This is a genomic window from Vibrio sp. Y20_XG_PY13, from assembly GCF_024181925.1.
Lineage (GTDB): Bacteria > Pseudomonadota > Gammaproteobacteria > Enterobacterales > Vibrionaceae > Vibrio > Vibrio parahaemolyticus.
In genome coordinates this window covers 1-57,671 of record NZ_JAMZAL010000005.1, presented here as the reverse complement: position 1 = coordinate 57,671, position 57,671 = coordinate 1, and the positions used below count along the sequence as shown (strand labels likewise).

Annotated in this window: 51 protein-coding genes and 2 pseudogenes (1 of these 53 running past the window's edge); 36 read left to right on the top strand and 17 right to left on the bottom strand. The window is 44.5% G+C overall.

The genetic code is table 11. The annotated features are described in order from the left end of the window. The 19 genes from pyrH to NL646_RS13305 all read left to right on the top strand — a co-directional run. Nucleotides 1-194, top strand: partial view of a UMP kinase gene (gene pyrH, locus NL646_RS13395; protein ID WP_005484104.1) — the 3' portion only. 538 nt of this gene lie to the left of the window's left edge; 194 of the gene's 732 nt are visible here — the last part of the coding sequence; its start codon lies off the left edge, out of view; the stop codon is at nt 192-194. Between the two features lie 96 nt (nt 195-290). Beyond that, nucleotides 291-848: a ribosome recycling factor gene (gene frr / locus NL646_RS13390; protein ID WP_005456723.1), complete on the top strand. Its 558-nt coding sequence runs from the start codon at nt 291-293 to the stop codon at nt 846-848. A gap of 96 nt (nt 849-944) precedes the next feature. Next, entirely contained in the window at nt 945-1,700 is a 756-nt protein-coding gene (locus NL646_RS13385) for an isoprenyl transferase (protein ID WP_005480970.1), read from the top strand. Between the two features lie 12 nt (nt 1,701-1,712). After that, nucleotides 1,713-2,555, top strand: coding sequence for a phosphatidate cytidylyltransferase (locus NL646_RS13380; RefSeq protein WP_005480977.1), 843 nt, complete (start codon nt 1,713-1,715; stop codon nt 2,553-2,555). 51 nt (nt 2,556-2,606) lie between these two features. Further along, nucleotides 2,607-3,812: a 1-deoxy-D-xylulose-5-phosphate reductoisomerase gene (ispC, locus tag NL646_RS13375; RefSeq protein WP_005456710.1), complete on the top strand. Its 1,206-nt coding sequence runs from the start codon at nt 2,607-2,609 to the stop codon at nt 3,810-3,812. After that, nucleotides 3,812-5,170 carry a sigma E protease regulator RseP gene (gene rseP, locus NL646_RS13370; protein WP_005456697.1) on the top strand — a complete coding sequence of 453 codons (1,359 nt, stop codon included), beginning with the start codon at nt 3,812-3,814 and terminating at the stop codon, nt 5,168-5,170. The genes ispC and rseP overlap by 1 nt, the downstream gene beginning before the upstream one ends. 44 nt (nt 5,171-5,214) lie before the next feature. Further along, nucleotides 5,215-7,629: an outer membrane protein assembly factor BamA gene (bamA, locus tag NL646_RS13365; RefSeq protein WP_005456717.1), complete on the top strand. Its 2,415-nt coding sequence runs from the start codon at nt 5,215-5,217 to the stop codon at nt 7,627-7,629. A gap of 13 nt (nt 7,630-7,642) precedes the next feature. After that, nucleotides 7,643-8,152 carry an OmpH family outer membrane protein gene (locus tag NL646_RS13360; RefSeq protein ID WP_005456715.1) on the top strand — a complete coding sequence of 170 codons (510 nt, stop codon included), beginning with the start codon at nt 7,643-7,645 and terminating at the stop codon, nt 8,150-8,152. Nucleotides 8,153-8,158: 6 nt separating this feature from the next. Further along, a complete protein-coding gene (lpxD, locus tag NL646_RS13355) occupies nt 8,159-9,190 on the top strand; it encodes a UDP-3-O-(3-hydroxymyristoyl)glucosamine N-acyltransferase (protein ID WP_005456719.1) in 1,032 nt (343 codons plus the stop codon). A gap of 171 nt (nt 9,191-9,361) precedes the next feature. Beyond that, on the top strand, nt 9,362-9,814 hold the full coding sequence (gene fabZ, locus NL646_RS13350; protein WP_005456699.1) for a 3-hydroxyacyl-ACP dehydratase FabZ: 453 nt from the start codon (nt 9,362-9,364) through the stop codon (nt 9,812-9,814). A 1-nt stretch (nt 9,815) separates the two neighbouring features. Beyond that, nucleotides 9,816-10,604 (top strand): acyl-ACP--UDP-N-acetylglucosamine O-acyltransferase, encoded by a 789-nt coding sequence (lpxA, locus tag NL646_RS13345; RefSeq protein WP_005456706.1) that lies wholly within the window; start codon nt 9,816-9,818, stop codon nt 10,602-10,604. A 110-nt stretch (nt 10,605-10,714) separates the two neighbouring features. Then, a complete protein-coding gene (lpxB, locus tag NL646_RS13340; protein WP_005456712.1) occupies nt 10,715-11,854 on the top strand; it encodes a lipid-A-disaccharide synthase in 1,140 nt (379 codons plus the stop codon). A 9-nt stretch (nt 11,855-11,863) separates the two neighbouring features. Beyond that, a complete protein-coding gene (gene rnhB / locus NL646_RS13335; protein ID WP_005456701.1) occupies nt 11,864-12,499 on the top strand; it encodes a ribonuclease HII in 636 nt (211 codons plus the stop codon). 82 nt (nt 12,500-12,581) lie between these two features. Then, complete coding sequence (gene dnaE, locus NL646_RS13330) at nt 12,582-16,061, top strand: DNA polymerase III subunit alpha (RefSeq protein ID WP_005487225.1); 3,480 nt, start codon at nt 12,582-12,584, stop codon at nt 16,059-16,061. 47 nt (nt 16,062-16,108) lie between these two features. Beyond that, nucleotides 16,109-17,068, top strand: coding sequence for an acetyl-CoA carboxylase carboxyl transferase subunit alpha (gene accA / locus NL646_RS13325; RefSeq protein WP_005480969.1), 960 nt, complete (start codon nt 16,109-16,111; stop codon nt 17,066-17,068). A gap of 76 nt (nt 17,069-17,144) precedes the next feature. After that, nucleotides 17,145-18,461 carry a tRNA lysidine(34) synthetase TilS gene (gene tilS, locus NL646_RS13320; RefSeq protein ID WP_086609335.1) on the top strand — a complete coding sequence of 439 codons (1,317 nt, stop codon included), beginning with the start codon at nt 17,145-17,147 and terminating at the stop codon, nt 18,459-18,461. 56 nt (nt 18,462-18,517) lie between these two features. After that, nucleotides 18,518-18,829 (top strand): cytochrome c, encoded by a 312-nt coding sequence (locus NL646_RS13315; protein ID WP_020838641.1) that lies wholly within the window; start codon nt 18,518-18,520, stop codon nt 18,827-18,829. A 189-nt stretch (nt 18,830-19,018) separates the two neighbouring features. Continuing rightward, complete coding sequence (gene glnB / locus NL646_RS13310; protein WP_005436810.1) at nt 19,019-19,357, top strand: nitrogen regulatory protein P-II; 339 nt, start codon at nt 19,019-19,021, stop codon at nt 19,355-19,357. 86 nt (nt 19,358-19,443) lie between these two features. Further along, entirely contained in the window at nt 19,444-20,289 is an 846-nt protein-coding gene (locus NL646_RS13305; RefSeq protein WP_029849752.1) for an endonuclease/exonuclease/phosphatase family protein, read from the top strand. 11 nt (nt 20,290-20,300) lie between these two features. On the opposite strand, the gene NL646_RS13300 is transcribed toward NL646_RS13305, so the two are convergent. The 3 genes from NL646_RS13300 to gloB form a co-directional block, all read right to left on the bottom strand. Then, complete coding sequence (locus NL646_RS13300; RefSeq protein WP_005494291.1) at nt 20,301-20,987, bottom strand: YIP1 family protein; 687 nt, start codon at nt 20,985-20,987, stop codon at nt 20,301-20,303. Then, nucleotides 20,984-22,570 carry a LysM peptidoglycan-binding domain-containing protein gene (locus NL646_RS13295; RefSeq protein ID WP_020838643.1) on the bottom strand — a complete coding sequence of 529 codons (1,587 nt, stop codon included), beginning with the start codon at nt 22,568-22,570 and terminating at the stop codon, nt 20,984-20,986. Before NL646_RS13295 ends, NL646_RS13300 begins: the two co-directional genes overlap by 4 nt. 258 nt (nt 22,571-22,828) lie before the next feature. Beyond that, nucleotides 22,829-23,587, bottom strand: coding sequence for a hydroxyacylglutathione hydrolase (gloB, locus tag NL646_RS13290; RefSeq protein WP_029849970.1), 759 nt, complete (start codon nt 23,585-23,587; stop codon nt 22,829-22,831). A gap of 38 nt (nt 23,588-23,625) precedes the next feature. Here gloB and NL646_RS13285 point away from each other — a divergent pair, with 38 nt between their 5' ends. Beyond that, nucleotides 23,626-24,381, top strand: coding sequence for a class I SAM-dependent methyltransferase (locus NL646_RS13285; protein ID WP_005481108.1), 756 nt, complete (start codon nt 23,626-23,628; stop codon nt 24,379-24,381). A gap of 4 nt (nt 24,382-24,385) precedes the next feature. On the opposite strand, the gene rnhA is transcribed toward NL646_RS13285, so the two are convergent. Continuing rightward, complete coding sequence (rnhA, locus tag NL646_RS13280) at nt 24,386-24,850, bottom strand: ribonuclease HI (protein ID WP_005484436.1); 465 nt, start codon at nt 24,848-24,850, stop codon at nt 24,386-24,388. Nucleotides 24,851-24,908: 58 nt separating this feature from the next. Here rnhA and dnaQ point away from each other — a divergent pair, with 58 nt between their 5' ends. Beyond that, the gene (gene dnaQ, locus NL646_RS13275; RefSeq protein WP_253664324.1) at nt 24,909-25,631 is read left to right on the top strand and encodes a DNA polymerase III subunit epsilon; all 723 of its coding nucleotides are present in this window, start codon (nt 24,909-24,911) and stop codon (nt 25,629-25,631) included. Nucleotides 25,632-25,639: 8 nt separating this feature from the next. Continuing rightward, nucleotides 25,640-26,890, top strand: coding sequence for a TIGR03503 family protein (locus NL646_RS13270; RefSeq protein ID WP_015297131.1), 1,251 nt, complete (start codon nt 25,640-25,642; stop codon nt 26,888-26,890). A gap of 66 nt (nt 26,891-26,956) precedes the next feature. On the opposite strand, the gene NL646_RS13265 is transcribed toward NL646_RS13270, so the two are convergent. Together NL646_RS13265 and fadE are read right to left on the bottom strand one after the other, a co-directional pair. Beyond that, on the bottom strand, nt 26,957-28,732 hold the full coding sequence (locus tag NL646_RS13265; RefSeq protein ID WP_253664323.1) for a SulP family inorganic anion transporter: 1,776 nt from the start codon (nt 28,730-28,732) through the stop codon (nt 26,957-26,959). Nucleotides 28,733-28,945: 213 nt separating this feature from the next. Next, the gene (fadE, locus tag NL646_RS13260; protein WP_025631478.1) at nt 28,946-31,390 is read right to left on the bottom strand and encodes an acyl-CoA dehydrogenase FadE; all 2,445 of its coding nucleotides are present in this window, start codon (nt 31,388-31,390) and stop codon (nt 28,946-28,948) included. 356 nt (nt 31,391-31,746) lie between these two features. On the opposite strand from fadE, the gene lpcA reads away from it, so the two are divergent. Together lpcA and NL646_RS13250 are read left to right on the top strand one after the other, a co-directional pair. Further along, a complete protein-coding gene (gene lpcA / locus NL646_RS13255) occupies nt 31,747-32,322 on the top strand; it encodes a D-sedoheptulose 7-phosphate isomerase (protein ID WP_020841160.1) in 576 nt (191 codons plus the stop codon). 52 nt (nt 32,323-32,374) lie between these two features. Further along, entirely contained in the window at nt 32,375-33,220 is an 846-nt protein-coding gene (locus NL646_RS13250) for a class II glutamine amidotransferase (RefSeq protein WP_005481076.1), read from the top strand. A 79-nt stretch (nt 33,221-33,299) separates the two neighbouring features. Here the strand turns inward: NL646_RS13250 and purN are convergent, their stop codons facing one another. Then, nucleotides 33,300-33,947 (bottom strand): phosphoribosylglycinamide formyltransferase, encoded by a 648-nt coding sequence (gene purN, locus NL646_RS13245; RefSeq protein WP_025535644.1) that lies wholly within the window; start codon nt 33,945-33,947, stop codon nt 33,300-33,302. A 129-nt stretch (nt 33,948-34,076) separates the two neighbouring features. Continuing rightward, entirely contained in the window at nt 34,077-35,117 is a 1,041-nt protein-coding gene (gene purM / locus NL646_RS13240; protein WP_025793000.1) for a phosphoribosylformylglycinamidine cyclo-ligase, read from the bottom strand. Between the two features lie 180 nt (nt 35,118-35,297). Between purM and upp the strand changes: the two genes are divergently transcribed. Further along, nucleotides 35,298-35,924 carry a uracil phosphoribosyltransferase gene (gene upp / locus NL646_RS13235; RefSeq protein ID WP_005457783.1) on the top strand — a complete coding sequence of 209 codons (627 nt, stop codon included), beginning with the start codon at nt 35,298-35,300 and terminating at the stop codon, nt 35,922-35,924. A gap of 108 nt (nt 35,925-36,032) precedes the next feature. On the opposite strand, the gene NL646_RS13230 is transcribed toward upp, so the two are convergent. Then, nucleotides 36,033-37,286 carry a uracil-xanthine permease family protein gene (locus NL646_RS13230; protein ID WP_005457676.1) on the bottom strand — a complete coding sequence of 418 codons (1,254 nt, stop codon included), beginning with the start codon at nt 37,284-37,286 and terminating at the stop codon, nt 36,033-36,035. Nucleotides 37,287-37,715: 429 nt separating this feature from the next. Between NL646_RS13230 and NL646_RS13225 the strand changes: the two genes are divergently transcribed. Next, nucleotides 37,716-38,918, top strand: coding sequence for a DUF2066 domain-containing protein (locus tag NL646_RS13225; protein WP_025522552.1), 1,203 nt, complete (start codon nt 37,716-37,718; stop codon nt 38,916-38,918). Between the two features lie 68 nt (nt 38,919-38,986). On the opposite strand, the gene NL646_RS13220 is transcribed toward NL646_RS13225, so the two are convergent. Genes NL646_RS13220 through NL646_RS13205 form a run of 4 tightly spaced genes read right to left on the bottom strand, consistent with a single transcriptional unit; the run spans nt 38,987 to nt 41,874 of the window. After that, nucleotides 38,987-39,430 carry a DUF2069 domain-containing protein gene (locus NL646_RS13220; RefSeq protein ID WP_005457718.1) on the bottom strand — a complete coding sequence of 148 codons (444 nt, stop codon included), beginning with the start codon at nt 39,428-39,430 and terminating at the stop codon, nt 38,987-38,989. 52 nt (nt 39,431-39,482) lie between these two features. Further along, nucleotides 39,483-40,055 carry an NAD(P)H:quinone oxidoreductase gene (gene wrbA / locus NL646_RS13215; protein WP_253664322.1) on the bottom strand — a complete coding sequence of 191 codons (573 nt, stop codon included), beginning with the start codon at nt 40,053-40,055 and terminating at the stop codon, nt 39,483-39,485. Continuing rightward, nucleotides 40,056-40,406: an arsenate reductase (glutaredoxin) gene (gene arsC / locus NL646_RS13210; protein WP_021449915.1), complete on the bottom strand. Its 351-nt coding sequence runs from the start codon at nt 40,404-40,406 to the stop codon at nt 40,056-40,058. Between the two features lie 16 nt (nt 40,407-40,422). Further along, a complete protein-coding gene (locus NL646_RS13205; protein WP_005457720.1) occupies nt 40,423-41,874 on the bottom strand; it encodes a M48 family metallopeptidase in 1,452 nt (483 codons plus the stop codon). Nucleotides 41,875-42,134: 260 nt separating this feature from the next. Here NL646_RS13205 and NL646_RS13200 point away from each other — a divergent pair, with 260 nt between their 5' ends. Beyond that, entirely contained in the window at nt 42,135-42,371 is a 237-nt protein-coding gene (locus NL646_RS13200) for a sulfurtransferase TusA family protein (RefSeq protein ID WP_023624344.1), read from the top strand. Between the two features lies 1 nt (nt 42,372). Continuing rightward, a complete protein-coding gene (locus tag NL646_RS13195; protein WP_025557856.1) occupies nt 42,373-43,443 on the top strand; it encodes an AI-2E family transporter in 1,071 nt (356 codons plus the stop codon). 123 nt (nt 43,444-43,566) lie between these two features. Here the strand turns inward: NL646_RS13195 and NL646_RS13190 are convergent. After that, a pseudogene (locus NL646_RS13190) lies at nt 43,567-43,704 on the bottom strand (thioredoxin-dependent thiol peroxidase); the annotation flags it as partial. Between the two features lie 772 nt (nt 43,705-44,476). On the opposite strand from NL646_RS13190, the gene NL646_RS13185 reads away from it, so the two are divergent. The 6 genes from NL646_RS13185 to NL646_RS13160 are packed head-to-tail and all read left to right on the top strand — an operon-like array spanning nt 44,477 to nt 51,784. After that, nucleotides 44,477-45,775: a hypothetical protein gene (locus tag NL646_RS13185; RefSeq protein WP_053349800.1), complete on the top strand. Its 1,299-nt coding sequence runs from the start codon at nt 44,477-44,479 to the stop codon at nt 45,773-45,775. Nucleotides 45,776-45,784: 9 nt separating this feature from the next. After that, nucleotides 45,785-47,107: a GTPase-associated system all-helical protein GASH gene (locus tag NL646_RS13180; RefSeq protein WP_053349799.1), complete on the top strand. Its 1,323-nt coding sequence runs from the start codon at nt 45,785-45,787 to the stop codon at nt 47,105-47,107. A 56-nt stretch (nt 47,108-47,163) separates the two neighbouring features. Next, nucleotides 47,164-48,069 carry a GTPase domain-containing protein gene (locus tag NL646_RS13175; RefSeq protein ID WP_203499985.1) on the top strand — a complete coding sequence of 302 codons (906 nt, stop codon included), beginning with the start codon at nt 47,164-47,166 and terminating at the stop codon, nt 48,067-48,069. Further along, nucleotides 48,056-48,904, top strand: coding sequence for a hypothetical protein (locus tag NL646_RS13170; protein WP_203499980.1), 849 nt, complete (start codon nt 48,056-48,058; stop codon nt 48,902-48,904). Before NL646_RS13175 ends, NL646_RS13170 begins: the two co-directional genes overlap by 14 nt. Next, on the top strand, nt 48,901-51,330 hold the full coding sequence (locus NL646_RS13165) for an effector-associated domain EAD1-containing protein (protein ID WP_203499979.1): 2,430 nt from the start codon (nt 48,901-48,903) through the stop codon (nt 51,328-51,330). Before NL646_RS13170 ends, NL646_RS13165 begins: the two co-directional genes overlap by 4 nt. Nucleotides 51,331-51,346: 16 nt before the next feature. Then, complete coding sequence (locus tag NL646_RS13160; RefSeq protein WP_053349795.1) at nt 51,347-51,784, top strand: DUF4231 domain-containing protein; 438 nt, start codon at nt 51,347-51,349, stop codon at nt 51,782-51,784. A 292-nt stretch (nt 51,785-52,076) separates the two neighbouring features. Here the strand turns inward: NL646_RS13160 and NL646_RS13155 are convergent, their stop codons facing one another. After that, complete coding sequence (locus NL646_RS13155; RefSeq protein WP_053349801.1) at nt 52,077-52,328, bottom strand: hypothetical protein; 252 nt, start codon at nt 52,326-52,328, stop codon at nt 52,077-52,079. Nucleotides 52,329-52,686: 358 nt separating this feature from the next. Here NL646_RS13155 and NL646_RS13150 point away from each other — a divergent pair, with 358 nt between their 5' ends. Then, nucleotides 52,687-52,863 (top strand): hypothetical protein, encoded by a 177-nt coding sequence (locus tag NL646_RS13150; protein WP_153904563.1) that lies wholly within the window; start codon nt 52,687-52,689, stop codon nt 52,861-52,863. A 1,041-nt stretch (nt 52,864-53,904) separates the two neighbouring features. On the opposite strand, the gene NL646_RS13145 is transcribed toward NL646_RS13150, so the two are convergent. Beyond that, a complete protein-coding gene (locus NL646_RS13145) occupies nt 53,905-55,260 on the bottom strand; it encodes a hypothetical protein (RefSeq protein WP_253664321.1) in 1,356 nt (451 codons plus the stop codon). Between the two features lie 114 nt (nt 55,261-55,374). Next, nucleotides 55,375-56,175, bottom strand: a complete 801-nt coding sequence (locus NL646_RS13140; RefSeq protein WP_053349802.1) for a hypothetical protein — start codon at nt 56,173-56,175, stop codon at nt 55,375-55,377. A 540-nt stretch (nt 56,176-56,715) separates the two neighbouring features. On the opposite strand from NL646_RS13140, the pseudogene NL646_RS13135 reads away from it, so the two are divergent. Then, nucleotides 56,716-57,671, top strand: a pseudogene (locus tag NL646_RS13135) (S-type Pyocin family protein); the annotation flags it as partial.

Sequence of the window (57,671 nt, the reverse complement as noted above, 5' to 3'; positions counted from 1 at the left end):
ACGCAGAGCTGTATGATAAGCTATCTTACGCAGAAGTTCTGGATAAAGAGCTTAAAGTAATGGATTTGGCTGCGTTCACACTTGCTCGTGACCACAAAATGCCTATCCGCGTATTTAACATGAACAAGCCAGGCGCACTACGTCGCGTGGTGATGGGCGAAGCAGAAGGCACGCTGATCAACTCTGACGCATAATTCTAATACGCCATCCAAGCAACGTTGGATGGCGTTTCGCTTTGCTCAACCCTTTTAAGCTTTCTTCAAGAAAGATGACATTTTTAAGGTGAAACCGTGATTAACGAAATCAAAAAAGACGCGCAAGAGCGCATGGACAAAAGCGTTGAAGCGCTAAAGAACAACCTTTCTAAAGTTCGTACTGGTCGTGCACACCCAAGCCTACTATCTGGTATCTCTGTTGAGTACTACGGTGCTGCTACTCCTCTTAACCAAGTAGCGAACGTTGTAGCTGAAGACGCACGTACACTAGCAATCACAGTTTTCGACAAAGAACTAACTCAAAAAGTTGAAAAAGCGATCATGATGTCTGACCTTGGTCTAAACCCAATGTCTGCTGGTACTATCATTCGCGTTCCACTTCCACCGCTAACAGAAGAGCGTCGTAAAGACCTAGTTAAGATCGTTCGTGGTGAAGCTGAAGGTGGTCGTGTTGCAGTACGTAACATCCGTCGTGACGCAAACAACGATCTAAAAGCGCTTCTAAAAGATAAAGAAATCTCTGAAGACGAAGATCGTAAAGCACAAGAAGAGATCCAAAAACTGACTGACGTAGCAGTTAAGAAGATCGACGAAGTTCTTGCTGCAAAAGAAAAAGAGTTGATGGAAGTTTAATACTCCCACCTACATCACTGTTGGAAAACGCTGTGCTCACAGTGCAGCGTTTTTTTGTGTTAATCTATCCAACTGATGGAACTCAATTAACTCCCTATGCAAAATTCTCAAGCCTTCTCTGACTCCCTCCCTAAGCATATTGCCATCATCATGGACGGTAATGGTCGCTGGGCTAAGTCCAAAGGAAAACCTCGCGTATTTGGCCATAAAAAAGGCGTTAATGCCGTTCGTAAGACCGTTGCTGCGGCTTCCAAACTTGGCATTAAAGCGATGACATTATTTGCTTTTAGTAGCGAAAACTGGCGTCGTCCGGAGGAAGAAGTTGGTCTTTTGATGGAACTGTTCATCACAGTCCTGTCTAGTGAAGTAAAAAAGCTACATAAAAACAACTTACAGTTACGTGTTATTGGTGACACAAGCCGCTTTAGTGAGCGCCTACAAAAGAAAATTGTAGAAGCGGAAAATCTAACGGCAAGCAACACCGGTATGGTGATTAACATTGCGGCCAATTATGGTGGTAAATGGGACATCACAGAAGCGGCTAAAGCACTAGCGCTTAAAGCTCGTAACGGTGAAATTCGTGTAGAAGATATTAATGAGCAGTTAATCACTGAGCATTTGACCATGGCAGACCTACCAGAGGTGGATCTTTTGATCCGTACTAGTGGCGAATGCCGCATCAGCAACTTCATGCTGTGGCAAATGGCTTATGCTGAAATGTACTTTACGCCAGAGTTTTGGCCAGAGTTTGACGAAGACAGCTTAGTTGAAGCTGTGACGTGGTTTATTAACCGTGAGCGTCGTTTTGGCTGTACTGGTGAACAAGTAAAGGCATTGATGACGGCTCAATAAGGACTAATTAGTTTGAAACAGAGAATAATAACAGCACTAATTTTAGCTCCCCTGGTTATTTTAGGTATTTTTAAGTTACCCCTAATGGGCTTTATTATCGCGTTGACGGCGATAACACTGTTAGGTTTTTGGGAGTGGACACAATTTACAGAAAGCAATTCTCGCATTGCTGCACTAATTCCGGCAGCCGTTGTTACCGGACTTAGTTTTCTCTTTATCTCACCTGACGCACATAGCTTAAACCATTTAAGTACACCTCATTATGTTGTGTTAGGGCTTGGTTTTGTGTGGTGGATTATTGCGAGCTTGATGGCAATTACTTACCCGAAAACCACAAAATCTTGGCAAGGCAATCTTGTTTTACGACATGTTTTTGGTTTTCTGACATTACTCCCTTTTCTTTGGAGTGTAATCATTCTAAGAGCCTCAGACATTTCGGTAGATCCATACCACGGTGCAAAGCTCGTAATGTACGTTTGCTTCTTGGTATGGGCTGCAGACAGCGGTGCTTACTTCGCTGGTAAAAGTTTAGGCAAGCGCAAGATGGCACCACATGTTAGCCCCAACAAAACGATTGAAGGTCTTATTGGCGGTATCATCGCGGCACTGATTGTTGGCTGGTTGTTCGCCGATTGGTTCAATATCCAGTTCACGAGCCCAATTCATATGATCATCATTACGTTGATCACGGTCGTGATTTCTGTATTAGGTGATTTAGTCGAAAGCATGTTTAAGCGTGTTTCTGGCATCAAAGACAGCAGTAACATCATTCCAGGCCACGGTGGCGTATTAGATCGCATTGATAGCCTGACTGCTGCATTTCCAGTCTTTGCTCTTCTATACTACGTATTCTAATTTATCGGGAGCGGCTTCATCGCTCCTGAATTTTTCTAACGGTCTTACATCATGCAAAAGTTAACGATTCTTGGTGCAACAGGCTCAATAGGTGCAAGCACCTTAAAAGTGGTTGAACAAAACCCAGAGCTGTTTTCTGTGGTCGCACTGGCTGCTGGCACTAACGTTGAAAAGATGGTGGCACTTTGTCGCCAATGGCAGCCTAAATTCGCGGTAATGGCGGATAAGGCTGCGGCTGTTGCTCTGCAATCAGAAATCCACACCATTTCACCAAATACAGAAGTGTTAGGTGGTGTTGATGCACTTTGTCATGTGGCTTCATTAGAAGAAGTAGATAGCGTAATGGCAGCCATCGTTGGTGCAGCGGGTTTGTTGCCAACCATGGCGGCCGTTAAAGCGGGCAAGCGCGTATTGCTGGCGAATAAAGAAGCGCTTGTCATGTCTGGGCAGTTGTTTATTGATGCCGTTGAACAATACGGGGCAGAGTTGCTGCCAGTAGACAGTGAACATAATGCTATTTTCCAGTGCCTACCACAGCAAGTTCAAACCAATCTTGGCCGCTGTAACTTAGATGAGCATGGCATTTCTAGTATTCTGTTAACCGGATCTGGCGGTCCATTCCGTTACGCTGACATTGCCGATCTCGACAGCGTAACGCCAGCACAGGCAATCGCGCACCCTAACTGGTCTATGGGGCCAAAGATTTCGGTCGATTCTGCGACTATGATGAATAAAGGTCTTGAGTACATTGAAGCAAAATGGCTATTCAATGCGGCTCGTGACCAGTTAAAAGTGATTATTCACCCGCAATCCGTAATCCATTCAATGGTTCAGTATCGTGATGGTTCGGTACTGGCGCAAATGGGGGAGCCAGATATGGCAACACCAATTGCGCTGACAATGTCTTATCCTTCTCGTGTTGATGCCGGTGTAAAACCGCTAGACTTTACTCAAGTAGGTGAATTGACATTCTTGCAACCAGACTTTGCTCGTTATCCTTGTTTGAAGCTTGCGATTGACGCGTGTTACGAAGGGCAACATGCGACTACTGCTCTAAATGCAGCCAATGAAGTTGCTGTTGATGCGTTTCTAAATAATCGCCTTGGTTTTACAGACATAGCTCGCATCAATGAATTGGTTTTGCATAAAATCACCGCAAGCTGCAAACCTGAGAATGCGAATAGCTTGGAAAGCTTGCTAGAGCTAGATAGAATGTCTCGAACTATCGCCCTAGAAATTATACGCGAGCGTAGCTAATGACTGGTATTTTGTGGAATCTTGTTTCTTTTATCGTTGCACTGGGCATTCTCGTTGCCGTGCACGAGTTTGGGCACTTTTGGGTTGCTCGTCGTTGTGGCGTGAAGGTTGAAAGATTTTCCATCGGTTTTGGTAAGTCTATTTGGCGAAAAGTTGGTCAAGACGGAACCGAATACACTATCTCAATGATTCCTCTTGGTGGATACGTCAAAATGGTAGATAGCCGTGTTGACGATGTGCCAGAAAGTGAAAAACATTTAGCCTTTGATCAAAAGCCGCTTTGGAAACGAACGTCTATTGTTGCAGCTGGCCCTATCTTTAATTTCTTATTTGCTATTTTTGCTTATTGGTTGGTTTTCCTGATTGGTGTACCAGCGGTAAAACCCGTAATTGGTGAAGTTACGCCCAATTCGATTGTTGCTGAGGCAGGAATTGAATCTGGAATGGAACTAAAAGCAGTATCAGGCATCAAAACTCCGGATTGGGAATCAGTTAATATGGGATTAATTTCTCATATTGGTGATGACGCTATGACGCTAACACTGACGTCAGACTCAGAAGTTGGCGCTGAAGTGACGAAAACGCTGGACCTTCGTGACTGGAAATTTGATCCAGAAACCGAATCTGCGATGCATTCACTTGGCTTTGCTCCTTATACACCAGAAATCTATCGTGTTATTAAGCAAGTTTCTGAAGATGGTGCAGCCGCGAAAGCAGGTGTGCTTCCAGAAGATGAAATCATCGCGATTGGTGGTGAGCCTATCAATGACTGGAAACAAGTCGTAGATGCTGTACGCTCAAATCCAAATACTCCAATCGAGTTGACGGTATTACGCCGAGGCATTGAGCAATCACTAACATTAACACCAGACAGTCGTGAGCTGGCTAACAAACAAGTGGTTGGCTTCGCAGGTATCGCACCTGAAGTCGCAGAATGGCCAGAAAGTTATCGCTTCGAGCTGCAGTTTGGTGTATTCGAATCAATTGGTAAAGCGGTTGATAAGACAGGCCAAGTGATTGGTTTGACCGTCAGCATGTTGAAAAAACTGATTGTTGGTGATGTCGGTCTTAACAATCTGAGCGGCCCAATTTCGATTGCAAAAGGTGCGGGTGCGACGGCGGACTACGGTCTAGTTTACTTTTTAGGTTTTCTCGCTCTAATTAGTGTTAACCTAGGTATTATTAACCTCGTTCCGTTACCTATGTTGGATGGTGGTCATTTATTGTTCTTCGCAATTGAAGCCGTTATCCGACGCCCAGTCCCAGAAAAAGTACAGGAAATGGGCTTTAGAATTGGTGGTGCAATCATCTTCTCGCTCATGGCGTTAGCGCTATTTAATGATTTTACTCGTCTGTGATAGTTCAGAGACAAAAGCAGTAGCAAGGAATAATTAAAACAAGTATGGCGATTAAGCGAATTCTGTTTGCAAGTTTACTGGCGACCAGTGTATCTGCAAACGGAGCAGAGAACTTCGTAGTTCAAGATATTGAAATCGATGGATTGCAGCGTGTAGCACTTGGTGCGGCGTTGCTAAAAATGCCTGTACGTGTCGGTGATACCATTGACCAAGGCGATGTTGCAGAGATTATCCGCGCACTGTACGCATCTGGTAACTTCGAAGATGTAAAAGTGCTGCGTGATGGTGGCGTGTTGATGGTTCAAGTGAAAGAGCGTCCAACTATCGCAAGCATCTCATTCTCAGGCAACAAAGCGATCAAGGACGAGCAGCTACAAGAAAACCTGAATGCATCTGGCGTTCGTGAAGGTGAAGCGCTTGACCGTACTACGCTAAGTAACATCGAAAAAGGCTTGGAAGATTTTTACTACAGTGTTGGTAAGTACAACGCAACAGTGAAAGCGGTTGTGACTCCATTGCCACGTAACCGTTCTGACTTGAAATTTGTCTTCACGGAAGGCGTGTCGGCAAAAATTCAGCAAATCAACTTTATCGGTAATGAAGTCTTTTCGGATGAAGAACTTCTTTCTCGTTTCAACTTGAACGTTGATGTGCCTTGGTGGAATTTCCTCGCGGACGAAAAATACCAAAAGCAAGTGCTTGCTGGTGATATCGAAGCGCTGAAGTCATTCTATCTTGACCGCGGCTACCTGAAATTTAACGTTGATTCTACACAAGTTGCGATCTCTCCTGACAAGAAAGGGGTATACATTACTCTTGGCTTGGAAGAGGGCGAAGTGTACACCGTTAAAGATGTAAAATTCCGCGGTGACCTGATTGGTGAAGAAGCGACCTTCGAACGACTCGTTCCATTCGAAGACAATGAAACGTACAACGGTTCTCTTGTGACTTCGATGGAAGAAGGCATCAAGCGTGTGCTTGGTGAATCTGGCTACGCTTACCCTCAAGTAAACACCATCCCTGAATTTGACGATGAAAACAAACAAGTCTCCTTGGTTGTGAATGTTGATCCAGGTAATCGAATTTACGTTCGCGACATTCGTTTTACTGGTAATAACTCAACGAAAGATGAAGTGTTGCGTCGTGAAATGCGCCAAATGGAAGGCAGCTGGCTAAACTCCAAGTCGATTGAAACTGGTAAGACACGTCTTAACCGTCTTGGCTATTTTGAAAACGTAGAAGTACAAACGGTTCGCGTACCAGGTAGTGATGATCAAGTTGATCTGGTTTACTCGGTTAAAGAAGCGAACTCAGGCAGCGTAAACTTTGGTGTTGGCTACGGTACAGAATCGGGCGTCAGCTTCCAAGTTGGTCTGCAACAAGACAACTTCTTAGGTAGTGGTAACCGTGTTGGTATCAACGCGATGATGAACGACTATCAAAAGAACGTGAGCTTAGACTACCGCGACCCATACTGGAACCTTGATGGTGTAAGCTTGGGCGGTAAGATTTTCTACGATGAATTTGAAGCATCGGAAGCGGGTATCGTTGACTATACCAACCAAAGTTATGGTGCAAGTTTGACATGGGGTTTCCCATTTGATGAACTGAACCGTTTTGAATTCGGCGTTGGTTATACCCACAACAAGATCGGTAACTTGTCACCTTACTTGCAGGTAGAGCAATTCTTGCAAGCTCAAGCAGACAATATCGACTCAAGCGGTGCGTTAAACACCAACGACTTTGATTTCAATATCTCTTGGACTCGTAACAACCTGAACCGCGGTTATTTCCCGACAGCGGGTAACCACCAACGTGCATTCTACAAGATGACCGTACCTGGCTCTGACGTTCAATACTTCAAAATGCAGTACGATGTGCGTCAGTACGTGCCTTTGACTAAGAAGCATGAGTTCACGCTCTTGTTCCGTGGTCGCTTAGGTTATGGTAACGGTTACGGTCAGACGGATGGCAACGATAACTTGTTCCCATTCTACGAAAACTATTACGCAGGTGGCTTTACGACACTACGTGGCTTCGGCTCTAACAGCGTAGGTCCGAAAGCGGTTTATCGTGATTACTCTGGCTCGAACAATGGTGCTGATACTGCTACAGACGATTCTGTTGGTGGTAACGCAGTAGCGCTAGCAAGTATCGAGCTTATTGTTCCTACACCATTTGCGTCGGACGAAGTTCGCAACCAAATTCGAACCAGTATTTTCTTCGATATGGCAAGTATTTGGGATACCGAGTTTGACTATCGCGACTCTGGTGCAGAATATGGTGACCGTTACTACTACGATTACTCAGATCCAACCAACTACCGTTCATCTTATGGTGCGGCGTTGCAGTGGATGTCTCCAATGGGGCCTCTAGTCTTCTCACTAGCGAAACCAATTAAGAAATTTGATGGCGATGATGAAGAGTTCTTCACATTCACTATCGGTAGAACTTTCTAAAGAGGAAAATATTTTGAATAAAATGATCAAAGCGGCTGGGATTGGCCTTCTTGTACTGAGCTCTTCAATGTTTGCAAACGCAGCCGAAGCTGCACAGAAAATCGCTTACGTAAACACTGCTCAAGTTTTCCAAGCTCTTCCTCAACGTGAAGTCGTTCTACAAAAAATGCAGAAAGACTTTAAGAGCAAAGCTGATGAGCTGAAATCAATTCAAGCGCAAGCTAAAACCAAGATTGAAAAACTACAACGTGATGGTGAGCTTCTAGGTCAGGAAGAAATTGAGAAATTGCGTATCGACATCGCTAAGCTAGACAGCGAATACAAAGTAAAAGCTCAAGCTCTAGAGAAAGCAAGCGCTCGTCGTGAAGCAGAAGAGAAAGCGAAGCTATTCAAAACAATCCAAGATGCTGTGAAGAAAGTAGCAGACAAAAAAGGTTACGACCTAGTTATTGATATTTCTGCACTGCAATACGGCAAACCAGAATACAATATCTCAGAAGACGTAATTAAAGCTCTAAAATAAGAAGTTATGAAAAAATTGACATTAGCCGAGTTGGCGACAATTACCGGGGGTGAGCTATTTGGTGACGAGTCACTCGTCGTTGGCCGTGTAGCTCCAATGGATAAAGCGCAAGAAGGTGACGTGACTTTCTTGTCTAACCCAAAATACGCAAAGCATCTATCTGAATGTAAAGCAACAGTGGTGATGGTGAAGGCAGAGCATAAGGACCAGTGTGCTGGTAATGCACTCGTCGTTGCTGACCCTTATGTTGCATTCGCTCGTGTTGTTCAGGCTATGGATACCACACCAAAACCTGCTGAAGACATTGCACCGAGTGCAGTGATTGCATCCGATGTGAAGATGGGTGAAAACGTTGCAGTTGGCGCAAACGCGGTTATTGAAACGGGGGTTGAACTGGGTGATAACGTTGTTATCGGCGCAGGTTGCTTTATCGGTAAAAACGCGAAGCTGGGGAACAACACCAAGCTTTGGGCTAATGTGACAATTTATCATGAAGTATCATTAGGCGATGACTGTCTGGTTCAATCTGGCACAGTCATTGGCTCTGACGGTTTTGGTTATGCGAACGATAAAGGCGAGTGGATTAAAATCCCTCAGCTTGGTTCTGTGCGCATTGGTAACCGCGTCGAGATTGGTGCATGTACTACGATTGACCGTGGTGCACTTGAAGATACCATTATTGAAGATAATGTGATTCTTGATAACCAACTTCAAATCGCACATAACGTGCAGATCGGATATGGTACCGTGATGCCAGGTGGTACTATTGTCGCCGGCAGTACTAAAATTGGTAAGTACTGTCAGATCGGCGGCGCGTCGGTTCTAAATGGCCACATCACTATCGCAGATGGTGTTGCCATCACCGGTATGGGCATGGTAATGCGCAGTATCGAAGAAAAGGGTCTTTATTCATCAGGTATCCCATTACAGACGAACAGAGAATGGCGCAAGACGGCAACTCGTGTTCACCGTATTGACGAGATGAACAAACGCTTGAAAGCTGTTGAAAAACAGCTGGAGCAGAAAGAAGAATCTTAGTTCCATATTCTGAACAAAGACTCGCGAAATGCGGGTCTTTTTCTTCTATAATGACGCGCTATTAGTAGATTTATTATCAAGCTGGTATACACTTTGCAGGCATTTCCCAGTTTGCGGCCTTTGCCGCTGCCTTGCCATCTTGGTTAAGAGAATTGATATAGGAAGACGACTTTGACTACTGAAAAGAAAACGATGAACATCTCTGAAATTCAAGAGCTACTACCTCATCGCTACCCATTCTTATTGATCGACCGAGTGATTGACTTCCAAGAAGCGAAGTACCTTCACGCAATTAAAAATGTGTCGGTTAACGAACCTCAGTTCACAGGTCACTTTCCTCAACTACCAGTATTCCCAGGTGTGTTGATTCTGGAAGCTATGGCTCAGGCTACTGGCCTACTAGCATTTAAATCATTTGGTGCACCGACAGAAAACGAGTTGTACTACTTTGCGAGTGTAGACGGCGCGAAATTCCGTAAACCTGTGGTTCCTGGTGACCAAATGGTTATTGAAGTTGAATTTCTAAAAGAGCGTCGTGGCATTGCTGCATTTAGCGGTGTAGCAAAAGTTGACGGCGAAGTAGTGTGTTCAGCAGAGCTGAAGTGTGCTCGTCGAGAGTTTTAATATGATTCATGAAACCGCTAAAATCCACCCAGCTGCGGTGGTAGAAGAAGGCGCAAAAATTGGCGCTAACGTGACGGTTGGTCCTTTTACCTACATCACCTCAACGGTGGAGATTGGTGAAGGTACTGAAGTCATGTCTCACGTAGTAATCAAAGGCCATACCAAAATTGGTAAAGATAACCGTATTTTCCCACATGCAGTGATTGGTGAAGAAAACCAAGACAAGAAGTATGGTGGCGAAGATACAACCGTGGTTATCGGTGACCGTAATGTGATTCGCGAAGCGGTTCAGGTTCATCGTGGTACTGTGCAAGACAAAGCGACAACAGTGATTGGCGACGACAACCTACTGTGCGTGAATGCGCACATCGCGCATGACGTCGTAGTAGGCAACCATACTCACATTGGTAACAATGCGATTCTAGGTGGCCATGTAACAGTAGAAGATCACGCTGGTGTAATGGCACTTTCTGCTATTCACCCATTCTGTACGGTAGGCGCTTATGCATACGTTGGTGGTTGTTCTGCGGTTGTTCAGGACGTACCTGCTTACGTACTTGCTCAAGGTAACCATGCTACGCCGTTTGGTTTGAACCTAGTTGGCTTGAAGCGCAATGGTTTTGAGAAACCAGAAATTCGAGCACTACAAAAAGCGTACAAAGAAATTTACCGCTCTGGTAAAACGCTAGAAGAAGTGAAACCGATTCTTGCAGAAATGGCACAAGAATGGCCTGCAGTGAAGCGTTTTTCTGACATTCTAGAAACAACGGAACGTGGTATCATTCGTTAATTCACGAATGAATCAATAAGTGGAAAAGATCGCGCCCAATTAGGGCTGCGGTCTTTTTGTGTTTTATGGATAAGGAATCCCTTATCCATAGTACATAGGGCGAAATCGATATGGAAAAACCATTACGTATTGGCATCATTGCTGGCGAGTTATCTGGTGACACGCTAGGGGAAGGCTTTATCAAGGCAGTGAAAGAACGATACCCGAATGCAGAGTTCGTTGGCATCGGTGGGCCAAAGATGATCGCGCAAGGCTGTGAATCTCTTTTTGATATGGAAGAGTTAGCTGTAATGGGTTTAGTTGAAGTGCTTGGACGATTACCTCGTTTGTTAAAAGTAAAAGCTGAGCTTGTTAAGTACTTCACTCAGAACCCGCCAGATGTTTTTGTCGGTATTGATGCGCCAGATTTTAACTTGCGTCTAGAGTTAGATTTAAAGCAAGCAGGCATTAAAACCGTGCACTACGTGAGCCCTTCAGTATGGGCGTGGCGTCAAAAGCGTATCTTCAAAATCGAGGCTGCGACCAACCTGGTCCTGGCTTTTCTACCGTTTGAAAAGGCGTTTTACGATAAATTTAACGTGCCTTGTGAGTTTATCGGCCACACCTTAGCGGATGCTATTCCTTTGCAATCTGAGCAAGCGCCTGCGCGAGATCTGCTAGGACTTGAACAAGACAAAAAATGGTTAGCAGTTTTACCGGGTAGCCGTGGTAGTGAGCTCAAGATGCTCTCTCAACCATTCATTGAGACGTGCAAGCTTCTGCACCAAAAATACCCAGGTTTGGGCTTTGTAGTTGCGCTAGTTAATCAAAAACGTCGAGAGCAATTTGAGCAAGCGTGGAAAGAGCATGCGCCCGAGCTTGACTTCAAATTGGTGGATGATACGGCTCGCAATGTTATTACAGCCTCTGATGCGGTAATGCTAGCATCTGGAACGGTAGCGTTAGAGTGCATGTTGCTTAAACGTCCTATGGTTGTTGGCTATCGCGTCAATGCCTTTACCGCCTTTCTGGCCAAGCGCCTATTGAAAACTAAGTACGTGTCACTACCCAATATTCTCGCAGATGACGAACTGGTTAAAGAGTATCTTCAAGACGATTGCACACCAGACAACTTGTTCAATGAAGTTTCTCGTTTGCTAGAGAGTGATAATAAGCCAATGCTTGATAAGTTCACCGAAATGCATCATTGGATTCGTAAAGACGCGGATCAACAAGCTGCGAATGCAGTATTGAAATTGATTGAAAAATAGAGAAGTACCATGGTCGCGAAAGCAAAAACGACAAAAGCAAAAGTAGAGCTCCCTCCGTTTGAATACCCTCAAGGTTACCAATTGATCGCCGGAGTCGATGAAGTTGGACGCGGCCCTTTGGTTGGAGATGTCGTCACCGCTGCAGTTATCCTCGATCCCAATAACCCAATCGAAGGCTTGAATGACTCTAAGAAGCTGAGCGAGAAAAAGCGTCTGGCACTGCTTCCTGAAATCAAAGAAAAAGCGCTAGCGTGGGCGGTAGGCCGTTGCTCTCCCGAAGAGATTGATGAACTGAATATTCTGCAAGCTACCATGGTTGCCATGCAACGTGCGATTGCGGGATTGAAGGTACAGCCAGATTTAGCGCTGATCGATGGTAATCGTTGCCCTGAGCTACCAATGGATTCTCAAGCTGTGGTGAAAGGCGATTTAAGAGTGGCTGAAATCAGTGCCGCTTCCATCATTGCTAAAGTTGTGCGCGACCAAGAGATGGAAGAGCTGGATAAACAATATCCGCAATTCGGCTTTGCGAAGCACAAAGGTTATCCAACCAAAGCGCACTTTGAAGCAATTGAGCAACATGGTGTGATAAGCGAGCACCGTAAGAGCTTCAAACCAGTAAAGAAAGCTTTAGGCTTAGATTAATAAATTGGGCGGATTGGTGTTATAAACCCAGCCCCCTTTAGGTTAGAATCCCAAACAAAATAGAGTTACACGGTACCTGTTAATGTCAGATCCCAAGTTCGTCCACCTTCGTATTCACAGTGATTTCTCGATGGTGGATGGTATCAATAAAGTTCCACCGATAGTCAAGAAAGTCGCCGAGCTTGGTATGCCTGCCATGGCTTTGACTGACTTCACCAACTTATGTGGTTTGGTGAAGTTTTATGGCACAGCGCATGGCTCCGGCGTTAAACCGATCATCGGTGCAGATTTCAAAATGCAATCTGATGAATTTGGTGAAGAACTGACCCAGCTGACAGTACTTGCTGCCGACAATGCAGGTTACAAGAACCTCACGTTACTGATTTCCAAAGCATATTTACGTGGCCACGTTCAGCACCAACCTGTGATTGATAGGGCGTGGCTGGCCGAGATGTCAGAAGGCTTAATCGTTCTCTCTGGTGCTAAAAATGGCGATATAGGCAAAGCGCTGCTTAAAGGTAACCGTAAACTGGTTGAAAGCTGTGTAGAGTTTTACAAACAGCATTTCCCGGACCGTTTCTATCTAGAATTGATTCGTACAGGCCGTCCGGATGAAGAGACGTACTTGCACTTTGCCATCGATCTCGCTGAGCAACATGACTTGCCCGTGGTCGCGACAAACGAAGTGGTTTTCCTAAGTGCAGACCTTTTCGATGCGCATGAGATTCGTGTTGCGATTCATGATGGTTACACACTAGAAGATCCACGCCGACCAAAAAATTACAGCCCGCAGCAGTACCTTCGCACTGAAGAGGAAATGTGTGAGCTGTTTGCTGATATTCCAGAAGCGCTAGAAAACAGTGTCGAGATTGCCAAGCGTTGTAACGTGACCGTTCGTTTGGGTGAATACTTCTTGCCAGCCTTCCCAACAGAAGGGATGGAAGAAACTGAATTCTTGGTTATGAAGTCACGAGAAGGTTTGGAAGAGCGTCTAGAGTTCCTATTTCCTGATGAAGAAGAGCGCAAAAAGCGCCGTCCAGAATACGACGAGCGTTTACAAATCGAACTCGACGTAATCAACCAAATGGGGTTCCCAGGCTACTTCTTGATCGTAATGGAGTTCATCCAGTGGTCGAAAGACAACGCGATTCCAGTCGGTCCTGGTCGTGGTTCGGGTGCCGGTTCTTTGGTGGCCTACGCGCTGAAAATCACCGATCTTGATCCGCTTGAATATGACTTGCTCTTCGAACGTTTCTTGAACCCAGAACGTGTATCCATGCCCGATTTCGACGTCGACTTTTGTATGGATAAGCGTGACCAAGTAATTGATCACGTTGCCGAAATGTACGGTCGCGATGCCGTATCTCAGATCATCACATTCGGTACGATGGCGGCGAAAGCGGTAATCCGTGACGTTGGTCGTGTTCTTGGTCACCCATTTGGTTTCGTTGACCGTATTTCGAAACTGGTTCCGCCAGATCCGGGTATGACGCTAGAAAAAGCGTTTAAAGCCGAGCCTGCTCTGCCTGAGCTTTATGAGGCCGATGAGGAAGTTAAAGAACTCATCGATATGTGTCGCCTATTAGAAGGTTGTACACGTAACGCTGGTAAGCACGCGGGTGGTGTTGTAATTTCACCAACCACGATTACAGACTTTGCGCCAATTTATGCGGATGCGGAAGGGCATTTCCCCGTAACTCAGTTTGATAAGAACGACGTAGAAACTGCTGGTCTGGTTAAGTTTGACTTCTTGGGCCTACGTACTCTAACCATTATCGACTGGGCATTAGGGTTGATTAACCCGCGCTTGGAGAAGGAAGGTAAACCTCCTGTTCGTATCGAGTCGATACCTTTGGAAGATCCGGCTTCGTTTCGTTTACTCCAAAACTCAGAGACCACTGCGGTATTCCAGCTTGAATCGCGTGGTATGAAAGAGCTGATCAAACGACTTCAGCCTGACTGTTTTGAAGACATCATCGCATTGGTGGCCTTGTTCCGTCCGGGTCCGTTGCAATCGGGCATGGTAGATAACTTTATCGACCGTAAACATGGCCGAGAAGCGATCTCTTACCCCGATGAAAAGTGGCAACACGAGTCACTGAAAGAAATCCTCGATCCGACGTACGGCATCATTCTGTATCAAGAACAGGTAATGCAGATTGCGCAGGTTTTGTCTGGCTACACCCTTGGTGGTGCGGACATGCTGCGTCGTGCGATGGGTAAGAAAAAGCCGGAAGAAATGGCCAAGCAGCGTGCAACCTTCGAAGAAGGGGCAGTGAAGAACGGTGTTGATGGCGAGTTGGCGATGAAAATCTTCGACTTGGTAGAAAAGTTCGCAGGTTACGGTTTTAACAAATCGCACTCAGCGGCTTACGCACTGGTGTCTTACCAAACGTTGTGGCTTAAAACGCACTATCCAGCTGAATTCATGGCGGCGGTAATGACTGCCGATATGGATAACACCGAAAAAGTAGTTGGTCTGGTGGACGAATGTTTCCGCATGAAACTCACCGTGTTGCCGCCAGACATCAACTCCGGTTTATACCGTTTCAACGTTGATGAAAACGGTGCGATTGTTTACGGTATCGGCGCAATCAAAGGTGTGGGTGAAGGCCCTATCGATGCGATACTAGAAGCGCGAAACAAAGGTGGTCACTTTAAAGATCTATTTGATTTCTGTGCTCGTATCGATCTCAAACGTGTTAACAAGCGCGTCATCGAAAAGCTGATTTATGCAGGTGCACTTGACCGACTTGGTCCTCATCGAGCGGCGATGATGGCGTCACTGAACGATGCCGTTAAAGCGGCCAGCCAACATCACCAAGCAGAGGCCTTTGGCCAAGGCGATATGTTTGGTGTGTTGACCGATGCACCAGAAGAAGTTGAGAATAAATACACGCAAGTGCCACCATGGCCAGAAAAGGTTTGGCTAGAAGGGGAGCGCGAAACACTCGGTTTATATTTGACCGGGCACCCCATTAACGCGTATTTAAAGGAACTAAACAAATACACCAGTTGTCGACTAAAAGACGCGACCCCAACACGTCGCGATCAATCGGTAACGGTAGCAGGTTTAGTTATTGCTGCGCGAGTGATGACAACCAAGCGAGGTACTCGCATTGGTATCATGACGTTGGACGACCGAAGTGGTCGAATGGAAGTAATGCTGTTCTCCGATGCACTTGATCGGTATGCTGAACTTCTCGAAAAAGACAGAATTTTGGTGGTTTCGGGACAGGTCAGCTTTGATGACTTCAACGGTGGCCTTAAAATGTCGGCGCGTGAAGTTATGGATCTCGGCAGCGCGCGCGAAAAATACGCACGTGGTCTGTCGGTATCAATTGATGCTAACCAGATCAATGATCAATTCTTTGAGCAGTTTAGTCGTATTTTAGAACCGCACAAAGCCGGAACCGTACCCGTCAATGTATACTACCAGCGTGCCGACGCCAGAGCGCGGTTAACATTGGGCACCGAATGGCGAGTAACGCCAAGTGATACATTAATAGACGATTTAAAACAGTTGCTTGGCAAAAGCCAGGTAGAACTCGAATTTAACTAAAAAATTCAGCGCAATATGTCAGACGCTGAGTCAACAAGGATTCATAGATGAGCCTAAACTTTCTTGAATTTGAAAAGCCAATTGCAGAACTAGAAGCGAAAATCGAAGCACTACGTGACGTATCACGTCATGGTGGTGATTCTGCAATTGACCTGGATAAAGAAATCGAACAGCTTGAGAAGAAGAGCCTAGAACTTAAGAAGAAGATCTTCAGCGACCTAGGTGCATGGGAAACAGCTCAACTGGCTCGTCACCCACTACGTCCGTACACGCTTGATTACGTTCAACACGTATTTGAAGAGTTTGACGAACTCGCGGGTGACCGCGCATTCGCAGACGACAAAGCGATTGTCGGTGGTATTGCACGTCTTGAAGGTCGTCCTGTGATGATCATTGGTCACCAAAAAGGCCGTGAGACAAAAGAAAAAGTAAGACGTAACTTTGGCATGCCAAAGCCAGAAGGTTACCGCAAAGCACTACGTTTGATGGAAATGGCCGAGCGTTTCAACATGCCAATCATCACATTCATCGACACAGCTGGCGCATACCCAGGTGTTGGTGCAGAAGAGCGTGGTCAATCTGAAGCTATCGCGAAAAACCTAAAAGTGATGTCTGGCCTTAAAGTTCCAGTAATCTGTAACGTTGTAGGTGAAGGTGGTTCAGGCGGTGCACTAGCTATTGGTGTAGGCGACTACGTGAACATGCTTCAGTACTCTACGTACTCAGTAATTTCTCCAGAAGGTTGTGCTTCAATCCTATGGCGTGATTCTGACAAAGCGCCTCAAGCAGCAGAAGCAATGGGTCTAACTGCTCCTCGCCTTAAAGAACTTGAGCTAATTGATGAGATCATCGAAGAGCCACTAGGTGGCGCGCACCGCGATCACGTTAAAATGGCTGAAAACATGAAAGCGACGCTACTTCGTCAGCTAGAAGATCTTGAGCAGCTAGATGAAGAATCGCTACGTGAACGCCGTTACCAACGTCTAATGAACTACGGTTACTGCTGATATCTCGCGAGATAACGGATAAAATAGAAAGGGTTGGACATATGTCTAACCCTTTTTTGTACCTATCGGATCGCTTATGGAATCGCTTTACCAGCAGTTTTCTCATGTATTGAACACCTATTATCAACCTCAAACGAAGGTCGTTGTCGCGTTTAGTGGTGGTGTGGACTCGCGCTTGTTACTTGAATTACTTCGCCGTTATCGAGAAGAAAACTCCCTCTCTTGCCACGCGGTTTATGTTCATCATGGTTTGAGTGAAAATGCGGACATTTGGGCCGATAAGTGTCAAGTATGGGCGAAACAAGCAGGTATTTCGTGCTCGGTAGAGCGTGTGAACCTAGATACCAATAGTGGGGAGAGCATTGAATCGCTGGCACGTGAAGCGCGCTATGAAGCTCTGGCTCGTCATATCAATCGTGGCGACTTATTGCTAACAGGTCAGCATGCCGACGACCAAGTCGAAACATTTTTACTCGCGTTGAAACGTGGAAGTGGACCTAAGGGCTTATCTTCGATGGCAGAAAGTATGCCGTTTGCTGGTGGCACATTAGTTCGCCCGCTACTTAACATCAAGCGCGAGCAGATAGGAGCGACGGCGAAGAACATTGGTTTGGAATGGGTAGAAGACGAAAGTAACCAAGACACGCGCTACGATCGAAATTTTTTACGTCATCGTATCGTCCCTGAGTTGTCTGAGCGTTGGCCGAGTATTCATCAAGCGGTGCAACGAAGCGCAAGCTTATGTGCTCAGCAAGAAGCGTTATTGGATGAGCTCCTAGGTTCGGTGTTTGCGCGTGCTCTACAGGCGGATTTGAGCTTAAGTATTGATGAGTTAGCTATCCATAGTGAATTAGCTCAAGCGCGTTTGATTCGTATGTGGTTGAGTAAATTGAATGCCAATATGCCGAGTCAAACTCAATTGCGCTTGATTTGGCAAGAAGTGGCATTGGCACAACAAGATGCCAATCCAAAGCTTAAACTCAAACAAGGAGAGATCCGACGATTCCAAAACAAATTGTACTGGGTTACGCCTCATGCCGATGTGACGAGTTGGCAAGGCCATATCCAAATCGATGAGCCACTGATTTTACCAGAGAGTTTGGGGACGTTAACGCTTAGTTCGGGTTCTCATCAGCCAAATATTTCGCTGCCATCACACCCCGAGTTATTGAGGGTTACTTTCAATCCCGAAGGTTTGTCGGCACACCCCACAACACGTAGTCGCAGTCGTAAACTGAAAAAGTTATTCCAAGAATACAATGTGCCAAGCTGGTTACGTCGTCAGATCCCGATTTTGATGTACAAAGACCAAGTTGTTGCAGTCGCAGACTTGTTTGTGGATCAAACATTTAGTGGCCAAGACTGTGAACTCATTTGGCGCAAGCCTTTGTAATTCATGTCACAATATCGACCATAACTATCTCAAATAAAAAACGATTAGGTGAAGCAATGAAGAGAGTAATGATCGGTGCAGTGGCTGCACTAACCATGTTGAGTGGCCAAGCTCTGGCGGGTGATGCCGCTGCGGGACAAGCTAAAGCTGCAGTATGTGCGGCATGTCATGGCGCAGACGGTAACGCGACGATTCCAGGCTACCCAAATTTGAAAGGGCAAAACGAGCAGTACATCGTGAGCTCAATCAAGGCTTACAAAAACAAAGAACGTAACGGTGGTCTTGCTGCGGTAATGCAGGCTCAAGCGTCGCTGCTTTCTGATGACGATATTGCAAACCTTGCCGCTTACTACTCAAGTTTGAAGTAAGTAAAAAGCGCATTAACACGTCGTTATCTTATTTCTACAAAACCAGAGCATTGCTCTGGTTTTGTTTTGTCTCGACTTAATAAACCTTATTGAGCTCAGGATTTTAGCCGATGAAGCAGAGACAAACATTGAATGTTATGAGACGCTAAACGATAATATGCGCAAACGATTGAAGCTTAAGGGATGAACATGAAAAAGATTGAAGCGATTATCAAGCCATTTAAATTGGATGATGTTCGAGAAGCACTTGCTGAAGTAGGCATCACAGGGATGACCGTTTCTGAAGTGAAAGGTTTTGGTCGTCAGAAAGGCCACACTGAGCTATACCGCGGTGCGGAATACATGGTGGACTTCCTACCGAAAGTGAAACTGGAAATTGTTGTTACTGAAGATGTAGCAGACAAATGCGTAGAAACCATCATCGAAACCGCGCAAACAGGTAAGATTGGCGATGGTAAAATTTTCGTAACGGATGTTGAGCGTGTGGTTCGTATCCGTACTGGTGAAGAAGACGAAGACGCGATTTAAGATTTCACTACAATTGCATTTTTGATTAAGCTAAAAGGGAGCCCAATAAGGCTCCTTTTTTATTTCATGCATTCAGGTACGCTCTCATGTTTAAGCGTTTTGTTCTCTCTTTAGCCTTTCTAATCATGGCTGCGGTAGTGAGTTTTCAAGTCATCTTTACCGTGCCGGAACATCCACAGATCATCACACAAACTGGATCTGAAATTACCGAAGACATTCGATGTATAGAGTTTAGCGGAGCAAAAGCTCTGGACGATAACGGTGAACTCAACCTTTTAGTTTGGAACATCTACAAGCAAAATCGCGCTAACTGGCAATCTGAGCTGGAGTTGTTCTCGGCAGATAAGCAATTGTTATTGCTGCAAGAAGCCAGCATGACAGACAGTTTTAAACAATGGTTGGTAGATGGCAGCTGGATCAGCAACCAAGTCAGCGCGTTTAAAGCGTTAGGCAGCGGAGCTGGCGTGATTAGTATTGCTCAAAAGCAGCCAATTAAAGCATGCGCGTACACGTCAAAAGAACCGTGGTTGCGTTTGCCAAAATCGGCGTTGTACAGCCAGTATCGTTTAAGTAATGGTGAGAGCTTGGCCGTTATCAATGTGCATGCGATCAACTTTACCGTTGGAACGGAAGAATATACTTCGCAACTTTCTGCGCTTGAGACGCTACTTAAACAACACAGCGGGCCAATCGTATTTGCTGGTGATTTTAATAGTTGGAGCGAATATCGGATTACGGCCATGAAGCAGGCCCTGAGGGAAGCAAATTTGAGAGAAGTACAGTTCTCGCCAGATCATCGTACGCAGTTTATTACGGGCTTGCCGCTAGACCATGTGTTCTACCGCGGATTAACGCTGAAAAATGCGAAAGCGCCGCAGAGCGACGCTTCCGATCATAATCCATTACTGGTGTCGTTTACGCTTAACGATTAGCGTTAGTCAGCTTAAGCGATAACGATGTACAACGCCCAAATCACGTAAAACGCGATCCAAGGCAGGCTCGAAATCACCAGAGCCTGTCCGCGTTCAAATTCAGTCCACGTTAATACCACGCCGTAACCTAGAACAATGTACCAAGGCAACAGAAGTGGCAGTGAGCTAGCAAAGTGAGACCATTCGTTGGTGAGTGGCAACTTCAGTAAGCCATTGAGACTGTTGAGATCCGCCGCATAGGTCATTACCTGACCATGTTTCAATAGTAAGCTTGCGTAGCTTGCAATGTCGCCCAATACCGCTGGAAACAAAATGGCGCACGATGCCGCAAACCATTTCCAATAACCGTATTGTTGTTTACTTGCTTTAGTCGCAAGGAAGAACCAAAACGCAAGCAACAAAAGCGTCGCAAAGCGATTGAACACGTCATTAATGATCGCACTTGCCATCAACGTGTTTGGTTCCAATAGCTCAATCTGCTGTGGGTCGATTTGTTGGAACTGTACAGTGAGTTGGTCACTTAACCACGTAAAATCAACGTTCGAAAAGTACGCGCCCCAAAATAGGAATGGGCTTAGCATCAAAAAGATGAAAGGTTGCCATCCCCAACCACCACGCTGATAAAGCGCAAGAAAACAAGAGGTTGGAGAACGGAATATATCCAACAACATTACGAGTGGGTTACTTGACGGGTTCATACACTTACCTTAGTTACATCTACGTACAGCTTAAGTTTTTGACCCGGTTTTAGGTACTTCTGCTTATGCAGCGAGTTCCATTTTACGATGTCGTTGCTCTTCACCTTGAATTTGCTTGCGATGCCACTGATGGTGTCGCCAGAGCGAACGTTGTAGAACACGGTACGAATCACGGCGCCTTGGTCTGATTTTTTCCAAATCACCAGCTTTTGACCGACGCGCAGGGTATCTTTTGGTCCCATGCCGTTCCATTTTGCTAGCGATTTGTGTGAAACCTTGTTGTCACGAGCGATAGACCACAAACTTTCACCCGATTGCACAACGTGTGACAGTTTCAGTTGGCCACGAGCTTGCGATTGCGTTTTGTTCAAACGGTTTTGCGCTGTAAGTGCGTACTTTGAATCGTCTTTGGTTGACGTCGGAATAAGTAAGTACTGACCAATGCGAATGTTGTTGTTCGACAGGCCGTTAGCACGACGAATCACTTTTGAGGTCGTACCGTATTTCTTCGCCAACATACTCAACGAGTCGCCAGATTTGACTTTGTAACGCGCGACTTTCATGCCTTTACCGCGATTGCTCTCAACTTGAGTTAAGAACGCATCCTTCTTCTCCACAGGAATAAGAAGCTGATGAGGACCTTCTGGTGCGGTGGACCATTGGTTGTAGGCAGGGTTGTAGCTTTGCAGCTCTTTTACCCCGATGCCCGCGTAATCAGCAGCGATAGCGAGATCCAGTTGTTCTTTCGGATCGACTAACGTCAGCACTGGTTTGTTTGGGATAGATGGAATGTCGATACCGTACTTTTCTTGGTTTGCCACCACGTCCGCAAGAGCGAGAAGTTTTGGCACGTAGCTACTGGTCTCTTTTGGCAGATCTAAAGAGAAAAAGTCGACAGGTTTACCCAATTTTTTGTTCTTACGGATAGCGCTAGATACACGACCGCCGCCACTATTGTAGGCTGCGATTGCGTGTTCCCAGTTTCCGTCAAAACGTTCATTTAATTGAACAAGATAATCCAATGCAGCATCGGTAGAGGCAGCGACATCGCGACGCCCGTCATACCAGTAGTTTTGTTCAAGCCCCATCATTTTCCCGGTGCCTGGCACAAACTGCCACAAACCTGCTGCGCTACCGTGCGAGTAGGCGAAAGCGTCAAATGAGCTTTCCACAACCGGTAGAAGAGCAAGCTCCATTGGCAACCCACGTTCTTCGATACGTTGCGTGATCATGTAAAGAAATGGCGCTGCACGTTTAGATACCGTGTACAGGTGGTTTGGGTGTTTCAAATACCACGTACGGTAATAATCCACTTTCTTGTTGTTTGGGATGTCCATTTCAAGCTGCATAGCAATACGTTGCCACACATCTTCTTGTTCCTGAGGGGAGAGAACTTTTGGCGTATCCTTGGCAGAATCTTTCGCCAAAGATTGTTTGTTTTTAGATTTAGTCTTAGTGGCATTCTGCTTAGCAGTTTGCTCTGACTTGTTGGTTTCTGGAGTTGGAGTGGTGGACGAATTTGGCTGAGTCAATTGACAGCCAGATAATAACAACACCAACGCCCAGCTATACTTCAAACGCATGGGTTCAGCCTATTTAGGGCCTTTTTATCTTCTCCTGCCTGTCGCGCAGCCTAAGTTGCGTGGCAGTCGTGAGATAATAGACATCTTTTAACACTAACTAATATTCAATAGAGGCGGAGAGCTTCTAAAATTATGCATGGGAGCGACATTCAAGTTGATTTATATCGACCCCAAACGTAAGAGAAGCGCCAGTGGCGCTTCCCAAAAAATCAGCCCCTGATAATACTGGGGTCTTGCAAACTTACAAGCAGAAAATGGTTAAAATTCGTTCTTCCACTCACGCAAAGCAGTAAAAACCGAGCATGGATCGCTATTTTTAATGCGGTTCGCGACAGACTTAACAACGTCTGGATTGGTGGTACGCAAGAATGGATTAATCCACTTTTCTTTTCGCAGCGTTGTAGGAAGGGTAGGAATGTTTAGTGCACGAAGTCGGTTCACATCGTCTCGGTATTGACGTAGTTGCTCGTTATCAGGTTCCACAGCCAGCGCAAAGGCAACGTTACTCGCTGTATATTCATGCGCGCAGAACACTTGTGTTTCTTCTGGAAGCGCTGCAATTTTGCTCAGGGACTCAAACATCTGCTCTGGTGTGCCTTCGAAAATACGACCGCAACCAGCAGAAAATAGCACGTCACCACAAAATAGCTTGCTATCGCCCACATACCCTATATGACCGAGCGTGTGCCCCGGCAAACCGAGCACCAAGAAGATTTCGCCGAACAGCTCAAGTTTATCGCCTTCTTCCATAGGAGTTGTTAAGGTCGGAATTGGCTCCGCTTTCGGGCCGACAACGGTGACGTGAGGAAATGCACGAACTAAATCTGGAACACCGCCAATGTGATCGTTGTGGTGGTGTGTAACTAAGATCGCTTCTAAAGTTAATTCGTTAGCCTGCAAATAATCTAATACTGGCTGTGCATCGCCTGGATCGACCACGGCGCAACGCTTGTCGCTATTTTTTATCAGCCAGATGTAATTATCATTAAATGCGGGTATGCTTTTGATCTCTAACACGATTCGTTCTCCGTCACCCTTTTTAAGTCAGGTGGTTAATGAAACCAGCACTCAGCAACAAAACTTTACCGCACCCATCGACTTGGTCAGCGATGAACAATGGGCCTTGGGTGCTTGAGTCAATCCAGACCCGACTTGATGAATGGTGTCCGAAATTGTTCGGCTACCATATGCTCAAACTGGGCGGGTTGAGCTGTGAGCTAACCAGCTGTAATTGTAACATTCAACACCAAGTCAACGTAGATATCCAGAACCCGTTGCACAATGTTATCGCAGATGGTTACGAATTGCCCTTTTTGGAAAAAAGCTTTGATGTCGTGATACTTGCCCATCAGCTTGATTATGCAAGTGATCCACACCGTCTGCTGCGAGAAGTAGACAGAGTGATGATGGATGATGGCTGCTTGATCATTACGGGTTTTAACCCAATTAGCTTTACTGGTTTAGCGAGTTTATTCCCATGGCGTAAAAATAACTTGCCGTGGAGTGGACGAATGTTTACTTCGAGCCGAATCAATGACTGGTTGGGGTTACTCAATTACCAAGTAATTCATTGTGATCGTTATGCGCTGTTTCCTATGACACGTTATCGCACCATGTGGACTTGGTTAGAAAACAGCTTGGGGGATTGGGCTTCTCCGGCGGGGAGCTTGTACTATATCGTCGCTCGTAAACGAACGTACCCTCTCAAGCCAATCAAACCACATTGGCGTCTAAAGAAAAAACTGACGCCGCTTGGCGTGATGAACCGAGAGGGATTTGGTGTGAAGAGAGTGTCGAGCCAGCGCTACTAGCGTATTAAGATGGCTGGTAGCCTGTATCTTCTTCTGTTGGGTTTTCTGCTGCTGTGCGGGCGAGTTCATCACAGATTTCGTTTTCTCTGTGTCCAGCATGGCCTTTAACCCAATGCCAATCCACTTGGTGGCGCGCCGTTTCTTTATCCAGTGCTTGCCATAAATCGGCGTTCTTCACGGGCTTTTTATCTGCAGTTTTCCAGCCGCGTTTTTTCCAGTTGTGAATCCACTGCGTGATCCCTTGGCGCACGTACTGACTGTCGGTCGTCAGCGTGACACGGCACGGCTCTTTCAGTGTTTGCAGGGCGACAACTGCGGCTAACATTTCCATGCGATTGTTGGTGGTGAGTGTGTAGCCTTTGGAGAGCGTCTTTTCTACGTCTTTGTAGCGTAAGACGATGCCGTAGCCACCAGGGCCTGGATTTCCTAAACAAGATCCGTCTGTGAAAATCTCAACGTGTTTGGTCATATTTTTGGTACTATTAGCCGAAACATTTAATAAAGCATAGTCTGACATACATAACCTTATGAATACCAGCAGCAATTCTGAACATAATCGCATTGTCGTTCTCGATACCGAAACCACAGGTATGAACCAAGAAGGTGGTCCGCACTACATAGGACACCGCATCATCGAAATTGGTGCCGTGGAGATCATCAACCGTAAGCTGACTGGTCGTCATTTCCATGTGTACATTAAGCCCGATCGTGAAATTCAACCTGAGGCGATACAAGTACATGGTATTACCGATGAATTCTTGGTAGATAAACCGGAATACGCGAGTATCCACCAAGAGTTTCTTGATTTTATCAAAGGCGCAGAACTGGTTGCGCATAACGCGCCCTTCGATACTGGCTTCATGGATTATGAGTTTGAAAAACTCGATCCAACAATTGGTAAAACCGACGATTACTGCAAGGTGACGGATACGCTTGCCATGGCGAAGAAAATCTTCCCGGGCAAGCGCAACAACCTCGACGTATTATGTGAACGTTACGGCATTGATAACTCGCACCGTACACTCCACGGGGCATTGCTCGATGCGGAGATTCTAGCCGACGTTTACCTACTGATGACAGGTGGACAAACGAGTCTAGAATTTAACGCCAACAAACAAGAAGGCGGGGTAGAAACCATTCGCCGCATTGAAGGAAGAAAAGCACTAAAGGTTTTGCGTGCAACTGCCGATGAATTAGAAGCGCACCAGAAAAGATTAGAACTGGTAAACGACTGTATTTGGCACCAATAGGAGAAGCTATGTTGAGGGCTTTGTCGGTCGCTATTTTAGCGATCTGGAGTTGTTTCGCATTTGCCGCGAGCGAGTCCGCCATGTCTTTGTTGGATAACCGTTTTCGTGTCGACCCGACCATCGAACAGATTACTTTTCTGGTTTATCGTGAACAAAGTTCTCAACCTGTTGTGTTAGTTCGTCCAGATGGTAAAAAATATTACGCGTGGGGCTCTTACGACAACGTTCGTTGGTATCAAGAACCATCGCTCGACATCATTTCAGTCGACAACCCAATGCCTGGCCCTTGGCAAGCTGTGGGGAAAGTAACCCCAAAAAACAACATCCGCTTAATTTCACATCTCAAGCTCAGCACCGACGTATTCCCTAACCGTCTCTATAACGGAGAAGCGCTCAAGTTCACCGCGCGTTTAACTTCAGACGATAAGCCACTTGTCCTGCGAGACTTTCTCGACCGCGTCAACTTGCGTGTCACCTTTACTAAGTTTGTCGAAAATGAAGACGAACTGATAAAAGAAGCACGCCCAGTGCCGATGATCATTGGCGAATTTTCTGATGATGGTCGCGGTCTGGATGAACAAGCGGGCGATGGCGTCTTCACCGTTCAATTACCTATCGAAGTGGAACCGGGCAAGTACCGCGCACGAATCACTTCTGGAAACGGCGTATTTTTGCGTGCGCAAGAACAGGTGATTTTGGTGTACCCAAACCCAGTCTCACGTACGTTTATTCAATCTCGTAGCCCAGAGAAACCACACCAGCTGGTGGTTAGCGGTGAGCAAGGTATGATTGCTCCCGGTTCTATCGCGGTAAATGTCGAACAAAATGCACCTGATGGCTTCATTACCTACAGCCAAGGTCAAGTGTCACAGGATGGTATGAAAACCACCTTGAACTTGGATAACGATCCTGAACTGGGCAAGTACTCATGGCGCGGAGAAATCTTTGCAACGGATTTCGCAACCCAGCGAGCACTGGTGTTTCCTATTCAAGAACAAACCTTCAGTGTCGTTGATGAAGTGGATTTAGAAGCTGCCCGCATCGCCAAAGAAGCAGAGCTGGCCGAGCAACGCCGTATTGAGATGGAAAAACGCATCATTGCAGAGCGCGAAGCCGAGCGTAAACGCAGCATGATCATCATTGCGGTCGGCAACGTAGTGATGCTCTTGATTGCTATTGTGGCTTGGATTGTGTGGCGCAAGTTAAAAGCGAAACGACAAGCCATGCCTGAAATGCAATTGGAAGTGCCAAAGAAATAAGGCAGAAGAGTTAGAGAAAGAACGGAGCCCATCGGCTCCGTTTTTTGTTTTATCTTCGACTGTCGCTTAAGCCACTTCTGGAATTGGCTTTGGTGGTTGTTCCAAATCGGGTTCTTTTTGCACGGTTGGAACAATCCCTTCACCGACAGCACTGAGGTAGCTACCACTGAGTTTGATCGCAAGGTACATATCGGCACGCAGCAAAATCCCGCCTTCGCTGGTGCTTATTCCCGTTAACTCACACCATTGACGCAAGCGGCGTTTTCTTCCCGCGAGGACTAATCGTATTCCTCTTTTCTTGAGCACTTCGTGAATGTCGGCCAATGTTGCCATGACACTCAAATCTAGGTGAGTAAAGCTTGATACGGCATCTACTACGACACTGCTGACATCTTTGTTTTGCTCTGCGTGCTCTAGCAAACGACGCTTAAAGTACGGCGCATTAAAGTAGGTCAACGGTGAGTTGAAGCGATAAATCACCATTCCCGGAATTGGAGACGCTTTTCCGGTTTCATCAATGGTGCGAATGGTACCTTTTTCATCCAGACCCAGTAGTTGGTCACTTGGTCGCATGACGATGCGTAAAAACTGAAATAGACCTAATAGAACTGCCAGTGTGATACCCGGAATAACCCCAATCACTAGCACGGAAATAAAGGTAATGATGGCAAGGTAAAAGGCATCTTTGTCACGTGTTTTCAGTATCCATATGGCTTTGAGGTCAAGCAGCGACAGTGACGCGATGATGAGTACCACGCCGAGTGAGGCTATAGGGATGAACTGTAACGGCTCGTAAATAAAGACCGCGATAATAGCAATGGTGATGGCAGCCACAATCGATACCAATTGCGATTTTCCCCCATTGGCGTCGTTAACGGCGGTACGAGAATCTGCGCCGCTGATGGCAAAGCCTTGCGAGAAGGCAGAAGCAATATTGGCAAACCCCAATGCCTGAAATTCTTTATTGGCGTCAATGTCGTAGCCGTTCTTCGCTGCGAAGCTGCGCGCGGTCAGCATCATACTGACAAAGCTAACGATCGCTAAGTTTAACGCTGGCACGACGAGCTCACGCACTTCGCCAAGCTCAAATTGTGGGGCTTGAAATTGAGGGAAACCACCTTGAGTTAAGCCGACTACGGCCACGTCCATTTCTTGTAAGTGCAGTAGCCAAACCGATGCTGTAGTAACCAGTATGGCAAGCATTGCTGCAGGCCAAGTAGGACGGTAGCGTTTGGTTACCAAATAGACCGCCACAGTCGCTACACTTAACGCAACGGTTGGCCAATGAAGCTCTGCCAAGCGTTGTGGAGCTTCCCATAATCGTTCAAGTAGATAGCGTTGTTCGTATTTCAAACCCACGACTTTCGCAAACTGACCGACAATGATGGTCAACGCCACGCCGTTGAGTAGCCCTAAGAGGATTGGGCGGGAAAGGAAGTCAGCAAAAATTCCCAGTTTGAAGCGGCTGGCCAGTACACACCAAATACCTGTCATGGCTGTCATGGTCATCACGAGCTGCCAGTGTTTGGTTGGGTCGCCAGCGGCAATTGGGGTAACGACGGCGGCGATGACGGCACAGGTTGCGGCGTCCGGGCCAACAATGAGTTGTCGGGAAGTGCCCATCAAAGCGTAAACCAGCATCGGCAGCACGCATGAGTAGAGGCCGACGATAGCAGAAACGCCAGTTAGCTGTGCATAAGCAATAGCAACAGGTAGTGCAACAGCAACAACAGAAAATGCGGCTCTAAAGTCATTCACGAGCCATTCTTTTTGATAGTTTTTAAGTTGAATGAGACCTGGGAACCACTGAGCGAATAAGAATCTAGCCAACAGATTTTCCATATATGTGGTTGAGATACGGTAAAGTATACATCGTTAATGGGTAAGGTCTGTGAGCTATTTATCACTCATATCGCGATCAATTGGTTTGGCTGTGGTTACAACGGTTGTCTGAGAGTGAGCATCGGATGCGTCGAAAGGGAGGGGGCGTTATTTGGAGTCAGAGCACAAGAAAACGGGAGCCAAAGCTCCCGTTTTTGTCTTTCTTATTGGTTTTTAAGCAACGCTATCCATTTGAGGGTAAAGTGGCTTTGCTGCCAATAGTTCCGGCTCAAAATCGTCAACGTTAATGGTATCGAGACGATGTTGCTCGGCTTCTCTCAGCAGTTCTGCTTCTTCTTGAGTGATCACGCCTTGCTCTAGACCTTCTTGAGCAATCATATCCAAGCGGAGGAATGGACGACGTTTACCTTGCGCTTTACAAACTTTGTCGAACACAGGCTCAGCTTGAAGAATCACAGACAGTGCCAGCTCAATCTTACCGGCTGGGTTGTGCTCTGTTGGCTCTAGGTACTGGCCACGGCCAATGCGCGAGCGTGTTGCACTTGGGGTTTGTAGAATACGTGCCACTTTGCTGTCTAGCTTGTCACTTGGTGCTTTGCGTACACGACCGAATGGCATAATCAGAACGCGAAGTGTGCGGCCAATGACTTTGTTCGGGAAGTTTGCTAGGAACTCATCAACGGCGATTTCTGCTTGTTTTAAGCTATCTTGTAGACCCCAGTGAACCAAAGCCAAATCTTCAGCTGGACGACCATCTTGTTCAAAACGTTTTAGCGTCGCAGAGCTTAGGTATAGCTGACTGAGAATGTCACCTAAACGCGCAGATAAACGCTCTTTACGTTTCAACGAACCACCAAGTACCGCCATTGAGATATCAGACAGAAGCGCTAGGTTGGCACTGTAACGGTTTAGCTGTTGGTAGTAGCGTTTCGTTGCATCTTTAGTCGGTGCCGATGAACCGAGACCATCGCTCAAACCAAACCAAATACTGCGAACGAGGTTACTCATGGTAAAGCTCACATGGCCAGCTAACGCTTTGTCGAATTTCTCAACCGCGTCGCTCGCTTCTGAGTAAGCTGCATTCATTTCTTCAAGTACATATGGGTGACAACGAATCGCACCTTGACCGAAGATGATCATCGAACGAGTCAGAATGTTTGCACCTTCTACCGTTACGGCGATTGGAGAGCCTTGGTAGCCACGAGCGAGGAAGTTTGAAGGGCCTAAACAAATGCCTTTACCGCCGACAATGTCCATCGCGTCGATGATGCTTTGTTGACCGCGGTGGGTACAGTGGTACTTCACAATTGCAGAAATAACCGATGGCTTTTCACCTAGGTCGATACCTGCAACAGTTAGGTTGCTGGCCGCATCCATGACGTATGCATTACCGCCAAGACGTGCCAATGGCTCTTCAACGCCTTCCATGTGACCGATTGGTTGTTTGAACTGACGACGAATGCGAGAGTATGCACCCGTTGCCATCGCAGCCGATTTGATACCACCCGTTGAGTTAGAAGGTAGCGTGATGCCACGGCCGACCGACAGACATTCCACCAGCATGCGCCAGCCTTGCCCTGCCATTTTCTCACCACCGATGATGAAATCGATAGGAACGAAAATGTCTTTACCACGGGTTGGACCGTTCTGGAATGGTACGTTAAGTGGAAAGTGACGGTTACCGATTTCTACACCTTTCACATCCGTTGGGATCAGCGCACATGTGATACCAAGATCTTCTTTATCACCAAGCAGGCCTTCCGGGTCACGCAGTTTGAATGCAAGGCCAAGTACCGTCGCAACAGGCGCAAGCGTGATGTAGCGTTTGTTCCACGTTAGACGCATACCCAACACTTCTTTGCCTTCCCATTCTCCTTTACAAACGACGCCGTAATCTGGGATTGAGCCTGCGTCTGAGCCAGCCTCTGGGCTAGTTAGCGCGAAACATGGGATTTCTTTACCTTCGGCTAGGCGAGGTAAGTAATAGTTTTTCTGATCTTCTGTACCGTAGTGTTGCAAGAGTTCGCCTGGGCCTAATGAGTTAGGCACACCAACGGTAGAAGAAAGTACGCCAGAAACACCCGTCAGCTTTTGCAGTACCAAAGATTGAGCGTATGCAGAGAACTCTAGACCACCGTACTTTTTCTTGATGATCATGGCGAAGAATTTGTTGTCTTTCAGATACTGCCAAACTTCAGGTGGTAAATCCGCGAGTTCATGCGTTACTTGGAAGTCGCTGACCATAGCACACACTTCGTTTACTGGGCCGTCTAAGAACGCTTGCTCTTCAGCGCTAAGTTTTGGCGCTTGAATTGCGTGTAATTTTTCCCATTCAGGTTTACCTTTGAATAGCTCAGCTTCCCACCATACTGTACCAGCATCGAGAGCTTCTTTTTCAGTTTGAGACATCGCAGGTAGCACAGTCTTAAACAACGCCAGTGCCTTACGGCTAATAAGCGATTGGCGGATACCAGAAACGGCAAAGACCGCGATTGCAAGCACATACAGTGTCCAGCCAATAACGCCAACTGAGCCTGTGATAGTCAGCACTAGCATGGCAGCAGTTAGTAGGCTGACGGATTTAACGAGTGACATTCTGTGGTAAAGCGTAATGCCTAACACAACAGCCATCGCAACGATAGAGAGCAAGATGTCCATATAATTTTTCCTTTTCAGACTTTATAAATGTTGTACGTCTGTATTTTGGTAAGAGGTCTAACCAGTTGGTATAAGTGTAATCAAAATATTAAAGAAATGTAAAACACAAGATTGAGTAAAAAGTGATCTAAGTAGAGTTAAAATTCTAAAGTTGCGAATTGAGTGATGGTTTCGTAAGCAAGTTGACAAGTTTATTACTGTCACCAATCCAAATCTGGAGGTTCACTATCGACACTAATTCTCGTTTGTGGGTAAACTCAGTGTTATGAAATGTCCGGTGCTAAAATGGCATCAGAACCATTTACTAAGGCGAAGCGAATGCGCATTTACGCCCGAAATAATAAAGAGAACGTCTTATGTACCAAGATCTGATTAGAAGTGAATTGAACGAAGCTGCTGAAGTGCTCAACAAATTTTTAAGCGATGACCATAACATTGCTCAAATCGAAGCGGCAGCGAAGATGATTGCCGATTCTTTTAAGCAAGATGGTAAGGTGCTGTCGTGTGGTAACGGTGGTTCGCACTGTGACGCAATGCACTTCGCAGAAGAGCTAACGGGGCGTTACCGTGATAATCGCCCAGGATACGCTGGTATTGCGATTTCAGATCCAAGCCACCTTTCTTGTGTCAGTAACGATTTTGGTTACGACTTTGTTTTTTCTCGTTACGTTGAAGCGGTAGGCCGCAAAGGTGATGTTCTGTTTGGTTTGTCGACATCTGGCAACTCAGGAAATATTCTTAAAGCGATTGAAGCTGCGAAAGCTAAAGGCATGAAGACCGTCGCACTGACGGGTAAAGATGGCGGTAAAATGGCTGGTCTTGCTGATATTGAAATTCGTGTACCACACTTTGGTTATGCAGACCGTATTCAAGAAGTACATATTAAGATTATTCACATCATCATTCAGTTGATTGAAAAAGAGATGGAATAATTTTCTGCAGCCACTTTTTCGGCTGTGGTTTAGGTAAGGAGTTCGTTAAACGATGTGTGAATTGCTCGGCATGAGCGCCAATGTTCCAACGGATATCTGTTTCAGCTTTACAGGGCTGATGCAGCGTGGAGGTCGTACTGGCCCGCACCGTGATGGTTGGGGAATTACTTTTTATGAAGGTAAAGGTTTTCGAACCTTTAAAGACCCAAAACCAAGCTGTGAGTCCCAAATCGCTGAATTGGTGCAAAACTATCCGATCAAAAGTCGTGCGGTTGTGAGTCATATTCGCCAAGCAAACCGTGGCGGAGTGAATTTAGAAAATACGCACCCATTCACACGTGAGTTGTGGGGCAAGTATTGGACCTTTGCTCACAATGGTCAGCTGTCTGATTACCAAGACCTGTACACTGGGCGCCATCGTCCTGTTGGTCAAACAGACAGTGAGCTCGCGTTTTGTTGGCTGCTAAAGCAGATGGAAGATCGATATCCAGAGCCTCCTCAGGACATGGAATCTGTTTTTCTCTACATCGCTAAATGTTGCGATCAGCTCAAAGAAAAAGGCGTGTTCAATATGTTGCTCAGCGACGGCGAGTTTGTCATGACGTATTGTACTAATCACTTGTATTGGATTACGCGTCGCGCACCGTTTGGCAAGGCCGCTTTGCTAGATGAAGATGTGGAGATCAACTTCCAAGAAGAAACAACACCAAACGATGTTGTTTCTGTCATTGCAACTCAGCCTTTAACCGGCAATGAGACTTGGCATCGAATGAAGCCTGGTGAATATGGTTTGTTTCACCTTGGTGAACTGATCCAAAACAATGCATCTGATTTGAAAGATGTGCCATTTGCAGCGCCCAAACCGGGTAATCAAGCTCCGACCGAACCGTTGGAATAACGACGTTTCTAGACATCAAGTTTTCCAAATAACAAAAAGGCAGTCACTCGACTGCCTTTTTTGATGCGTTAAAAAGTACTTATTCTTCTTCAGCGGCTGCGTAGCCATGAGGACCGAGTTCTTTGCCATCTAACCAAGCTTTGCCATCTTGCATGATTAAACGTTCTTCAACGAGCCACTTAGTCACGATAGGGTAAATGGTGTGCTCTTGAGTTTGTACACGCGCAGCGAGTGCTGCTGCATCATCATCTTCAAATACTGGCACTTTTGCTTGAAGAACTACGGGACCGCCGTCTAACTCTTCTGTGACAAAGTGAACACTTGTGCCGTGCTCTTTGTCTTTGGCGTCAATCGCGCGCTGGTGGGTGTGTAAACCCGGGTATTTAGGTAGAAGAGAAGGGTGAATGTTGATCATCTTACCGAGATAGTGCGAAACAAATGCACCGCTAAGAATGCGCATGTACCCAGCAAGAACGACAACATTGGGCTGATACTTGTCAATTTGTTGCATCAACTCGGCATCGAATGCCTCGCGTGACTCGAACGCTTTAGGGTCAACAAAGTGGCCATCAACACTAAACTGTTTTGCACGTTCTAGACCGTATGCGTCAGATTTATTAGAAAATACTGCTGCAACGTGTGCGTTAGGCATGCTGTTTTCACAAGCTTCTAAAATGGCTTGTAAGTTACTGCCGTTACCTGAAATTAGAACCACGATGTTTTTCATGATGTTGGGGCTGCCTTGATATTGTAGGTTCTATAAATTACCTACTATTAGAATGGTTTTCGATGTTCCAGATAGCAGAATGAGGACGTGGCGTCCTCATTCATTTTATTTTTTAGCGTGATTCACAAGTTAGTTGATTTCAACTTGCTCTTCATTTGCTTCTGCTTGAGCAATTTCACCAATCACCCATGCGTTTTCGCCTTCTTCTTTAAGAAGTGCAACCGCCGCGTCTGCTTGGTCTTTTGGTAGTGCAACGACTAGACCAACACCACAGTTGAACGTACGGTACATTTCGTGTGTTTCAACGTTGCCTTTCTCTTGCAGCCATTTGAAAATGATTGGCCATTCCCAGCTGTTACCGTCGATAACGGCTTTTGTGCCTTCAGGCAGTACGCGAGGGATGTTTTCCCAGAAACCACCACCCGTAATGTGAGAAATCGCGTGGATATCGTGTTTCTCAATCATCTTAAGTGCGGATTTGATGTAAATCTTCGTTGGTTCTAGTAGGTGCTCACCGATAGTGCGACCTGCTAGCTCTTCGTTTTTATCTGCGCCAGAAACTTCTAGAATCTTACGGATCAGTGAGTAACCGTTTGAGTGTGGACCGCTTGAGCCGACAGCGATAAGTGCGTCGCCTGCTGCTACTTTAGTGCCGTCAATCACGTTTTCTTTTTCCACTACGCCTACACAGAAACCCGCAACGTCGTAGTCTTCGCCTTCGTACATGCCTGGCATTTCAGCGGTTTCGCCACCGATAAGTGCACAACCAGCTTGAACACAGCCATCAGCAATACCAGAAACCACGTCTGCTGCTGTGTCTACATCTAGCTTGCCAGTCGCGTAGTAATCTAGGAAGAATAGGGGCTCGGCACCTTGAACGATTAGGTCGTTTACACACATTGCCACTAGGTCGATGCCGATAGTGTCGTGCTTGTTCATATCCAGTGCTAGGCGAAGTTTTGTGCCTACACCGTCAGTACCAGAAACCAGTACAGGTTGTTTGTATTTGGTTGGCAATTCGCATAAAGCGCCAAAACCACCGATACCACCCATCACTTCAGGGCGACGAGTACGTTTCACCGCACCCTTAATACGATCTACAAGCGCATTGCCTGCATCAATATCGACACCAGCGTCTTTATAGCTAAGAGAAGAGTTGTTACCACTCACAGGGAAGTCCTCGGTATTTAAGTTGGATATGAAAACGGCGCTATTCTACCAGTGGTTAAATACAGATAGCAAACGTTTGCGTTGGTTTTTTTCTTTAGTGATATATCCTGAAATCCTTGTGAAAATCATGTATAATCTGAAGGTTTGTTTAAATATTGCCAACTATAGCCGGAGATGGACATGAAAGTTGTTGAAGTAAAGCACCCTCTTGTAAAACACAAAATTGGTCTAATGAGAGAAGGTGACATCAGCACAAAGCGTTTTCGTGAGTTAGCGACAGAAGTCGGTAGCCTACTTACTTACGAAGCGACAGCAGACTTTGAAACAGAGAAAGTAACCATTGAAGGTTGGAACGGTCCGGTAGAAGTTGACCAAATCAAAGGTAAAAAAGTAACAGTAGTGCCAATCCTACGTGCAGGTCTAGGCATGATGGATGGCGTTCTTGAGCACATGCCAAGCGCTCGTATCAGTGTTGTTGGTATTTACCGTGATGAAGAAACACTTGAGCCAGTACCTTATTTCAACAAGCTAGCGTCTAACATTGATGAGCGTATTGCTCTAGTTGTTGACCCAATGCTAGCAACTGGCGGTTCGATGATCGCGACTATCGACCTACTAAAAGAGAAAGGCTGTCAGTCAATTAAAGTTCTTGTTCTAGTTGCTGCTCCAGAAGGTATTGAAGCACTAGAAAAAGCGCACCCAGACGTTGAGCTTTACACTGCGGCAATCGATGAGAAGCTAAACGACAAAGGCTACATCGTTCCTGGTCTTGGTGATGCAGGTGATAAGATTTTCGGTACTAAGTAATTAGTTACTCCGAATAAAACAAAGGCTTGGTTTTCACCAAGCCTTTTTTGTTGCTGTTTATTTATTTAGAAAGGTTAAAGTGCGCCACTTAAAAGTCGCGCAGTCGAATTACTTCGCGCTTTCTTCTTCCATTTGAGCGTTATCAACCACGTGGTTTTCACCAAGGTCGTGTGGCAGCACTAGATTAAGAAGGATTGCCACGATACCACATAGGCTTACACCTTGTAGGCTGAACTCGCCGATACCGAAAGCCATACCACCGATACCAAATACCAGTGTTACTGCAACGATCACTAGGTTACGAGACTTGTGTAGATCAACGTTGTTCTTAATCAGCGTATTCAAACCGACGGTTGCGATAGAACCGAACAGAAGAATCATGATGCCGCCCATTACTGGCACAGGAATGGTTTGCAGAATCGCACCTAGCTTACCTACCAGCGCAAGAACAATAGCGGTAATGGCAGCCCAAGTCATGATTACAGGGTTGAAAGCTTTGGTCAGCATTACCGCGCCTGTTACTTCACTGTAAGTAGTGTTTGGCGGCGCACCAACCATTGATGCTGCAATTGTCGCGATTCCGTCACCCGCGATAGTGCGGTGTAAGCCTGGTTTCTTCAGGTAGTTTTTACCCGTTACATTTGAGATAGCCAACATGTCACCCACGTGCTCTACCGCAGGAGCGATTGCAACTGGGATCATGAATAGAATCGCGTTGATGTTGAACTCAGGCATGGTGAAGTTGGGCATTGCAAGCCAAGCTGCTTGAGCTACAGGTGTAAAGTCAACCACACCGTAGAATAGGGATACTGAATAGCCCGCCAAAATACCACCCACGATAGGAACCAGTTTTAGGAACCCTTTTGCGAACACGCTAAGTGCAATTGTCGTTAGCAGTGAAACAGCAGAGATAATGACCGCAGCATCGCCATTTACTAACTGAACCGCACCGTCGCCCGTTTTACCTACCGCCATGTTGACTGCCGTTGGCGCAAGGCCAAGGCCGATAACCATGATCACGGGGCCAACTACAACCGGTGGCAAAATCTTATGGATAAACCCTACACCACGCACTTTGATCATCGCGCCAAGCGCAACGTAAACCAAACCTGCCGCCATCAAGCCGCCCATAGTTGCACCAATACCCCAAGTTTGGATACCGAACATAATAGGAGCAATAAACGCAAAAGAAGAGGCAAGGAAGATTGGGACAGAACGTTTAGTGATTAATTGGAAGAGGAGAGTACCGACACCGGCACCAAAGAGGGCTACGTTTGGATCGAGACCAGTCAGAAGCGGCACGAGCACGAGAGCACCAAAAGCGACAAAGAGCATTTGAGCGCCTTGTAACGCATTTTTCATAATAATTCCCTATTTCAAAGATACGCAGACAAATCCGACGAATTCTATCATCTTGCAATCGTTTGCAACGTTGCTTAGATCAAACTTTCGAATGAATTTATCATCCAAACGAATGTTTTGAGAGTTGGTTGCTTGCAAAATGGACGATTTTACGAGTCCAAATTAAGCCATTCAAAGAATATCGATGTGCTGTGATCTAATAAGAGCTCTTGAAAATGAAGCTTCAAGAGCAATGAATATCAGGTTTTATGTCTTTCAATATGCATCGATATGAGTTCATGTTGATGGGGTAACGTTAATTAATCACCTAGTGATGCAAAAAACGGCATTAACTTGGTCAAACTACAAACAATTCACTCAGTACGCGCCTTGCTCAAGATTTGATAGTTGCTTATTATGCGGGTTCTTGTTTAGAGGATTATGAAAACTATGCGCTATTTAGCTCTCTTACTGATCGGTTGGTTGTCCCTGCCGGTGTATGCATTAACTCAGGTAGATATCTATCGTGCAGAAGTGGTTATCGACAGTGAGCAGAACGACGGTGAGTCTGCGGCTCGTGAACAAGGTATGAAAGATGTGATTGTTCGAGCGACTGGTTCTCAATCTTCGCTAAGCAACCCTGTTATCCAAAAGGCGCTGAGTTCTAGCTCTCGCTATATTTCTCAGCTTGGGAAAAGCCAAGTTGATGGTAAAGCAAGTCTTAAAATGTTGTTTAACAGTGGGCAAATTCAATCGCTTTTGACTCAAGCTCAGTTGCCTTCATGGTCACCGAATCGTGCCAACATTTTGGTTTGGCTGGTGGAAGAGCAAGATTACGACCGCGCAATTGCATGGGAACATTCTGATTCTGCCAACGTTGCTGCGTTGAAAAAAGCAACGGAAGCTCGTGGCCTTCCAATTACGATTCCTGTTGGGGATTTTGACGATGTCACGGGCGTAAACACGTCTGATCTTTGGGGCGGTTTCATTGAACCGATTAGCCAAGCCAGCCAGCGTTACCCAGCGGACGCGGTATTAATTATTCGTGCGCAAGGCGAGCAGATTCGTTGGACTTTGTATGACCAAGCGCCTGCAAAGATTATTGATGCGCAAACTTCTCCACGCAGCGGGTCGGCAACAGGTGCAGACGCTATTTCCGCAATGGTGGATGGTATTGCTGATTACTACGCAAGTAAAAACGCCGTTGTTGTCTCAGGCAAGTCTTCTAAAGCTGTGAACGTGAAAGTGTTAAATGTAACGTCTGCTGCTGATTTCTTCCGTTTAGAAAATGCACTTACCAAATTGAATTCAGTGGCGGGCACTGAAATCAAGCGTGTACAAGGCAGTGAGTTAACGCTGACTATTCATTTGCTTGCTTCACAACAAGCATTTGAGCAAGAGGCTTCGTCTATCTCACAATTGATGGAATTTGAAGATCCACTCGGTGACGTTGAAGAAGTGACGCCATCGGAAGATCAATCGGTAGAAACTCTACCTTCAGAGGCTCAAGCTGTAGAAGGGCAACCAAAAACGGTGGTTCAAGCCGTTGAGGAAACTGTGCCAGCAGCGCAAGTACAACAGCCTGTTGTGATTCCTCAAGTGCAAGATCAATACGATCTGATTTATGAGTGGAATTCTACTTCGCAAAGTTAATCCGCGTTTGGGCATAGAATAAAGAAAGAGTCGCAATTGCGACTCTTTTTGTTTTTGAATCAGAGAAGTTACTTATTGAACTTCGCTTTTTCTTCTTTTTCTACTTGTGACAAGCGTTTGAGTTTAAGGCCTAGCTCTTTTCCTCGAGCACGAGCAAATAAAATATTGCCAGCAAAACCAAGAGAGGTAAGCACCAGCTCAACCGCTGCCAACCACCGTTCACCACCGTCCACGTACAAGATAGTGAGGGCGTGCAAGAAATACAGCATCAAGACAAAGTTCGCCCATGCATGCGTGTAAGGTTTGCCCGCTAAGATGCCAGGTAACGGTAGCAATAACGGAATACACCATGCAATCGCGAGTGTTGTGCTACTCAGATGAGGGTGAGGAGATAAAGCGAGTTGCCAAATCGCGACCCATGCTAATAAAGCTAAGTTGCCGAACAAAGCGAGGTAGCGATACGTTTTTGCTTGAGCACCAAGTGGTGGTTGTTCTTCGAAAGAGTCAGACATCGATTCTCTATCCTTGAATTGATACCAATTCTACTGATTATTAATACTGGTATTAGTGACAAGCTTTGAGCTTTAACGCTGCTGTTGCTAGTCGTTTACCTAATTGTTGTGCCAGGCGAGTCTCCTCCGCTGTGAGACTTGGTTCGTGTCCTACACTGCTGGCACCGTAGGGTGTGCCACCAGATTGGGTCGAATGCAGCTCTGGTTCAGCGTAAGGAATGCCAAGTACCATCATCCCGTGATGCAGTAATGGCGTCATCATGCTTTGAAGTGTGGTCTCCTGACCGCCATGCATCGAAGATGATGAGGTAAATACACAAGCTGGCTTATCGATTAAGTCACCGCTAACCCACAAAGGGGTGGTTTGATCCCAAAAGTGCTTTAAAGGCGCTGCCATATTGCCAAACCAAACGGGACTACCGAACGCTAGACCGTCGCACTTTTTCAGTTCATCTAGAGTAACAATTGGATCGGAAGGGGGATGTGAGTGAGGTGACAATTCTTCAACTGTACGCAAAATTGCTTGGCATTGAGGAGTCGATTCGACTCCTCTTGCTATCTGTCTTGCCAGTTGTTTTGTTGAGCCATGACGGCTGAAGTACAAAATAAGGATCTGGCAATCCATTTATAGAATATCCAACACTTGCTCTGGTGGGCGACCAATTTTAGCTTTGCCGTTTGCTACAACAACTGGACGTTCGAACAATTTTGGGTTTTGCGCCATTGCTTCGAACAGCTGATCATCACTTACTGATGCTTCGCCTAAACCAAGTTCTTTGTAAACGTCTTCTTTTGTACGCATCATTTCACGTACTGATGAGAAACCGAGTTGAGCGTATAGCGCTTTTAGTTCATCCACATTTAGTGGTGTGTCTAGGTATTTTACGACTTCCGGTGTAACACCATTTTGCTCAAGTAACTCAAGAGTTTGACGGCTCTTTGAGCAACGTGGGTTGTGATAAATCACGACTGACATGGTTTTCTCCATTTCGTTATTGTAATGCCATGAATCGATCTCGTTGGATCATGAGTTGGTCGATACGAGCATCGTATCGCGCTTGTTCTAAGCTACCCAATTCGGCCATTTTACTTGCTTCACTGTAATATTGAATCGCTTTATTCCAGTTTGCTCTTAGTGCCAGAATTTCCGCGCGAGCTGCAAGCTCTTCATCACTACGTCCAAGGGCATGATAGCCTTTCGATAATAGTTGCCAGCCATTGCTATCTTCTGGGTTATCGTGTGTATAACGCTGAAGTGTACGCACCGCTTGATCATTTTGGTTTGCTTCAAGCAACGCGTTGGCGTAGTTAATGGTTAATACTTTGTTTTGAGGATTACGCTTTAGCGCGCTATTTAGTAACTCAACGGCTTTTTGTGGCTGTTTTTTCTCGATGTATAGATCGGTCATTGCATCTAAATAGAATGGGTTGCCCGGGTCTTGCGCTAACAGCTTTTTCAAAATCGGTTCTGCTTGTGATAAGCGTTTGTTGTCCAAATGAACCAGCGCTCGGCCGTAATCAAATGACGGCATGATGTCCGCTGAAGCTTTCTTTTGAGTACGCTCAAACCAACCTAGTGCGGCTTGTCCGTCGATACCGGCATATCGCGCCACAATGCGTGCGCGCGCCAAATGGTAATCGATAGAGGGTGCAATGCGCATTGGGGGATAGGCTTGTGCACGTTGACGGCTATCTGCTACACGGTCTTCTGGTAAAGGGTGAGTCAGTAGCATTGGTGGCGGTTTGCTCGCGTAGCGGTATTCATCGGCTAAACGGCCAAAGAAACGCGGCATTGCTTGCACATCAAATCCTGCTTTCGCCAAGGTTGCGATGCCGAAGCGGTCGGCTTCTTTCTCGTTTGAGCGAGTGTAGTTGATTTGGCTTTGCATGTTGCCTGCTGTTGCGGCGGTAATCGCTGCCATGCCAGCTTCTGGTGAAGCAATCGAAAGTAACAATGCACCAGCAAGCGCGGCTAAAGTCGCTGGAGAGCGCCTTGCTTGGTCTTCCATACTGCGCGCTAGGTGGCGCTGTGTTACGTGTGCAATTTCGTGCGCGACAACGGATGCGAGTTCACTTTCGCTACGAGCATGAAGAAATAGCCCTGAGTGCAATGCAACGTAACCGCCAAAAAAGGCAAAGGCGTTGATATTACGATCACGAATCATGAAGAAGTGGAACGGCGTTTTTACATCGTTCGCGTTGGCCACGAGGCGGTGTCCGAGGGAATCGATATATTCGTTGATGACCGGATCGTTGACGATAGGCTTACTGGCTCTGAGCATGCGCATGTACGCGTCGCCATAAATCAACTCTTGGTCTATAGAAAGCGTGCCGCCAGCTGCCGTACCAATATCAGGCAAGTCGATGCTATTGGCGTAAGTCGTTGGTGAACTGATTGCAGCGGCAAGGCACAAACAAACGAGCGAGCGAGTGCGTTTTAACATACGGTTTAAAGATTCTCCAAAATACCTAAGTACGTGGTTGGAGGTCGAGTACCTCACAACATCACCACTATACTTTATGGTCATCCTCTAGGATGAATAGGCTAGCACTAAGACCAAAAATAAATGAATTGGTTTCGTAAATTGTTTTATATCCGAGTCATTTCAGCATGCGGTTAAATCATGTCAGAAGTGCTAGCACCAGCTCAAAAAGCCGTTACAATACAACCCTATCATAAGTGCAGAGCAATACAATGGAATCCATGTTACTTGATTTGCGCGAGCAACGCTGCCCAATGGCGCTGTTACTTGCCAAGCGTCACGCTGCTGAGGTCTTTCAGGATGAAGAATCGCAGTATCATCACCTTGTCATTCAAGTGGTGGATAACAGCTCTAAACGAGACATTGTGAATTACCTTCGTACCCAAGGGTACGTGGTTGATTGCCAATCTACACCAGAGCACTACACATTGACTGTTTTCAATAAGGAATCCGCATAAGATGTTCGAAATGGTAAGTCGTTGGTATCAACGCCGCTTCTCAGATCCCCACGCAGTAAGCCTTGTCGCCATTTTGCTGTTTGGTTTTATCACCATTTACTTCTTTGGGCATTTGATTGCGCCATTGCTGGTGGCGATCGTATTAGCATATCTCCTAGAATGGCCAGTGGTTAAATTGTCGCGTATGGGTGTGCCTCGCACCTTATCAGTGATTATTGTTCTGCTGATTTTTATCAGCATCATGTTGATCGCCTTATTTGGCTTGGTTCCGACGATCTGGACTCAGGTTGGCAACTTAATCAACGATATTCCGAACATGTATAACGGGCTGCAAAAGTTCATCATGACGTTGCCTGAGCGCCATCCGGAATTGGCTAACCTACAAATTGTAGAAACTGTCGTGACCAACGCGAAAAACCAAGCACTAGGTTTGGGTGAAAGCGTGGTAAAAGGCTCACTTGCATCGCTAGTTAGTATTGCCACATTGGCGGTGTACTTAATTTTGGTGCCGCTGCTGATTTTCTTCCTGCTTAAAGACAAAGAAGAAATGCTTAGAATGGCGAGCGGCATTTTGCCGAAAAACCGTAAGCTAGCGAACAAAGTGTGGCACGAGATGAACGAGCAAATCTCGAACTACATTCGCGGGAAAGTGCTGGAAATCTTGATTGTTGGTGGCGTGAGCTACGTAACATTCGCGATTCTAGACCTACGTTACTCCGCATTATTGGCCGTTGCTGTAGGTTTGTCGGTATTGATTCCATATATTGGTGCAGCAGCGGTAACCGTACCGGTTGCGATTGTTGGTTTGTTCCAATGGGGCATGACGCCACAATTCTACTGGTTGTTGCTGGCTTACGGCATCATCCAAGCGCTAGATGGTAATGTGCTTGTGCCAGTTCTATTTTCAGAAGCGGTTAACCTTCACCCGGTTGCGATTATTGTTGCGGTACTGGTGTTTGGCGGTTTATGGGGATTCTGGGGAGTCTTCTTTGCGATCCCATTAGCGACGTTAGTGAAAGCCGTTTGGAATGCGCTACCAAGCACCGAAGAGAGCGAACCCGTCCAAGATTAACGCGTTCGACATTGAGCAAAGCTCAGTGATTATTCGATTGAATAAAAAGCCCAGCAATCAATGCTGGGCTTTTTCGATTCTTAGGACGTTAACTCTTAACGTATGACTCTAAACGAGCTCGCATTAGGCGTTTTCGTTTAGGTAGTTCAGAACCACTTCGTGGTGATCTTTCGTTTTGAACTTGTTGAATACGTGCTCAATCACGCCTTCTTCATTGATTAAGAAGCTGATGCGGTGAAGGCCATCGTAAACTTTGCCCACAGAACTGTACCTTTGGAAATTTTTTTAGACTCAATCTTTGACGATTTTCAACAAACTCTATACTTAACAGTTAGTTAGGTTAATAATTTCTCTTTTTGAACCTCAATTATAGCAGTTGTCATAATTTTTTGTAAATTGGGCTCATTTTGACGCTTTTCCAAGTGAAAACTTGTCATAAAAACTAAGTCGTTGCTATAAGTTGAAGTTGATAGTCATTACGATGGGAGCGCTTGGTGATCACATATACTTGTCACCCAACTCGCTTTTGGACATAAATCAGTTAGAGCAAGCAGACTAAATACCACTCACTGCATTAGTTTATCTATCTCAACTAGACTACCAAGACATTGCCTTGGATGAATAAGCATGCAAGAGATAAGGATTCGACACATTTCTTTTTACTTCGCTAAGGCTGAAGTATCACCCTTCAAGCAGCACTAAGTTGCCGTCAACTTACGTTTTTCAAGTAACTCCACTGCGAGTTTGTTCGCTTTCATATACTTAACGTATTCAACGAACCCTTTGGAAAGTCAACTCATATTAGGTTTATCCGAGCTACTCGGAAAATCATGACATAGATCAGGTATAGCGCTATGAAGATGTTTAGTTACCCGCTATAGCTAAACTCGAAGATAGCTCATCTGTATGCTCGTAATGTCATGAATAAAGATGAGTTTTCTGGATAGCATCCGTTGAAAAACAATGCACCTATCACCATATGATATCTAGAATATTGCTATTCTCGAGTGACTAAATCTAGAAGCGGATAACCATGACGGAAAAAGAAAAAATAGATGTCCTTATTGTATGCGCATTAAAGGATGAATTTGAGCAAGTCTTACAAATCAAGGACGGTATCGATAGTACTGGTTGGATAGAGAGAACTTTATCAAGCGGGAGGTTAGTTGCTGATGCTCGTTTTGCAGGTAAAGACAATGTAGCAATATCTGTCCGAGTCACTTGGTCTTCATATATGGGGCGGGAAGAAGCGAGCGCTCTAGTTCATAGCATGCTTTCCGAGGCTGACTTTAAGTGCATTGCAATGACGGGTATATGCGCAGGCCGAAGAGGAAAAGTCTCCCTTGGCGATGTTATTTTTGCGGAAAGACTTTGGTCTTACGATGCAGGTAAGCTCATTAAAGAAGGTGGTATCGAGGTATTTCAAGGTGATATGCTTCAATACCGCCCTGACACAGAAACTGTTCAAAGAATGCAAAACCTCTCTGTAGATTTATCCGCTTGGCCGATCTCTCGGCCTAAGTACCCACTCGAAAATCAAGAGAATTGGGTAATACAGTGTTTAGCAAACCAAATTAAACCATTTGAACATGACGAATTTGATACCAAATGCGCAGATTGGCAGTCTGTGTTAGCCCGATTACTAAAGAAAAAATTAGTGACTAAGGAACTTACTTTAACTGACAGTGGGATCGAGAAAGCCACTGAGTTGAATCTATGGCACCCGAAAGGGTTACCTGAGCCTGAGCCATTTAGAATTCATGTCGCTCCTATAGCAACTGGGGCGGCTGTTGTTGAGGATTCAGGCTTGTTTTCAAGGCTTTCTCATTCTATGCGTAAAGTTCTTGGTGTTGATATGGAAGCAAGTGCACTAGGTGCTTTAGGTAATATAAATCGAATGCCTGTAATTGTAGTAAAAGCAGTTTCTGATTTTGGTGACACATTTAAAGATGATCAGTACAGGCACTTTGCTTCTCAAGCATCCGCTCAGTGCATGTTGAAGTTTCTTCGAGACAATGCAGATATGCTTACTCACCACCAGGAAGTCGAGTTGATGAATGTTTCAACTGATGACCTAATTGTTTTTTTAGCAGAAGAGTACCCTGATATTTCAGATGCTAGGGCTCTTTGGAAGAGAGCTGGCGGGCGAAACAGTGATATTGCGAGCAACTCAAGACCAAAAGATATGTGGTTGAATATTTGGCAAAAATCAGTCAACGGTGCAGCGGTGAAACCACCTGACCTGTTGAATACTGTTGCTCATGACTATCCTGAAAGCGATTTAATTAAAAGCTTTTTAACTCATTTATCCGTCAACGAAAAACTGTACTAAGGAGCTACTATGGATACAATTTTGGATTCATTTTTAGGTTTAGGGCTTATTGAGAGCATCGACGGTAATGATGAACGCTTTGCTAAAATCGAGCAAGCAGCTCAAAAGCTGGCTGAATATTATCGTGAAGAGCGTGACCAACTTATTCCAGCAATTCTATGTGGCTTAAACCCTAATGTTTCACTAGATGAGTTGCCCATAAACAAAGCAAAAGAGCTTCTTCAGAATGAGTGGAAGGCATTCTTAACCGCATATACTGATGAACCAGTTAATCTATATAGATCAATTATTCTCGAAGCGTGCTCTCAAGTATCAGAAGAAGATAACAATGCTGCAATAATGTGGCTCACCGCTTGTGACATATTCCCATTATTACGATGTGGAAAAGAAGAAAAAGTACTGCGAACCTTTTTGCAATCATTAGGGCGTACTGCTGAGCAGAATTCAATCGTTAGTGCGCCAGGCTTGTCATTTAGCAAAGAGAAAACAATTAAGCTAGATGAGCTACCAACTCCAGTCGTTAATAAAAAAGATGTTGATGAAAATGATCTTCGCGAGCGTATAGGTGGAGCTGCTGGTCAAACTTATATCAATAAAGAAGGCCAAAATGTTCCGGGTATCAATCCCAATAGATACGCCGCTCATCAGAACCCGCCCCATTGGGCCGGCGACTTTGCTGAAAGAATGTCTGAAATTATAACTTCAGAAATCGCACTTGTTGAAGAACAATCAATTGCTAATAATAAGGCAATGGAGAATCTCAACTCGCTGAAGAAGTCCGTTGAAAAAGCCCTGAATGAGCAAAGGCTAGCCCTTCAAAGGCAGCAAAAAGCATTTTTAAATTTTCAAAGGCAGGAGCAAACGAGGCTAAATGTTTTATGGTGGGCTGAAGCTCTCTATTCAACATCTCAAAAAGAGAGCTATCGATCTCACCCTCCTGAAATCGCAGCGGTTTTAATGCCGTATGATTTGCTCGAAGAAATACAACTACCGTCACCAGCTAGTATTGTATACACATTAGCTGAGGCGGTAGGCAAATTACCTGAATGCAGTCATGACCGTAACTACAGTTTTTATGAAATTTTGACTGAAATTCGAAGCAAACGTTCGCGGCTCGATCCTTGTTGGTTAAAAACACTTACTTCTAGATCCGACGAGAAAAGCTCAAATATTGGGGGGATGGTTGTTCGAGCTTTAGTTGATGAGAATTGCGATTTGAATTCATTGATAGAGAAATCTTTTATTCCTCAGGACTGGCGTTGTAGCCTCCCCGAACTATCAAGAGCAATTTTTAGACAGGAACAGGCATACCGACTAGTTGCGGAGGTGTAGGTATGAGTCGGTGTTCAAATCCAAATTGCTTTGTACATGATGGCGATACTTGTTGTATGGGAGAGCTCAATCATGAAGATTGTCCTTCATGGAGCCACAATAAGGCAACTGAGAACAGTGACCTAGAAAGAAATGAAAACAATATTTCCTTTCGAGTACCTTGGTCATCTTCAGCTCTAGGGAGCTCAGATTTATCGCGTCTGTATCAACAAGGCCCATCAATTTTTATTGGATTGCTTGGCGCCCAAAATACAGGAAAAACGACTTTTCTAGCTGCGAATTATTTGCAATTACTGTCAGGTGAAAAGTACAACAATTTTGAGTTTTGTGGCTCTCAAACTCTTGGTGCATGGGAATCAATAGCATCATGGGCTCGAATTAACAATGAGAAGCAATTGCCATCATTTCCACCTCATACTCCACGCGGGGTGGATCGAACGCCTGGCATTCTTCATCTCATCTTACAAGACTCCTATGATAAGATTAAGAACATCTTTCTTACGGACGCTCCTGGTGAGTGGTTTACAAGGTGGTCTATTGATGTCGACGCTATCGATGCCGCAGGGGCAAAATGGACAGCCTCGCAGAGTGATGCCTTCTTAATATTTGCTGATTGTGAAAAGCTTGCTGGAGAAGAACGCAGTGTGGCAAGGAGAGAGCTGCGGACAATTATCGAACGCTTAGGTGAATCTGTCGGTTCTAGGCCAACAGTGCTTGTTTGGGCAAAAAGTGACAAACAACCTATAGAGGGAATAAAAAAAGCAATTCAAAGAGCTTTAGAAAGCAATATTCCCCATGCCAAAGAGTTTGAAGTAACAGTGGAAGATCCTGCTTCTTTTACAATAGCGTTAGAATCAATCTTAAATGAGGCTTGGATACCTAGGTTTTGCGAACCTATCACGGAACCTATTGTAGGGAACACTTCATTTCTCGTTTTTAGGGGGCACCATGAAAAATTTTGAAATACTGCTTCTTGGTGGCCCTAATAGTGGTAAGACACACTATGCAGGACAACTCTTTGGGCGACTAAAACGACGTCCAGGTAAGTTAAAAATCAGGACTGGTGATGGTACGTCAGTTAATTTAAGTGCTTTAGAAGATGTACTAACCCAGTTGGAAGACGGCAATGCAGCTGAGCACACTCACGCCGATCAGTACTCCGAAATACTATTCCCGTTAATTGATAGCAACCAGATAACAATTGATCTGTACTGGCCTGATTACGGTGGCGAGCAATTATCTCAGGTTTTTAAGCAGCGAGAGATCTCTTCAGATTGGCGTAGAAGGTTACAAAGTACAGATGGGTGGTTAGTATTTATTCGCCTTAGTGGAGAGAAAACTTACCCGGACGCTTTGTCAAAGCTAACTTCTATACCAACTAACACACCAGGTGAAACTACAAGACCTGAAATTTGGGATGCTAACGTATATTGGATAGAACTTCTTCAGATGTTGTGTCACGTGGCTGGCTTAAATCTAAGCTCTAAGGAAAATAAGCCTCCGTTAGCCATCGTATTATCTTGTTTTGATGAAGTACTCGAAGAAGGTCAAGTGCCTTCAGAAGCCTTGAAAAGTAAATTACCGTTATTCTATTCATTTATCCAAGCAACTTGGCCGGAAAAGATGACATCTATATGGGGGGTGTCTTCCTTAGGTAAGACCCTTCAACCCAATAGCAATGATGATGACTTCATCGATGAGGGCCCAGAATATCAGGGCTGGGTAATTGCTCCTGAGCAGAGTAACAAGGATTCTGACTTAACAGCTCCACTCTATTGGATACTAGATAATATATGACAACGAAACCACTAAAAGCTATTTATGGTTGCAGGAATAATAGTCATGATTTGCTATTCTGGGACGGAGATTCTCCCCTTCCTCCTGAATTACTTGGCTTGACTGACAAACCCGGGGGATACGTTACCCCTAAAGAAAAATGGTGGCCAGCAATCAACTGTGGACCTGTTGGCAACTGGTGGGCGTTATGGAGTATTGAGCCTGACTTGGATGCGCCGCGCAGTGGTATGGTAAAAAGTACGGTTTTACTTTGGGAGTTGGACAAGATATCTCAAGTACACTGTCTTGAAGAATTTATTTATCAATTAGTTAACCATAAAGAGTATAAGCAGCCTTGTTCCAGCTTGTTGCAAAATGTCGCAAACAAACTGATTTGTAGCGACAACATCCTAGCTATAGAAGCTGACGAAACCTTACCCTTATTAATCGCTCACCTATGGGAGAAGTTGTGGGGAGAAGCACGAAAAGAATTTTCTGTTAGAAGCGCATTCACACCGCCTCAATCATTAGTACGTGCTAAGTTGCCTACATTTTACTATGTTCCCGCATCAGTATTGAATCAATGGTATCTGCCTAACGTATCCTTAATTAATAGTACAACAACCATTGAAACCTCTCGAGCAACTAACTACCTGATTAATCGAGTCGAAAATGATTCGTTACTTTGTCAACTACTGCTTAACTGTTGCGAGTTAACGGGCGATTTGAAAGTATTGAATAAGCTAGGAAGAGCCGCTGACAACATTGATCAGTTCAGAGAAAATTCCACTTTGACTAATGCTATCGTAGCGCTTCGAACTTTGATCGCTTGCTCTCCATCACCAGATAAAGCTAAAGATATAAAAAATGAGCTTTTGAGTTCGATTAAGATGCTAATGGTTAGTAAAGGCGACGCTTCTGATATTTTGACTATGTGCAATTTATCAAGTGATGCTGTTCCTAAAGGAGCTATGCCGGAAGTAGAACTATCAAATTGGATAAAGAACAACTTAGTAACTCTTAGTCACGAAGACCTTAACAAGTACTTTGAAAGAGCGTTGCCTGATAAATCAACGCAGTGGTGGTCACAGTCAGTTGTCAATGGGATCGGCACACTAGTTAATCAACCCGAAACCAGTGAACATACATTGTTCTGGCTTTCAATAGTCAACTTTCAAAAAACTTTCTTACGGCTATCTTCTGTACCACAAGATCTTGAGCAAATGTTGTTTGAATGCGCGAAAGCGAGTGACATGACAGTAGATAACTTCATGGCGCTAGAGCAATTTTCTATTTCTCAGAAGTGGGCAAAGCTACATGCTTGGACTGTTTTTAACCTATATGATGAAGAGCAGGTTTACAATAAACAACGCAATTCCATGCCTAATTGGATAGAAGGTTTACCATTCATAGCTCAAAGTTTGTCCCACAGGCATGCAATTAATCTACTCAGGGATAGTGCTTTTTCTCCATTCGTTGATTTATTAGCTGAACGGTCCCTAAAAGAGCCAACTCTTCTCAACTACATTGACATTACAGAAGAGAGTGCGTTTCAAATGTGGCAAAAACAGTTAGACATAGGTGGTTTTTTTTACCCTCCAAACATAGAAACAGAGACTTTTCTAGCAAAGCTCTGTGGTTGTCTTCAAACTAATATTTTACCTGGGATTTTTGAGCGAATATCTAAGGAAATTTCGGAGTATCTATTATCAAGTACAGATAGAGTTAAGGTTTGGTCTCAGCTCGACGCAACAAGAAGTAATATTCTAGCAAAAGATATGACTAAAAAAGTTGTGACTACCCCTCAGGCTTTACAGCACTTAAGTGACGCCGAACCTTATCTTATCAATGAGCTTAAAGCCCACATGACTGGCAATTATATCGAACCTGCTTTTATTCTCTCGTACTTATCACAATCGATTTCTCACAGGGAAGAGGATGTTTTACGTTGGGTTAAGAAAGTTCACTCTAGAACTTCTAGTGCTCATGCCCATATGCTTGGGAATATAATATTAGAAAAGCGCTGGAAAAACGTTGCGAATGGCTTATACCAAAGTAGTTATGGATGGCTGGCAGAAACCCCAAACTTTAAGTCAACAATAGAAACTTGTTCCGAACTTTTAAATTCTACTAATAGGTTTTGGTATTCACTTTATACCGGTACTTCAACTCAGCCACGCCAAAGTGAGATCATTAGGAAGTTTTCAGAAGTCAGCGCAGATCTTGCTTATGATAGGCTTGACTCAATTTGGCAGAAAGCTGGCGGCAGACCCAGTAGACTAAAGAGCCATGGAACAGAGTTAGATAAGTGGTTTCATGCCGCAAACGAAGCAGAAAAAGGGGCTTTAAGCGGAGGTTTAATCGACTTATTAGAAGTATTAATCGAAGAATTTCCTAACAATAAGCAGTTACGCGAGATCAATTATATTGTTTCAAATAGATATTAATCAGGTAGTGTGAAAAATGTCAGCTCGAGAATACAGTTCAGAACAAGTGGAACACTTTAAGAAGAAAGCAGATCACAATAAGCAAGAGTCACTTTGGTGTTTTAGAATTATTATGCTTGGTACTTTATCTGCTCCTCTTCTGGTTGGTTTAGGTGAGGGTGTTTTTTATGCGAAAGTGCTGCCATCTATCTTGTCGGCTATAGCAGCATTTTGTACGGCATGGCTACAACTACGTAAACCACAAGAACTATGGTCAATTTATCGGAATGCCCAGAGACAAATTGAAGTACAGATAACCCACTTTGATTTCAATGTGGCAGATTACACTGGCTTAGATGAAAGCAAAGCAAGTGAGCTGCTAGCTTTAACTGTTAGCAACTTGGTACTGGAAACCAATAGCCGATGGACAAAGCATGTTCCAAATCCATCTAACTTGAAATTAGAGAGCAACTAGCATCAGGAACGGTTTTTAGCTGACATTGTGCATTAAATGAAGTGAAGTTGAAGACTACAACTAACTAGATGAGCCTGAATGTGATCTGTCAGTTTCGTTTCTACAATATCTGACAGGTTAACTTAAATTACTTCTATCCCTCATACGACTCATAGTTACAATCTAAAAATACGTTTTTTTTTGCATAAATTCTAATACCACAACATGAGCAATATTGGGTTAAATTACGAATGGTTGGATACGCTAATTTGTTCGACGAAGCTAATAATGGGGCAAAAATGCGTTGCAGTTATTAAATGGGGAAGTGTTTTTCCTCGTATTCTTCAACCAATGCAGCGAGCCTTTCAAGCTCGTCTCCTTCAGGAGTGCCGGGTTCGGCTACATCAAGCAGTGATTTAATTCGCTTCAACGCGGCCATGTAATCACTTTCAGAAATTTCAAGGCCCAACTCATCCAATGTTACTTCAGCTAGTTCATCACTATGCGCAGTGTGGGGCGTCATCCCCTTGACCAGTTCTTTTTCAGATAACCGTTTTTTGCTCACAACTCGTCTTCCATTCAAGATAAGATTAGATAATTTATAGCATACTGAGTTATTAACTACAGGGTAAGGTTTGTCCTGAAACACGGGATGGGGCAAAGAAGATTTACGAAAGACGATGCATGTACTACTGCATCAATAACTTTCACGCTGAATTAACAAAAAATCCAATTGCCGAACCTAAACTTAAGTGATGTAGATGAGCTTTGACAAAAAATGGTATATCACGGACTTTAAACTAATGGAGACGCTTCCTATTGAACCTGTTTAGATGAGTGTAGACACGTAACAATGTCAAAGCTATATTTACTTATCATCGTCATCGGATGAAATCCGCGGCTCGCCATCTAAGATATATGACATGAAACAAGAAACTAAAAAAATTCACCTTTCCGACCAACAGCGTCGTGAAGCAGTTACTCGCTTGATGAGTCGAGTTATTGTCAGTGAGCATCGTGCCCCCAAGATCAAGAAAGTCCGCCGTAATGTTATACAACAGATGTGCGTTGCATTTACTAAGGCAGTTCACGCTGAATAGCAATCACTAGTAATTCTTTCACAGCCTTCAAAGGTGTTTTGTTATCTAGCCAAAAACTAGCGCTATTGTTGCGTTAGCTTCCTCTCTAGAAATTGAATGAAAATGTCATCTTCTATGTAAAACAGATCATAACCAACATGCTGAATACCCTCTTGCGAGATTTCCGTGATTTGCCCTTTACCATCGTTCTCGAGTGAAAACTCTCGTTGAAGGTTATATATCAACTGATTGAACCGAAGGTCAGTATTGTTGCTCCAAAGTTCCTTCAAAAGTGAAAGCGTAGTTTCTATTCTTTTAGGGTCGCGCATTGATATGCTCCTTGTGGTCTAACGTCAAAATACATATTTGAATTAATTTTTATGATGTTAATTATCAGCGCCAAGGGGCAACACGTCTAGCGGACATACATCTTAATTGAGGTGTTCCCCAAAGTATTACTGTTTAAAACCAATACCAAAATTTAACTCTAGTTTTGGTATTTCACACTTTTCTGGTCGTGTATTTGAGCTCAAATACCAAAAGTAACGTTGAATTTAGTATATATACCAAAAATATGCATAAATTTTGGTATCGCATGTAGAAAATGCAGGATGCAATCTCCCTTCAACCAATTTGTATCTATTTTGTTTGTGCAGGAACCTGTTAGCACCTAAAGCGTTGAAGGCACTTTAGTCTAGAGGACGTGCCCCATAGATAAAAAGACAATATAAACCTGATTGGAACGATATCTTTACTTAGTTATTACTTGGTCTTTTCCACAAATAAGAGCAAACTCATCGCGCAAGTTGCGTCACGCAACCTGCGTGATGAGCTTTTTAGTTCGGAGAAGGAATCAAGAAAGGTTTGCCATTAATGCACAGCACACTCTTGGACAAAAACGTGCCAGCGATTTTGCTAAATTAGCAAATAATCAATAATTGCAGGTATGGCAAATGTTAAATTGACGTGCGATCTTACAATTTACTTATATAGAGGCTCGGGCTTGGTTAACATTTGGGGTTTAACGTTGGCTACGCAACGCTTAGTCCTTATCTGTTATATTTACCTTACGTACTCACCCATTACGTTCTCATAATCGGTGTCATTACCAAAAACTTCTTTATAGATCTTTTTAGCTTCAGATTTATCATTTAAATCTAAGGCTCTCGCTTTGTCTCTAATAGCAGGCATAGATTGAAATTTTGCATTTCTTAAATCTTTAGCGCCAAAAGCATTCCAACTAGCAGCCATTAGAAGGTTAACTATAAGTTTAAATGCATTTTGATCAGTTAATATAGCGTCTAGTTCATCGATGATAGTGTAGCAAGTTCTTGCAAATTTATTAGCTACTTCAAAATCACTCGAACCGGCCTTTGCCATTAATATTTCAATATACTTTTCTTTAGCATATTCTGATTTTGACAAATTATTGAGTAAATATGAACTGTACAAAAACTTTTCAACCGTGCTTGAAAACTCGGTTTCAAAAATATCACTTATAACCTCATCGTTTAATACGCCAAACATGGAACTAAACATTGAAACCGGATGAGAAAACCTAGAGTGCCCAAGAGTACTATCTACCTCTGATATTCGATATTGAATAATGACCTTTAACCTTTTAAAGGTTACATCATCAATAGTTTCAAGGACGCTCGGATTTGATGTAATAGAACGAATGATCATCGTAAAGTAGTCTTCATCTTGTGATTTTTTCTCAATCAACATGCGGCGAACAACTGAAACTATTCTCTCATCATTATTATCAAAAGTCAGGCCAATAATAAAGAAGCTTGTATTTTTTGACACTATATCATCAGAAGACGGAACCTTTTCAATTAGTTTGCTAATAAGGTACGGGTACGTATCCGGATGAATACTTTCGAGTTCCTTCCTAACAACTTTTGCAATGGTTGTTATATCTGTAGAGGGAAATAAATTCTTATTGACAGTTGAAGCTAATATTTCATCAGCGAGCTGGGTAGTTGAAAGAATTTCTTTACTGAGGAAGCGATTAATTGACTCAAAATAGATGAATCTTGCCTCTTCCGCAGAAGGCTTATGACCTGATGGATGAGCGGCTTTATTACGTAGTTGGCGAAGTATATCCAAAAAAGTAGAGTCTAAGGATGTGAGTAAGTTATTTGAAGATAGTTGATTAATCAGGTCACTCTCGAAAACCTCTTGATTTCCTCGTTTCTTAGAAACTTCATCATATATCTTTTTGGCTTTTTTATTTACTTTAGCCAAAACATCCAATTTAGCTAAAATGTCATCAAATAATGCAATGTACGATAGGACTATTGTAGCTCTGTATGCGCCAGTCATATAACAAGTCAAAGCTTCTCTCATATATGACTGAACATTTTTATCAATAATTTTGGAAGCTAACTCTTCCATATCTGTTAGTTTTGCCATTGTTTTCTCATAAATATAACGCTTTGCTACGTGGCAATAAAATAGCTGGCTAAAATTAGCGAGGCACGAGCAAAAGCCAGCTGTTTTTTGTCCGTTTGAGCAACTTGTTAGTACTTACCTTCTAGGACCGCTTGGACCACCATTACGAGGTTTCGACTTAACAGTAGGCTCAGGCTCATCAGGTTTAATCCATTTATCGTAAAGACTATTATCTATAAACGAATTATCGAGCTTTGGCTCCAACATTTGAGTTTTAGATACCGCTGCATTAAGAATCACAAATGGCCTATCTGTTTCACTGGCTAGTTTTTTCACCTCATCCACTGATTCTCTTTGAAAATCCAAATGCATGCCAAGCAAATTACTACCTAAAGCTTTAACCCAAAGATCACCATACTGAAGCAATAACCTTCCCGAGTTTGATGCTAACTTAGCTTTTGCTAACTCATCCACAAATACAGTAGGAACGGAAGATGCAATAGCTCTTTTCTCTTCACTATCCACATCATAAAGTAATACATTACTGGCGTGTGTTTTTGAATGTATCCTAGAAAGCTGCTCTTGTTTCATGGACGAAAACCCTTTTGGCTTCCATTTATCATCAAAAAATTGTCTTTTAGCTTCGTAAAAAGCAACACCTTCGACAAAACGATCGCTCGTGACCCAGACTTTCACTATTACTGCAATGTCTCCAAAGCTTGTTTCAGACTTACCTTTAAGCTTGAAACCTTCCCACTTAACCTTTTGAGGTTTATCCTCCCAGTCTATTTCTAGTCCTAGACTTTCTATAGACTCCATGACTTGAGTCGTTATATGGTTTTCACTCCAGCCATCGAGATGATAGTTGTTAAAACAAGTTACTAGCGCATTATTAATTTTGTTGTTTGCTTCGTTCAGCCAATCTAGATATTTCATTTCGTCCTAACTCAATAATTAAAGAGTGCTAATGCTTATGAGACTACACATAGTAGTCGTTCATCCTTCGATAGTGCAGTCTTTTTCATATTAACTCAACTGATAATCAATAAGTTATACCACATGAAGGGAAGTTAGACTGCAAGATGTCTCCTATTGACGGGAGTGAACAGTTGTCAAATCAATCGAATAAGTTTTATTAGGATAAACGCACGCCCCTAAAATGTGTAGAGCATTTGATCTAACGAACTTTGGGGCAAAACCTTCTTAGAGCTATTACATACACAATGTGATCACTACGAATGTGTTCACGGGTAAAAACACCATATGTATCGCTTCAACTAAACAGGTACCGTACACAAAGACCACAGCCAACACCGACCAATTCCTTGGATTTGTATCCAACTTTTTGGCTCTATAAACAAAAAATTGTATCGGCGTATACTACTATCATCCTAATTGGCTGATTTTGCAGAAGAAAGTTAATGGCATGCTTACTGCTTATTGCCGTGATAACTAGTATTCACTTTAGGTATTTGTGTGTCCTATAAAGTTCTTCCACTGTCGGAAGTAATGTCTCATGAATTTGGATTGATAGAGGGCAACTTCCATAATATTTCGGAAGCGGATATCGCCTCTGCTATTCCTTCACATCTTACTTTTGAACAGCTAAAGCAGCATCTCTACGAAGGCAATCTCGTGCTCGTGAGTGATACGCCTCAAATTCCCGCTCTACGTAGTTACAACGACCCAATAGGTCCTAAAACTTGGCGGCTGAATTCTGAGGTTATCTCTGAACTTTCGGATGATGCGGCTAATAATTTGTTAGCAATAACGAAAAACACCAGAAAAACGGGAGGATACAGATCTTGTCTAGGGGAAACCTCGACGCTCGAACGAGTTTACACGCCGCAGCCAATCGCAACCGAAAGTGAAGAGGAAATCACCAAGGAATTTGAGTACAGCTTCGAAGTCGGCTGCTCGGATGCCACCATAAAGAAAATGGTGCACAGTGACTTTGCTTTAGCGAAAACTGAAAAAGAGAACGCGTTAACTCGCTGGGAACAAACCAATACCGAGCAAGGCACCCGCTACACAGCGTTATGTGTATTTGATGAGCCAAAGCGTTTAAATATCCACATCGCTGATGACAATCTCGGGCTGACACCACAGGAAGCCGTCACATTACAAAAAGCCGGCAGCCGTAAAGCTCAGGAGGGTTTTATACCTGTTGTCCCTGCAGTGCGATTGGGTGAACGTTTAGGTTTGCCTACAGAAGGCTATTACTACCACTTTAATGATGGTGAACTTGTCCAAGAATACAAAATTCTTGGGGAAGAAAAATGGGCGTTTTACGCTACGCAATCGACACAAGACAAGCTCAATGACGAGCGTGGTTTTACTAAAGACCAAAGCGCTATTTTGGTGTATTGGAAATTAGCCGATCAAATCATCGAAAATCAATACATCATTTATCTTGAGCGACAAATCACGCG

Excerpts from the sequence above, each read along its gene's own strand:
- NL646_RS13150 (WP_153904563.1), top strand. The coding sequence starts at position 52,687 with ATGAAACAAGAAACTAAAAAAATTCACCTTTCCGACCAACAGCGTCGT.
- NL646_RS13305 (WP_029849752.1), top strand. The coding sequence starts at position 19,444 with ATGTTTAAGCGTTTTGTTCTCTCTTTAGCCTTTCTAATCATGGCTGCG.
- NL646_RS13175 (WP_203499985.1), top strand. The coding sequence starts at position 47,164 with ATGGGAGAGCTCAATCATGAAGATTGTCCTTCATGGAGCCACAATAAG.
- bamA (WP_005456717.1), top strand. The coding sequence starts at position 5,215 with ATGGCGATTAAGCGAATTCTGTTTGCAAGTTTACTGGCGACCAGTGTA.
- NL646_RS13165 (WP_203499979.1), top strand. The coding sequence starts at position 48,901 with ATGACAACGAAACCACTAAAAGCTATTTATGGTTGCAGGAATAATAGT.
- rnhA (WP_005484436.1), bottom strand. The coding sequence starts at position 24,850 with ATGACCAAACACGTTGAGATTTTCACAGACGGATCTTGTTTAGGAAAT.
- NL646_RS13145 (WP_253664321.1), bottom strand. The coding sequence starts at position 55,260 with ATGGCAAAACTAACAGATATGGAAGAGTTAGCTTCCAAAATTATTGAT.
- wrbA (WP_253664322.1), bottom strand. The coding sequence starts at position 40,055 with ATGGATTGCCAGATCCTTATTTTGTACTTCAGCCGTCATGGCTCAACA.
- purN (WP_025535644.1), bottom strand. The coding sequence starts at position 33,947 with ATGAAAAACATCGTGGTTCTAATTTCAGGTAACGGCAGTAACTTACAA.
- lpxD (WP_005456719.1), top strand. The coding sequence starts at position 8,159 with ATGAAAAAATTGACATTAGCCGAGTTGGCGACAATTACCGGGGGTGAG.
- NL646_RS13300 (WP_005494291.1), bottom strand. The coding sequence starts at position 20,987 with ATGAACCCGTCAAGTAACCCACTCGTAATGTTGTTGGATATATTCCGT.
- NL646_RS13205 (WP_005457720.1), bottom strand. The coding sequence starts at position 41,874 with ATGTTAAAACGCACTCGCTCGCTCGTTTGTTTGTGCCTTGCCGCTGCA.
- lpxA (WP_005456706.1), top strand. The coding sequence starts at position 9,816 with ATGATTCATGAAACCGCTAAAATCCACCCAGCTGCGGTGGTAGAAGAA.
- lpxB (WP_005456712.1), top strand. The coding sequence starts at position 10,715 with ATGGAAAAACCATTACGTATTGGCATCATTGCTGGCGAGTTATCTGGT.
- NL646_RS13265 (WP_253664323.1), bottom strand. The coding sequence starts at position 28,732 with ATGGAAAATCTGTTGGCTAGATTCTTATTCGCTCAGTGGTTCCCAGGT.
- NL646_RS13285 (WP_005481108.1), top strand. The coding sequence starts at position 23,626 with ATGAAACCAGCACTCAGCAACAAAACTTTACCGCACCCATCGACTTGG.
- NL646_RS13140 (WP_053349802.1), bottom strand. The coding sequence starts at position 56,175 with ATGAAATATCTAGATTGGCTGAACGAAGCAAACAACAAAATTAATAAT.
- ispC (WP_005456710.1), top strand. The coding sequence starts at position 2,607 with ATGCAAAAGTTAACGATTCTTGGTGCAACAGGCTCAATAGGTGCAAGC.
- dnaE (WP_005487225.1), top strand. The coding sequence starts at position 12,582 with ATGTCAGATCCCAAGTTCGTCCACCTTCGTATTCACAGTGATTTCTCG.
- NL646_RS13200 (WP_023624344.1), top strand. The coding sequence starts at position 42,135 with ATGTTACTTGATTTGCGCGAGCAACGCTGCCCAATGGCGCTGTTACTT.
- NL646_RS13185 (WP_053349800.1), top strand. The coding sequence starts at position 44,477 with ATGACGGAAAAAGAAAAAATAGATGTCCTTATTGTATGCGCATTAAAG.
- NL646_RS13295 (WP_020838643.1), bottom strand. The coding sequence starts at position 22,570 with ATGCGTTTGAAGTATAGCTGGGCGTTGGTGTTGTTATTATCTGGCTGT.
- NL646_RS13250 (WP_005481076.1), top strand. The coding sequence starts at position 32,375 with ATGTGTGAATTGCTCGGCATGAGCGCCAATGTTCCAACGGATATCTGT.
- NL646_RS13195 (WP_025557856.1), top strand. The coding sequence starts at position 42,373 with ATGTTCGAAATGGTAAGTCGTTGGTATCAACGCCGCTTCTCAGATCCC.
- rnhB (WP_005456701.1), top strand. The coding sequence starts at position 11,864 with ATGGTCGCGAAAGCAAAAACGACAAAAGCAAAAGTAGAGCTCCCTCCG.
- NL646_RS13170 (WP_203499980.1), top strand. The coding sequence starts at position 48,056 with ATGAAAAATTTTGAAATACTGCTTCTTGGTGGCCCTAATAGTGGTAAG.
- NL646_RS13225 (WP_025522552.1), top strand. The coding sequence starts at position 37,716 with ATGCGCTATTTAGCTCTCTTACTGATCGGTTGGTTGTCCCTGCCGGTG.
- upp (WP_005457783.1), top strand. The coding sequence starts at position 35,298 with ATGAAAGTTGTTGAAGTAAAGCACCCTCTTGTAAAACACAAAATTGGT.
- NL646_RS13160 (WP_053349795.1), top strand. The coding sequence starts at position 51,347 with ATGTCAGCTCGAGAATACAGTTCAGAACAAGTGGAACACTTTAAGAAG.
- dnaQ (WP_253664324.1), top strand. The coding sequence starts at position 24,909 with ATGAATACCAGCAGCAATTCTGAACATAATCGCATTGTCGTTCTCGAT.
- rseP (WP_005456697.1), top strand. The coding sequence starts at position 3,812 with ATGACTGGTATTTTGTGGAATCTTGTTTCTTTTATCGTTGCACTGGGC.
- accA (WP_005480969.1), top strand. The coding sequence starts at position 16,109 with ATGAGCCTAAACTTTCTTGAATTTGAAAAGCCAATTGCAGAACTAGAA.
- NL646_RS13180 (WP_053349799.1), top strand. The coding sequence starts at position 45,785 with ATGGATACAATTTTGGATTCATTTTTAGGTTTAGGGCTTATTGAGAGC.
- lpcA (WP_020841160.1), top strand. The coding sequence starts at position 31,747 with ATGTACCAAGATCTGATTAGAAGTGAATTGAACGAAGCTGCTGAAGTG.
- NL646_RS13385 (WP_005480970.1), top strand. The coding sequence starts at position 945 with ATGCAAAATTCTCAAGCCTTCTCTGACTCCCTCCCTAAGCATATTGCC.
- NL646_RS13315 (WP_020838641.1), top strand. The coding sequence starts at position 18,518 with ATGAAGAGAGTAATGATCGGTGCAGTGGCTGCACTAACCATGTTGAGT.
- fadE (WP_025631478.1), bottom strand. The coding sequence starts at position 31,390 with ATGGACATCTTGCTCTCTATCGTTGCGATGGCTGTTGTGTTAGGCATT.
- NL646_RS13270 (WP_015297131.1), top strand. The coding sequence starts at position 25,640 with ATGTTGAGGGCTTTGTCGGTCGCTATTTTAGCGATCTGGAGTTGTTTC.
- tilS (WP_086609335.1), top strand. The coding sequence starts at position 17,145 with ATGGAATCGCTTTACCAGCAGTTTTCTCATGTATTGAACACCTATTAT.
- glnB (WP_005436810.1), top strand. The coding sequence starts at position 19,019 with ATGAAAAAGATTGAAGCGATTATCAAGCCATTTAAATTGGATGATGTT.
- arsC (WP_021449915.1), bottom strand. The coding sequence starts at position 40,406 with ATGTCAGTCGTGATTTATCACAACCCACGTTGCTCAAAGAGCCGTCAA.
- NL646_RS13230 (WP_005457676.1), bottom strand. The coding sequence starts at position 37,286 with ATGAAAAATGCGTTACAAGGCGCTCAAATGCTCTTTGTCGCTTTTGGT.
- NL646_RS13220 (WP_005457718.1), bottom strand. The coding sequence starts at position 39,430 with ATGTCTGACTCTTTCGAAGAACAACCACCACTTGGTGCTCAAGCAAAA.